Source organism: Desulfobulbus rhabdoformis, from assembly GCF_016919065.1.
In the GTDB taxonomy this organism is placed as follows: Bacteria; Desulfobacterota; Desulfobulbia; order Desulfobulbales; family Desulfobulbaceae; genus Desulfobulbus; species Desulfobulbus rhabdoformis.
This window is the reverse complement of record NZ_JAFFQA010000022.1, coordinates 1-57,671: the sequence shown is the minus strand read 5'-3', so window position 1 is coordinate 57,671 and position 57,671 is coordinate 1. Positions and strand designations below refer to the sequence as shown.

At 53.3% G+C, this 57,671-nt stretch carries 54 protein-coding genes and 1 riboswitch (1 of these 55 running past the window's edge); of the genes, 37 read left to right on the top strand and 17 right to left on the bottom strand.

The annotated features are described in order from the left end of the window. Positions 1-186, bottom strand: partial view of an ATP-dependent zinc metalloprotease FtsH gene (gene ftsH, locus JWJ90_RS12680; RefSeq protein WP_205227598.1) — the 5' end (the start) only. It extends 1,635 nt beyond the left edge of the window; the window shows 186 of its 1,821 coding nt (coding positions 1-186); the start codon lies at positions 184-186; its stop codon lies beyond the left edge, outside the window. Between the two features lie 322 nt (positions 187-508). Further along, complete coding sequence (locus JWJ90_RS12675) at positions 509-1,015, bottom strand: hypothetical protein (protein ID WP_205227597.1); 507 nt, start codon at positions 1,013-1,015, stop codon at positions 509-511. A gap of 453 nt (positions 1,016-1,468) precedes the next feature. Here JWJ90_RS12675 and JWJ90_RS12670 point away from each other — a divergent pair, with 453 nt between their 5' ends. From JWJ90_RS12670 to JWJ90_RS12550, 25 genes are all read left to right on the top strand, one after another. Then, entirely contained in the window at positions 1,469-1,795 is a 327-nt protein-coding gene (locus tag JWJ90_RS12670) for a hypothetical protein (protein ID WP_205227596.1), read from the top strand. Between the two features lie 371 nt (positions 1,796-2,166). Beyond that, a riboswitch (cobalamin riboswitch) is annotated at positions 2,167-2,307 on the top strand. Positions 2,308-2,421: 114 nt separating this feature from the next. Next, positions 2,422-3,744, top strand: a complete 1,323-nt coding sequence (gene thiC / locus JWJ90_RS12665) for a phosphomethylpyrimidine synthase ThiC (protein ID WP_205227595.1) — start codon at positions 2,422-2,424, stop codon at positions 3,742-3,744. 31 nt (positions 3,745-3,775) lie between these two features. Beyond that, positions 3,776-4,840, top strand: a complete 1,065-nt coding sequence (gene cobT, locus JWJ90_RS12660; protein WP_205227594.1) for a nicotinate-nucleotide--dimethylbenzimidazole phosphoribosyltransferase — start codon at positions 3,776-3,778, stop codon at positions 4,838-4,840. After that, entirely contained in the window at positions 4,837-5,898 is a 1,062-nt protein-coding gene (locus JWJ90_RS12655; protein ID WP_205227593.1) for a class I SAM-dependent methyltransferase, read from the top strand. Before cobT ends, JWJ90_RS12655 begins: the two co-directional genes overlap by 4 nt. 66 nt (positions 5,899-5,964) lie before the next feature. After that, complete coding sequence (locus JWJ90_RS12650; protein ID WP_205227592.1) at positions 5,965-7,641, top strand: PocR ligand-binding domain-containing protein; 1,677 nt, start codon at positions 5,965-5,967, stop codon at positions 7,639-7,641. A 475-nt stretch (positions 7,642-8,116) separates the two neighbouring features. Continuing rightward, positions 8,117-8,755, top strand: a complete 639-nt coding sequence (locus tag JWJ90_RS12645; protein ID WP_205227591.1) for a response regulator — start codon at positions 8,117-8,119, stop codon at positions 8,753-8,755. A 333-nt stretch (positions 8,756-9,088) separates the two neighbouring features. Then, positions 9,089-10,051, top strand: a complete 963-nt coding sequence (locus JWJ90_RS12640) for a DUF7973 family transport facilitator (RefSeq protein ID WP_205227590.1) — start codon at positions 9,089-9,091, stop codon at positions 10,049-10,051. Between the two features lie 308 nt (positions 10,052-10,359). Further along, a complete protein-coding gene (gene eutM, locus JWJ90_RS12635; protein WP_205227589.1) occupies positions 10,360-10,644 on the top strand; it encodes an ethanolamine utilization microcompartment protein EutM in 285 nt (94 codons plus the stop codon). Positions 10,645-10,906: 262 nt separating this feature from the next. After that, complete coding sequence (gene pduB / locus JWJ90_RS12630; protein ID WP_338032328.1) at positions 10,907-11,719, top strand: propanediol utilization microcompartment protein PduB; 813 nt, start codon at positions 10,907-10,909, stop codon at positions 11,717-11,719. An 11-nt stretch (positions 11,720-11,730) separates the two neighbouring features. Continuing rightward, on the top strand, positions 11,731-13,398 hold the full coding sequence (locus JWJ90_RS12625) for a propanediol/glycerol family dehydratase large subunit (protein WP_205227587.1): 1,668 nt from the start codon (positions 11,731-11,733) through the stop codon (positions 13,396-13,398). A 26-nt stretch (positions 13,399-13,424) separates the two neighbouring features. After that, positions 13,425-14,063 carry a propanediol/glycerol family dehydratase medium subunit gene (locus tag JWJ90_RS12620; RefSeq protein ID WP_205227586.1) on the top strand — a complete coding sequence of 213 codons (639 nt, stop codon included), beginning with the start codon at positions 13,425-13,427 and terminating at the stop codon, positions 14,061-14,063. A gap of 264 nt (positions 14,064-14,327) precedes the next feature. Further along, positions 14,328-14,858, top strand: coding sequence for a diol dehydratase small subunit (locus JWJ90_RS12615; protein WP_420828912.1), 531 nt, complete (start codon positions 14,328-14,330; stop codon positions 14,856-14,858). Positions 14,859-14,867: 9 nt separating this feature from the next. Continuing rightward, the gene (locus JWJ90_RS12610) at positions 14,868-16,706 is read left to right on the top strand and encodes a diol dehydratase reactivase subunit alpha (RefSeq protein ID WP_205227584.1); all 1,839 of its coding nucleotides are present in this window, start codon (positions 14,868-14,870) and stop codon (positions 16,704-16,706) included. After that, positions 16,696-17,187 (top strand): glycerol dehydratase reactivase beta/small subunit family protein, encoded by a 492-nt coding sequence (locus tag JWJ90_RS12605; protein WP_205227583.1) that lies wholly within the window; start codon positions 16,696-16,698, stop codon positions 17,185-17,187. The genes JWJ90_RS12610 and JWJ90_RS12605 overlap by 11 nt, the downstream gene beginning before the upstream one ends. Before the next feature lie 5 nt (positions 17,188-17,192). Next, positions 17,193-17,756 carry a BMC domain-containing protein gene (locus JWJ90_RS12600; protein ID WP_205227582.1) on the top strand — a complete coding sequence of 188 codons (564 nt, stop codon included), beginning with the start codon at positions 17,193-17,195 and terminating at the stop codon, positions 17,754-17,756. A 48-nt stretch (positions 17,757-17,804) separates the two neighbouring features. After that, a complete protein-coding gene (locus JWJ90_RS12595; RefSeq protein ID WP_205227581.1) occupies positions 17,805-18,422 on the top strand; it encodes a hypothetical protein in 618 nt (205 codons plus the stop codon). A gap of 66 nt (positions 18,423-18,488) precedes the next feature. Next, positions 18,489-19,346, top strand: a complete 858-nt coding sequence (eutJ, locus tag JWJ90_RS12590) for an ethanolamine utilization protein EutJ (RefSeq protein WP_205227580.1) — start codon at positions 18,489-18,491, stop codon at positions 19,344-19,346. 20 nt (positions 19,347-19,366) lie between these two features. Beyond that, complete coding sequence (locus tag JWJ90_RS12585; RefSeq protein ID WP_205227579.1) at positions 19,367-20,194, top strand: hypothetical protein; 828 nt, start codon at positions 19,367-19,369, stop codon at positions 20,192-20,194. Positions 20,195-20,206: 12 nt separating this feature from the next. After that, complete coding sequence (locus JWJ90_RS12580) at positions 20,207-20,506, top strand: EutN/CcmL family microcompartment protein (RefSeq protein WP_205227578.1); 300 nt, start codon at positions 20,207-20,209, stop codon at positions 20,504-20,506. 18 nt (positions 20,507-20,524) lie between these two features. Next, the gene (locus JWJ90_RS12575) at positions 20,525-21,670 is read left to right on the top strand and encodes a cob(I)yrinic acid a,c-diamide adenosyltransferase (RefSeq protein ID WP_205227577.1); all 1,146 of its coding nucleotides are present in this window, start codon (positions 20,525-20,527) and stop codon (positions 21,668-21,670) included. 64 nt (positions 21,671-21,734) lie between these two features. Next, positions 21,735-23,135 (top strand): aldehyde dehydrogenase family protein, encoded by a 1,401-nt coding sequence (locus tag JWJ90_RS12570; protein ID WP_205227576.1) that lies wholly within the window; start codon positions 21,735-21,737, stop codon positions 23,133-23,135. Positions 23,136-23,155: 20 nt separating this feature from the next. Next, positions 23,156-23,563, top strand: a complete 408-nt coding sequence (locus JWJ90_RS12565; RefSeq protein ID WP_205227575.1) for a GlcG/HbpS family heme-binding protein — start codon at positions 23,156-23,158, stop codon at positions 23,561-23,563. A 7-nt stretch (positions 23,564-23,570) separates the two neighbouring features. After that, complete coding sequence (locus JWJ90_RS12560; RefSeq protein WP_205227574.1) at positions 23,571-23,864, top strand: hypothetical protein; 294 nt, start codon at positions 23,571-23,573, stop codon at positions 23,862-23,864. Positions 23,865-23,895: 31 nt separating this feature from the next. Continuing rightward, positions 23,896-25,239, top strand: a complete 1,344-nt coding sequence (locus tag JWJ90_RS12555) for a 4Fe-4S dicluster domain-containing protein (protein WP_205227573.1) — start codon at positions 23,896-23,898, stop codon at positions 25,237-25,239. A 3-nt stretch (positions 25,240-25,242) separates the two neighbouring features. Beyond that, positions 25,243-25,794 (top strand): BMC domain-containing protein, encoded by a 552-nt coding sequence (locus JWJ90_RS12550; protein WP_205227572.1) that lies wholly within the window; start codon positions 25,243-25,245, stop codon positions 25,792-25,794. Positions 25,795-25,797: 3 nt separating this feature from the next. On the opposite strand, the gene JWJ90_RS12545 is transcribed toward JWJ90_RS12550, so the two are convergent. After that, on the bottom strand, positions 25,798-26,097 hold the full coding sequence (locus JWJ90_RS12545; protein ID WP_205227571.1) for a hypothetical protein: 300 nt from the start codon (positions 26,095-26,097) through the stop codon (positions 25,798-25,800). Positions 26,098-26,206: 109 nt separating this feature from the next. Next, positions 26,207-27,643, bottom strand: a complete 1,437-nt coding sequence (locus JWJ90_RS12540) for a sensor histidine kinase (protein ID WP_205227570.1) — start codon at positions 27,641-27,643, stop codon at positions 26,207-26,209. 737 nt (positions 27,644-28,380) lie between these two features. On the opposite strand from JWJ90_RS12540, the gene JWJ90_RS12535 reads away from it, so the two are divergent. From JWJ90_RS12535 to JWJ90_RS12520, 4 genes are all read left to right on the top strand, one after another. Further along, positions 28,381-28,587 (top strand): hypothetical protein, encoded by a 207-nt coding sequence (locus tag JWJ90_RS12535; protein WP_205227569.1) that lies wholly within the window; start codon positions 28,381-28,383, stop codon positions 28,585-28,587. 12 nt (positions 28,588-28,599) lie between these two features. Continuing rightward, entirely contained in the window at positions 28,600-28,884 is a 285-nt protein-coding gene (locus JWJ90_RS12530; protein ID WP_205227568.1) for a DUF5395 family protein, read from the top strand. A 14-nt stretch (positions 28,885-28,898) separates the two neighbouring features. Further along, complete coding sequence (locus JWJ90_RS12525) at positions 28,899-30,512, top strand: putative sulfate exporter family transporter (RefSeq protein ID WP_205227567.1); 1,614 nt, start codon at positions 28,899-28,901, stop codon at positions 30,510-30,512. 94 nt (positions 30,513-30,606) lie between these two features. Continuing rightward, positions 30,607-30,978, top strand: a complete 372-nt coding sequence (locus JWJ90_RS12520; RefSeq protein WP_205227566.1) for a hypothetical protein — start codon at positions 30,607-30,609, stop codon at positions 30,976-30,978. A 14-nt stretch (positions 30,979-30,992) separates the two neighbouring features. Here JWJ90_RS12520 and JWJ90_RS12515 read toward each other — a convergent pair whose 3' ends face one another. Next, positions 30,993-31,994 carry a M23 family metallopeptidase gene (locus JWJ90_RS12515; RefSeq protein WP_205227565.1) on the bottom strand — a complete coding sequence of 334 codons (1,002 nt, stop codon included), beginning with the start codon at positions 31,992-31,994 and terminating at the stop codon, positions 30,993-30,995. Between the two features lie 82 nt (positions 31,995-32,076). Between JWJ90_RS12515 and JWJ90_RS12510 the strand changes: the two genes are divergently transcribed. Then, positions 32,077-33,930, top strand: a complete 1,854-nt coding sequence (locus JWJ90_RS12510; protein ID WP_205227564.1) for a peptidase U32 family protein — start codon at positions 32,077-32,079, stop codon at positions 33,928-33,930. A gap of 32 nt (positions 33,931-33,962) precedes the next feature. On the opposite strand, the gene JWJ90_RS12505 is transcribed toward JWJ90_RS12510, so the two are convergent. The 5 genes from JWJ90_RS12505 to JWJ90_RS12485 form a co-directional block, all read right to left on the bottom strand. After that, positions 33,963-35,660 (bottom strand): methyl-accepting chemotaxis protein, encoded by a 1,698-nt coding sequence (locus JWJ90_RS12505; RefSeq protein WP_205227563.1) that lies wholly within the window; start codon positions 35,658-35,660, stop codon positions 33,963-33,965. Positions 35,661-36,078: 418 nt separating this feature from the next. After that, positions 36,079-37,029, bottom strand: a complete 951-nt coding sequence (locus tag JWJ90_RS12500) for an ABC transporter substrate-binding protein (RefSeq protein WP_205227562.1) — start codon at positions 37,027-37,029, stop codon at positions 36,079-36,081. Between the two features lie 96 nt (positions 37,030-37,125). Continuing rightward, the gene (locus JWJ90_RS12495) at positions 37,126-38,601 is read right to left on the bottom strand and encodes an aldehyde dehydrogenase family protein (RefSeq protein WP_205227561.1); all 1,476 of its coding nucleotides are present in this window, start codon (positions 38,599-38,601) and stop codon (positions 37,126-37,128) included. A gap of 21 nt (positions 38,602-38,622) precedes the next feature. Next, positions 38,623-40,278: a choline dehydrogenase gene (gene betA / locus JWJ90_RS12490; RefSeq protein ID WP_205227560.1), complete on the bottom strand. Its 1,656-nt coding sequence runs from the start codon at positions 40,276-40,278 to the stop codon at positions 38,623-38,625. A 15-nt stretch (positions 40,279-40,293) separates the two neighbouring features. Then, positions 40,294-41,064, bottom strand: a complete 771-nt coding sequence (locus JWJ90_RS12485) for a GntR family transcriptional regulator (protein ID WP_205227559.1) — start codon at positions 41,062-41,064, stop codon at positions 40,294-40,296. A gap of 501 nt (positions 41,065-41,565) precedes the next feature. Between JWJ90_RS12485 and JWJ90_RS12480 the strand changes: the two genes are divergently transcribed. Continuing rightward, positions 41,566-43,563, top strand: coding sequence for a methyl-accepting chemotaxis protein (locus tag JWJ90_RS12480; RefSeq protein WP_205227558.1), 1,998 nt, complete (start codon positions 41,566-41,568; stop codon positions 43,561-43,563). A 76-nt stretch (positions 43,564-43,639) separates the two neighbouring features. On the opposite strand, the gene JWJ90_RS12475 is transcribed toward JWJ90_RS12480, so the two are convergent. Next, positions 43,640-45,367, bottom strand: a complete 1,728-nt coding sequence (locus JWJ90_RS12475; protein ID WP_205227557.1) for a bifunctional metallophosphatase/5'-nucleotidase — start codon at positions 45,365-45,367, stop codon at positions 43,640-43,642. A gap of 701 nt (positions 45,368-46,068) precedes the next feature. Between JWJ90_RS12475 and JWJ90_RS12470 the strand changes: the two genes are divergently transcribed. The 3 genes from JWJ90_RS12470 (at position 46,069) to JWJ90_RS12460 (ending at position 48,203) form a co-directional block, all read left to right on the top strand. After that, positions 46,069-46,863, top strand: a complete 795-nt coding sequence (locus JWJ90_RS12470; RefSeq protein WP_205227556.1) for an SDR family NAD(P)-dependent oxidoreductase — start codon at positions 46,069-46,071, stop codon at positions 46,861-46,863. 140 nt (positions 46,864-47,003) lie between these two features. Beyond that, positions 47,004-47,624 (top strand): flavodoxin family protein, encoded by a 621-nt coding sequence (locus tag JWJ90_RS12465; RefSeq protein WP_205227555.1) that lies wholly within the window; start codon positions 47,004-47,006, stop codon positions 47,622-47,624. Positions 47,625-47,711: 87 nt separating this feature from the next. Next, positions 47,712-48,203: an NUDIX domain-containing protein gene (locus JWJ90_RS12460; protein WP_205227554.1), complete on the top strand. Its 492-nt coding sequence runs from the start codon at positions 47,712-47,714 to the stop codon at positions 48,201-48,203. 182 nt (positions 48,204-48,385) lie between these two features. Here JWJ90_RS12460 and JWJ90_RS12455 read toward each other — a convergent pair whose 3' ends face one another. From JWJ90_RS12455 to JWJ90_RS12430, 6 genes are read right to left on the bottom strand one after another with little or no spacing between them, the layout of a single operon-like run. After that, on the bottom strand, positions 48,386-49,483 hold the full coding sequence (locus JWJ90_RS12455) for an HprK-related kinase B (protein WP_205227553.1): 1,098 nt from the start codon (positions 49,481-49,483) through the stop codon (positions 48,386-48,388). Further along, positions 49,464-50,330, bottom strand: a complete 867-nt coding sequence (locus JWJ90_RS12450; protein ID WP_205227552.1) for a GAK system ATP-grasp enzyme — start codon at positions 50,328-50,330, stop codon at positions 49,464-49,466. Before JWJ90_RS12450 ends, JWJ90_RS12455 begins: the two co-directional genes overlap by 20 nt. Beyond that, on the bottom strand, positions 50,327-51,226 hold the full coding sequence (locus tag JWJ90_RS12445; protein ID WP_205227551.1) for an NUDIX hydrolase: 900 nt from the start codon (positions 51,224-51,226) through the stop codon (positions 50,327-50,329). The genes JWJ90_RS12450 and JWJ90_RS12445 overlap by 4 nt, the downstream gene beginning before the upstream one ends. Further along, the gene (locus tag JWJ90_RS12440) at positions 51,223-52,881 is read right to left on the bottom strand and encodes a PhoU domain-containing protein (protein ID WP_205227550.1); all 1,659 of its coding nucleotides are present in this window, start codon (positions 52,879-52,881) and stop codon (positions 51,223-51,225) included. The genes JWJ90_RS12445 and JWJ90_RS12440 overlap by 4 nt, the downstream gene beginning before the upstream one ends. Positions 52,882-52,898: 17 nt before the next feature. Further along, a complete protein-coding gene (locus tag JWJ90_RS12435) occupies positions 52,899-53,171 on the bottom strand; it encodes an amphi-Trp domain-containing protein (RefSeq protein ID WP_205227549.1) in 273 nt (90 codons plus the stop codon). 60 nt (positions 53,172-53,231) lie between these two features. Further along, entirely contained in the window at positions 53,232-54,329 is a 1,098-nt protein-coding gene (locus JWJ90_RS12430; RefSeq protein ID WP_205227548.1) for a hypothetical protein, read from the bottom strand. Positions 54,330-54,860: 531 nt separating this feature from the next. On the opposite strand from JWJ90_RS12430, the gene JWJ90_RS12425 reads away from it, so the two are divergent. From JWJ90_RS12425 to JWJ90_RS12415, 3 genes are read left to right on the top strand one after another with little or no spacing between them, the layout of a single operon-like run. Then, positions 54,861-56,198, top strand: a complete 1,338-nt coding sequence (locus JWJ90_RS12425; protein WP_205227547.1) for an aldehyde dehydrogenase family protein — start codon at positions 54,861-54,863, stop codon at positions 56,196-56,198. 40 nt (positions 56,199-56,238) lie between these two features. Next, on the top strand, positions 56,239-56,913 hold the full coding sequence (locus tag JWJ90_RS12420; RefSeq protein WP_205227546.1) for an SCO family protein: 675 nt from the start codon (positions 56,239-56,241) through the stop codon (positions 56,911-56,913). 11 nt (positions 56,914-56,924) lie between these two features. Then, positions 56,925-57,359 (top strand): copper chaperone PCu(A)C, encoded by a 435-nt coding sequence (locus JWJ90_RS12415; RefSeq protein ID WP_205227545.1) that lies wholly within the window; start codon positions 56,925-56,927, stop codon positions 57,357-57,359. Positions 57,360-57,671: the final 312 nt, after the last annotated feature.

The following is a 57,671-nucleotide window of genomic DNA, read 5'->3' as shown; positions in this document are numbered from 1 at the left end:
TTCCCCCACGATGTACTGTTCACGAATGGTCAACTCTTTGACCTTACCCTGCTGCAATAAAACCTCCATCTCACTGTAGGGCACTGCCTCAACTTTTTGTTGCTCTGTCCAGACCTCATGAAAGAACAGGATGCCAAAAACAGCGATAATGGCGAAAATCATGTTAAACTTCTGGGTTTTGTCCATAACTTTTTCCTTGCTGGTAGCTCACAGATACAACTTAAGGGAATCTTGAATAATTGCTTTTTCTGCCAATCCCGCGGAGTCTGGCGCTTACCTCGTCATGCTCAAAATTTTATCCTCGGAGGTAAGCGAAGACTCCGATATCAGCTATATGCCTGCGGTAAAATTGTCAGCAATCCTTGACCTTGATTGAAAAATCTAATTATTCAAGACACCCTTACACTATGCATCCCCAGGGTAATTTTCCATAAAAAAAACATTACATCTCAACCACCTAGAACATTGTCCCTAAGGGACAAAACGATCTGTCCCCTCCTGTCCCGTCCTACTGCAGCCTCTGATTGATATGGTGGAGCGTGGTCTCCTTCAAGAGTTCAACCACCTTGGAATCTTTGGCATACGGCTCTTCGAGGAAAACCTCTTGAATTTGGGGGATCGTCTCGACCAGGAGTTGATGAAAGGAATCCGGTTCTTCCAGGTTCAACTGACCCGCCTGGGCGACCATGACCGTGGCCACTTTGACAGATACCTCACCATCAAACCGCTTAAAAGCGGTCACCAAGGTACAGTGATGTTTTTTCCGAGCCTTGGAAAGGCGAAACCGATCAGAACGACGAACAAACTCATGAATAACTGAAGTCAACGCTTCATTCGGCCCTGGAAAGAACTGCCCTTTGCCAAAGACATTACTGATGACCAGAGAAAGTTCCTCGGTTTGCACCTGGCCCATGTTTTCCCTGGTAAAGGCAAGAACCTCCTGACTCTCCGGAATCATTCCGTTTTGATGTTCCCCAACTATATAAATAAACTGATCTACCTCGCGTGCAGCCATATTTTCCCCTTAGTCGCTTTATTGAACCTGAATCCGTGACGGCAGGTAGTCACTGAACAAGGTGTCCTAATAATAAGACAAAAATTTTTAAGCTCACAAAGCCTAGAAAATCGCCTTTCATTCCCACATCAGGCGACATGAATACCGAGTCGCCATCCTACCTGCCCCACCAGACGACTTCAAGGTAATATGAGTTTTTTTGCATATTCTCAAGGAGTTCCCCAACCCGACATCGCCCCGACATCGCCTCGTATCCTGGAAAAACAGCCCTATGTCCACTGACAAACCGCCGAGAAACCGCTTAGGGTGGAGACACAGCAAAGAAAACCTTCTTCTCTGCCACGACAAGCACAGAAGAGGAAATGCAATCCAGACATCCTCAGTCATTATCAAGAGGGTGAACGTAACCAGGAAGAGAGGACGATTCAGCTCACTCCTTCCAAGGAGGTATTCATGAAACGCATTGCTTTGTTTTCCGCCCTTGCCATTCTGAGTGTCGTAACACTTGTATCCAAACCATCAACAGCGCAGGCTGAAAGCCGGATCTATGTGGGCGTAGATCTAGGGCCGGTTATTGCAGCCTTTGATCACGGACCACGATACGTCTACCCGGTACCGGTTGTTCATAAACGACACTACGTCTCACACCGGCCTCATCGGATCTATCACAAGGTGCGTCACCATCGCTATGCGCCCCCGGAGCGTTGGTATCGGTACAATGACAGGCATCGCCCCAGCCATCGCTGGCATGATGACAGACGCCACCACAACCGTCATTAAAACAATTTGCCGGACAGGGTGACGCGCCCCTTGTCTGGCAGACCGCGCCTGACCTGCGTCTCTTTCCTTGAGCAGTAGGTGCTGCTTGCCACTTGCAATCACGGGTATGATACCCGTGATTGCATTTTTTGGGAACAATACCCGAAATCCGTGAGCATTCAGCGGTGCGTCCTTTTGTTGTTTGTGCTATCCCGCCACATGACCTGCTCTCAACACTCCCTCACGTTCATGCTCGAACCAGTGACTGGCAAAGAGGGTGAGGCCTTTTTCACTCCTTTTAGGGATTGCCAGTTCGACTGCCTGATGGTAGGGTGGCGCATCAGCTCATAGAGCAAGACAAACACACACAACATAAAGACAGTTCTATAAACGGAACACGGTGTAATTCCGTGACGGTCCCGCCGCTGTAACCGGTTGTACGGATCGCCTTCTTCACCCCAGCGGATGAAGAAAGCCACTGCCCCTCTGGGGGCGGGAAGGCGCGATTCAGCAGTCACCGGAAGTCAGAAGACGTATAGACAGATTCTTCTTGGGAACGCGATGGCAAAGGGTTTCAAAAGGTTTTTTTCCTTTTGAAACCCTTTTTCTTTTGCCGCACTCGGACTGTCGCAACGTACGGAGGATACATGAAAACCCAGATCGAGCACGCCCGTGCTCTCACCCTGACCCCACAAATGGAAGCCGTAGCCCAGACAGAGGGACTGCCTCCGGAATATATCCGCGAGAAGGTTGCCCTGGGCGAGATCGTCATTGCCAATCATCCCGACCGACCGCAGCAAAAGGTCGTCGGCATCGGTGGGGACCTGCGCACCAAGGTCAATGCATCCATCGGCACCTCCTCGGATATCTGCGACCTGCACTCCGAAATACGCAAAGCACAGATCGCCGAAGAAGAGGGAGCCGACACCCTGATGGAGCTCTCTGTTGGCGGCGACCTGGACAAAATTCGTCGCGAGGTCCTGGCCAACACAGCCCTCCCTGTAGGCAATGTTCCCCTCTATCAGGCCTTTAAAGAGACCGCTCGCCGATACAAAAATCCCGCCAAACTCGACCCGGAATTCCTCTTTGAATTGATCGAACGCCAGCTTGCCGATGGCTTAAGTTTTATGGCCATTCACTGTGGCATTAACCGCTACACCATTGAGCGGTTGCGCAAGCAGGGCTTCCGTTACGGTGGTCTGGCCTCCAAAGGCGGCACTTTTATGGTTGCCTGGATGGATGCCACCGGCAAGGAGAACCCCCTCTATGAGCAGTTTGACCGCGTCTGTGCGCTCATGAAAAAATACGATGCCATCCTCTCGCTCGGCAACGGCATCCGTGCGGGTGCCATCCATGACAGCCACGATCGTGCTCAGATGGCGGAGATGATCATCAACTGTGAGCTTGCCGAACTGGGCCGCGATATGGGCTGCCAGATGATGGTGGAAGGACCGGGGCATGTCCCGCTGGACGAGATCGCAGCCAACATTCAGCTGGAAAAACGGATGAGCGGCAATGCCCCGTACTACGTCCTTGGTCCCCTGCCCCTGGATACCGGTGCGGGCTACGACCACATCACCTCCGCCATTGGTGCGGCCAATTCGGCCCGTCATGGGGCGGACCTGGTCTGCTATATAACACCGGCCGAACACCTTGCGCTGCCCAATGAAAACGATGTGCGTGAAGGCGTTCGCGCCACACGACTGGCGGTCCGCATCGGTGATGTGGCCAAGTATCCAGATCGTCGCGATCGGGAGAAGGAGGCGGCCATGGCCCGACGCGACATGCGCTGGAAGGATTTGGAACAACACCTGCTCTTTCCAGAACTGGCCAAACAAATTCGCCAGGAACGTGCTCCCGAGGCCGATGACACCTGCACCATGTGTGGCGACTTCTGCGCCATGAAAAAGGGGATGGAGGTTTTTGCCCAGGATATCAGCGGCGATAAGCGCTCTCGCCAATCCAAATAATCTTTTTACTGACGAATTAATGGAGAGCAAAATGCGCCTACTCGATAAAACCATTGCCGCTATTCAAAAACCCAATCAAGCCGTTCACCAGGAGGCCTTACAACGCCTGGCCGATCAGGCCAGACCCCAGGGGAGTCTGGGGATCCTCGAACCGCTGTCCGCTCGCCTGGCAGCCATTACCGGCACCCTGGATGTACGGTTTTCCCAAAAAATAATCGTTACCTGCGCCGGTGATCATGGAGTGGTCGAGGAAGGGGTCAGCCTTTTTCCGCAGGAGGTCACTCCCCAGATGGTCTACAACTTTGTGCAGGGCGGTGCCTCGGTCAGTGTTTTGGCCAAAAATGCCGGGGGCTCGGTGCGGGTGGCTGATTTGGGCGTGAAACACGATTTCCCTCAGGATCTGCCCATTTTCCATAAAAAAATCGCCCCTGGTACGGCCAACTTTACCAAGGAACCCGCCATGAGTCGGGAACAGGCGATATCTTCACTTGAAGCAGGCATTGAGATTGTCAATCAGCTGGCGGACGAAGAGGGGCTCGACCTCTTAGGTACCGGTGATATGGGCATTGGCAATACCACGCCTTCAGCGGCTATTATCGCCGCCTTCTCCGGGCTGCCCGTGGAAACAGTGACCGGTCGCGGGACCGGCATCGATAACGAAGCCCTGGCCAATAAGGTTCGAGTGATCGAGCAGGGGGTGACCCTGCACAAACCCAACCCCGAGGATCCCCTTGATGTCTTGGCCAAGGTGGGAGGGTTTGAAATTGGCGGCCTGGCCGGCCTGGTCATTGGTGCAGCCGGACGGGGGATTCCCGTCGTCTGCGATGGTCTGATCTCAACCGCAGGTGCCTTGATCGCCTGCGAATTGGTTCCCACGGCCAAGGACTACCTCATTGCCAGCCATAACTCGGTGGAAATCGGGCATCGCTGTATGCTGGAGCGGTTAGGCGTGCAGCCTCTGCTCAACCTTGATTTTCGTCTGGGCGAGGGAACCGGCGCCGCAGTGTCCATGCACCTGATTGGCGCGGCCACCCGGGTCCTGGCAGAGATTAAAACCTTTGCCGAAGTCGGCATCAACGACGCCCAACAACAATGATCCAGATTAATTCTGAGCAAAGCCCCTTTTCGGGGGCTTCTTTTCTTCAGTTTTCCGATCTGCTCACCGGCTACCGTATCGGCCTTTTGCTCATGCTGGTGGAAAAAATCGGCCTGGTCGGTCTGCTTGGTCCTCAAGGGAAAACGTCCCCTCAGATTTGCTCCCGGCTTGGTTGGGATGCCGCCTTTGGCCAGCGTTTTCTTGACTGCCTCTGTCGCCTGGAGCTTATCGAAAAAAAGGAGGATCGTTACCTTCCCGGCAGCTTCAGCCAAAAATTTTTCACTCCCGACACGCCGAATTACCAGGGCAACACCCTCTGCTTTGAGCGCCAATTACTCCAATCCTGGCAACAACTGGAAGCAACCCTTACGGCCGGGCATCGGGTCTACGCCACGGAAGACAAAAACGAAGAGGAAATCCAGCAGGCTTTTTCCCGTTATCTCGGTGCCATGGATGAAGCGGCCAATCAGCGTGCAGAAGAACTGTTTACAGCTCTTGGCCCTTTGCCGACACAGGGTACAATCCTTGATCTCGGTGGTGGTTCCGGGGCTCACCTGGCAACCTTCCTTACTCGAAATCCCACCTGGTCTGCGATCTTCTGCGATCTCGCTCAGGTGGTGGAGCGTGCTCTCCAGGAACGTCTCGCCCCTTTTGCCTCACGCGTAACGCCCTGGCGGTGTAATGTGCTGGCGGAAAATGACCGAGAGCTGGACGCAATCAACGATAAATCGTGCGACCTGACGCTCCTCTCCAACCTCATTCACTGTCAGGGGCCTGAGGAAACCACCCGCATCATTGGGCTGGCAGCCCGAAAAACAACCGCGACAGGCCGGTTGCTGATCCATGATTTTTTCAGCGACTGCAGCTGGCGGGACGCGCTCTATGATCTGCATATGATGCTCAACACCTACAACGGCCGTACCTACCGAGTGCAGGAATGTGTTGACATGGCGGCAAATTACGGTTTTTGTGCCCACACTGTCCATCGTCTTGCTTCGGGCTCCACCCTGTTATGCTTGGCCCGCAGCGAATCCGGGCTCCCTGTTACGCTTCCATGAACCCTCGATCTTGCGTCATGGGACAGGTTCAGCCCCCCTTCTGAATCATTGCTGACGCCACTGCTCATGAAACGGGCCTATCCACTTTTAGACCTGATCGAACAGCATAAGCTGGAAAACATTCTTGAAACCTTTTCCAAGGCCACAGGGATTGCGGCCATTATTACCAATGTGGACGGCAGCCCGATCACCAAACCGTTTAATTTCACCAAACTCTGCTCGAAATTCTGCCGCTCCACCCATAAAGGCAGGAAACTCTGCTACCAGAGTGACAGCTATGGGGGGCATGAATCGGCACGGACCCGCTGCAATACGATCTACCAGTGTCTCAATGCCGGATTGACTGACTCCGCCTCTCCCATCTTTCTCGATGATCATCATATTGCCAATATCCTCTGCGGTCAGATTCTCACCGAGCCACTTGATCCCGGTGTAGCAGCTCAGCGGGCCCGGCTGATCGGCATCAAAGATGTGGAGGGGTACCTCGAGGCCGTATCTCAGATATCCATCATCCCTCTAGAACGATTTCAGTCCATCGTCGAGTTGATGCATGTGGTCACCCAGACCATCAGCGATCTTGCCTATCAAAAACAACAGCTTCTGCGTCGATCCCGTCGCTATCTGGATAAGATCATCAACAGTGTCACCGACGGCATCGTTTCCATCAACAGCGAAGGCATTATCACCCTCACTAATGAAGCGTGTAAGGATATTTTCGGGGTGGAAAAAAATCATTTGGTGGGGCGCCCCTTTGCTTCACTGCTGGCTGACACCGCTTCGGTCGACGAGTTGGAGCATAACCTGCGCAACTGCGCCCAAAGTCGCGGTAACTTCAAGATCAAGGTCCGTTGCGGCTTTGGCAACAAGGTTCTGCCGATTCTGCTGTCCATTGCCACCCTACGCACCGAAAAAGAGGAGAATGCCGGGTATGTAGGAGTACTGCGCGATGTCTCCGAGGAAGAACGAACCGAACGGATGAAGGAAGACCTCACCGGGATGATGACCCATGACCTGAAAAATCCCATGATCTCCATCCAAAAGGCCCTGGAACTCCTGGCGGCCGAGCAGCTTGGCTCGCTCAACAACAGCCAGAAGGAAATTCTTGATCTTTCCCTCCAGACCGGCAACCAGCTTTACGGTATGGTGACCGATTTTCTTGATACCTATCGTCATGAAAACGGTCAGTTCCGCCTGCGAAAAATAGAGTGTAATCTCCAATCCTTAATCCAGGAAAGCCTGGCTCAGGTGGATCTTTTTGCCCAGGAAAAGCAGGTACGGTTTCAACGTCAGGGAGCCACTCCATCCACTGTCCTTCAGGTGGATTTCAATCGAATCCGCCGCACCATGGTCAACCTGCTGGAAAATGCCGTCAAGTACAGTCCGGCCATGGGAACAATCACGGTTTCCGAAGACCGACTCTTTGGAAAAACCCTGTTTCACCCCTCCTTTTCCCTCCCCAAAAACTGTCTGCAACGCATTGATCCTGATCGGTTTTATCTTCTTGTCGCCGTGGAAGATCAAGGTTTTGGCATTCCCGAAGAAGATACGCCTTATATCTTTGATAAATTCTTTACCACTCGACAGCGCAACAAATCAGAGCGCAAAGGACTGGGCCTGGGGCTTGCTTTCTGCAAATTGGCGGTTGAAGCTCATCGTGGTGCAATCTGGGTTAAAACGCCGCTGAACAGGGAAAGTTCAATGCGTTATCGAGGGTGTCGTTTTAGTTTTGTCCTCCCAATTTAGTATCGCCCGAGTCTGGCCTTCTCCCTCAAATGGGGTATTTTTCTCCCCCTAAAGAGGCATTGCAGAGTTGCGCAAGGTATGGTTATAAGAAAACGATTCGAAGGGATTCACTCCCTCGATCGGGGGACAACGTGCCTGTTGCAACTACCCGTCGTTCCCTTTTTCCATGAGCAGTACCCCTGACAGGTCACAGCTGGCCTCGGGGAATTGACATGCTTTTCTCCTCCAGCCGGCCATGATTTCGTTCTCGTATCCGTTTTTTTCTGGTGATCCATCTGTATCACCAGAGGGATAGAGTCTAGGGAATCTTGAATAATTGCTTTTTCTGCCAATCCCGGCGTCATGCTTAAAATTTTATCCTCGGAATATCAGATATATGCCTGCGGTAAAATTTTGCGCAATCCTTGGCCTTGATTGAAAAATCTAATTATTCAAGACACCCTCTAGTCATGTTTTTTGTCCAGATGGAGAAGCCATGAGTATTCGCGTTTTTCTCGCCGATGACCATCCTCTGTTTCGCGCAGGGCTGCGTCTGAGTTTCCGTGATACCGACGATCTGGAGATTATCGGTGAAGCGGAAAACAGTTTTTCTGCTGTCGAATCGATCTCCCAACTCTTTCCGGACATTGTCCTTATGGACGTGGACATGCCCGGTCTCTCCGGCCTGGCCGCCATTCGTATGCTCCGCAAAACCATGCCAGATCTCAAAGTCCTGGTGCTTTCATCCTATAACGACACCGAGTATATACAGGAATCCATGCGTACAGGCGCGGTCGGTTATGTGCTCAAATCCATCAATATAGACGAGCTGAAGCAGATCATCCGCTCCGTTCACAACAATCTTCCGGTCATCTCGGCCTACCTGGTCAACCTAGCGATGGAGGAAGCCCCCAGAACGGAAGAGCGCAGCATGCCTGATCTCACCCGCAGAGAGGAAGATGTCCTCAAACATCTGGCCCAGGGAATGGGGAACAAGGAAATCGCGGAGACCCTGTATATAAGTGTTGAGACCGTGAAAAGCCACGTACGCAACATCTATAAAAAGCTGGAGCTGAAAAACCGGATTGAAGCGTCACAGGCTGCAATGCGGTATGGACTGCTTATTGAGTCCTGAATCATAACTCCCCCTCTCTCCCTCAAAATTACCCCGTCAAGGGGGGATTTTTTCCTCCCTTCGCTTGATTGTCAGCCACGCTTCCTTTTCAGTACCATAACGACCGTTTACGCGGTCACCCTCCTTCCTTCCCCTTCTGATTCACCGGTTCTACAAGGTGATGATGCGGCAGGAACGATATCTTCCCTGCCGCCCCGATCGCTGTAAGCATTCCATGCCTACACTTCACAATACCGGTATCCCGGATTGTGCTTTTTGCCAACAGCGCTCCTGTCGCAGATCCTCACACGAGAATGCATGGGAGGCAACATCACCACAAGAGGAGGAGAAACGATGGAACCCTGGAGTATCAATACCTTGCTGATCTGCTTTGCCGGAGGGATCTTGGGAACGGCCCTGGGCGGCCTCTGGGCCTTTGTGGCCTGTGGCTTTATTGTTCTGGCCGGTTGTGCCATCATCTTTGCAGGAGGTTCAGATTTTGTGCTCATGCAGGTTGGCCTGGGGCCCATTTTCGGTCCGCATATCGGCTTTTGCGGTGGTGTAATCGCGGCAAGTTACGCCGCCGGTATCCGTAAAAACCTGGCCTCGGCCACGGGGAAGGATATCCTCTCTCCTTTGGTGGCAACAAGCTGGGATGTCCTTTTAGTTGGAGGTTTCGCTGCGGTTCTCACCCATGTTGTGCTCCAGATCCTGGTCACCATTCCCGTGATAAAAACCTTTGACTGCATTGCCTTGGCCATTGTCCTGGTCAGTTTTGTGGCCCGCCTGATCTGCCACGGCGAGATGCCCTGGGGCAATCGCGAATCCATCAAGACTCATGGCTGGCTGAAGACCGGTGAACATGCCATCTCCTGGGTACCGTGGATGGCTCCCCCCGCACGATTGGCGGTCATCGGCTTTGGTGTGGGTATTTTCTCTGGCGCACTGGCCATGGGCAGTAAAACCATCCTCGATCCGATGGCTGCGGCAGGCACCATCTCCACCACCGGTGCCTTTGTCGTTCCCTTGATTATAGGCTGGGCACTGGCGGCTATCTGCCTGGCTGGCCTCACCCTGGGCACCGGAGAAATTCAAAAATTTCCGGTCTGGCACTGCATGGCTATCCTCTCCGCCCTGGCCTATCTCCACTTCGGCTCCCTCCTGGTCGCAGGCCTGGTAGGCCTTGGCGCCGCCTTTCTCCAAGAGCTGATGGCCCGCATGTTCTGGAACCATGGCAGCAACCATATCGATCCCCCGGCTACAGCCATTGCAGTTGGCACCTTTTTGCTCAATCTGGTGAAAAATTATCTCGCCTGAATCAGCCCCCCACCCCACTCGGCCGTTCTGGTCCGTGTGGGGATTTCTTTTTGCACCTCACCCAAGAACCCCCTGATTGAGGGACGGGAAATCCTCCTTTCACGGGATTGTTGATCCTTTCGCCACTCGGTTTAATGCAAGCAAGCTGAAACAGGGTCGAAGCAGGAGTCCCCGTCCACTGCGAGGCCAGGATACAACTGCCGAATATCCCCCTGTTCATCAACCAAACTATACCGCTTCACCCGAGGTGGCCCGAGATCAGCCTCTGCCACCTTTTCTTCACCACCGATTCTTAGGGAGGATCACAGATGATTAAAGAGGCACTAGGAATGATCGAAACCAAGGGGCTGGTCGCCAATATCGAGGCCTGCGATGCCATGGTTAAGGCTGCCAACGTCACTCTTATCGGCCAAAAACAAATAGGCGCCGGCCTGATCACCGCCCTGGTTCGTGGCGATGTCGGTGCAGTGAAAGCCGCCACCGATGCCGGTGCGGCGGCCGCGGAAAAAGTCGGCCAGGTGGTTTCCGTACATGTGATTCCCCGTCCTCACGGCGATGTGGAAATCATTCTCCCCAAAGGGGCCGCAGAGTAACTCCTGAAGCCGTGACGGCGGGTGAGAAGTAAACGGGTTCTTCTCTTTTAAGCAAAAGAACTTTAACAAAACTCACCCTTCGCCCTGCGGGGCATCCTTCAGCACACCATCTTCATTGTCCGTAACAAGCCGATAAAGCTTACTTCAATCGGCCTGCCACAGACAACGAAGCTGGCGCACCGATGAATGCTCACGGCTTCAGGAGATCGCTTCGCTTAACCCATTGACAAGTATGCAAAATACCCCCTGGAGGAACGCACAAGTGGAAGAACAATTGATTGAAAAGGTCATGCAGGAAGTTATGCGGCGTGTTGCTGGCAGCAGCGAAGGGGCTGCCCCCAAAGAGGCTGCAGCGAAACAACCGGCTGCTGCCCTGTCTGAGGATCTGGTGCAGGTCACGGAATTTGTCGGTGCCGGCATGGGCGACACCATGGGTATCGTGATTGCCAACCTGGACTCCAATATTCACGAGATCATGGGATTTGACCGAAAATACCGCTCCATCGGCGTTATCGGCGGCCGCACCGGAGCTGGTCCCCATCTGATGGCTGCCGACGATGCGGTCAAGGCGACCAACACCGAAATCATTCGAGTGGAGATGCCCCGCGACACCAAGGGCGGTGCAGGTCACGGTAACCTGATCGTCTTTGGGGCAGAAGATGTCTCCGATGCCCGCCGCGCGGTTGAGGTCACCCTGGAGTCCCTGCCCAAATACTTTGGCGATGTCTATGCCAACGATGCCGGTTACACCGAGTTGCAGTACTCGGCCCGTGCCTCAAAATGTCTCAACTTCGCACTCAACGCTCCGGAAGGCAGTGCCTTTGGCTTGATTCTCGGTGCTCCGGCGGTTGTCGGCATGCTCATGATCGACAGTGCCGTCAAAGCGGCCGACGTCAAGGTGGTCGGCTATGGTTCCCCATCGCATGGCACCTCCCTGACCAACGAGGTTTTCATCTGGGTAACCGGTGATTCCGGGGCGGTTCGCCAGGCGGTTCTCGCCGGTCGTGATGTGGGTAACAAACTCTTAGGCGCCTGGGGCCAGGAACCGAAAAGCCTGACAACTCCCTACATTTAGGAGGCATCCTCATGGCAAAACGACAAAAACGTTTTGAGGTCCTCGGAGAGAGGGCTGTTAACCAGGACGGCTTCATCAAGGAATGGATGGAAGTCGGCTTGATCGCCATGGACAGTCCTCAGGATCCTCGTCCTTCGATCCGGATTGAAAACGGCAAGGTCATGGAGATGGACGGCCGTGAACGTGCAGAATTTGATATGATCGACGACTGGATCGCCGCCCATACCATTGTCACGGATGTGGCTGAAGAAGTCATGGCCATGGATTCGCTCACTATCGCCCGCATGCTGGTGGATATCAACGTGCCGCGTGAGGAGATCGTGCGCCTCTCCGTGGGCATGACCCCGGCCAAGTACGTGGATGTGCTCAAACAGCTCAATGTGGTTGAGTTGATGATGGCGATGCAGAAACTGCGCAGTCGCCGGGCCCCGGCCAACCAGGCCCATGTCACCAACGTCAAAGATAGTGCTCCTCTGCTGGCAGCAGATGCGGCCGAAGCCACCCTGCGGGGATTTGCCGAGATCGAAACAACCGTCGGTGTTGGTCGCTATGCGCCGATGAATGCCCTCTGCCTTTTGATCGGCGGCCAGACCGGACGTCCCGGCGTATTGGCCCAGTGTGCCGTGGAAGAAGCCCTGGAACTGACCATGGGGATGCGCGGCCTGACCCACTACGCGGAAACGGTTTCGGTCTATGGCACCGAGCAGGTCTTTGTCGACGGGGATGACACCCCCTGGTCCAAAGCCTTTCTCGCCTCGGCCTACGCCTCCCGCGGACTGAAGATGCGATATACCTCAGGGACCGGGTCCGAGGTCCAGATGGGCTATGCCGAAGGCAAGTCCATGCTCTATCTGGAAATCCGTTGCATCATGGTGACCAAGGGTGCGGGCGTACAGGGGCTGCAGAACGGCTCCATCAGCTGTATCGGCGTGCCGGGTGCGGTACCGGCCGGTATCCGTGCGGTCCTGGCGGAAAACGTTGCCACCGTGCTTAACGACCTGGAAGTCGCCTCGGGTAACGATCAGACCTTTACCCATTCTCCGATTCGCAACACCGCACGTATGCTGATGCAGTTCCTGCCTGGAACCGACTTCATCTTCTCCGGCTACTCAGCCTCCCCCAACTACGACAACATGTTCGCCGGCTCCACCCATGATGTCGACGACTATGACGATATGCTGGTGCTGCAGCGCGACCTGCAGGCCGACATGGCCCTGAAACCGGTGAGCGAGGAGGAAGTCATCGCGGTACGCAACAAGGCGGTGCGCGCTCTGCAGGCAGTCTTTGAAGAACTGCGGCTGCCGGCGATTACCGAGGCAGAGATTGAGGCCGCCACCTATGCCCACGGCAGCAAGGAGATGCCGGATCGCAACGTACCGGAAGACCTGCGCGCCATCGACGAGATGATGAGCCGTGGTGTCACCGGTCTGGATGTGGTGCAGGCCCTGGCCAAACGGGGTTTTCGCGACGTGGCCGAGAGCGTGCTCAATATGCTCAAAGGCAAGGTCAGCGGTGACTACCTCCATACCTCGGCTATTTTCGATGATCAGTTCAACGTTATCTCCGCAGTCAACGACCCCAACAACTATACCGGTCCCGGGACTGGTTATCGGTTGGAAGGCGAGCGTTGGGAGATGCTCAAAGATATTCCGTCGGCCATCAGTCCGGAAGACGTCTAAGCGAGGAAGCAAGAGGAGCAAAACACATGAAAATATCCGAAGATATGGTCAAGGGCATCATCCTTGAAGTGTTGCAGCAAATGAAGCCGTCCTCGCCCGGTCCGGATCGCCCCACACAGGCGGCCCCCTTACAACTGCGCGAGATAGGTCCGGCAGTGGTAGGCAAGGACAAAAATGAGGTTGTTATCGGTATTCCTCCGGCATTTGGCAACACCATGACCCAGACCATCATCCACATCCCCCATCAGGAGGTACTGCGCGAGGTCCTGGCCGGTATTGAAGAGGAGGGGCTGAAGGCCCGTATCGTTCGCGTCAATAAAACAGCGGATGTTGGGTTTATCGGCCACGAGGCGGCTAAACTCAGCGGTTCCGGTATTGGTATCGGAATCATCTCCCGCGGCACCTCGGTGATTCACCAGCGCGATCTGGCTCCATTACAGAACCTGGAGCTCTTTTCCCAGTCGCCCCTGGTGGAGCTTTCCACCTTCCGGGCCATGGGCAAAAACGCGGCCAAATACGCCAAGGGAGAAAACCCGACACCGGTTCCGGTGCGCAACGATCCCATGGCCCGCCCCAAATATCAGGGGTTGGCTGCGTTACTCCACAACAAGGAAACCCTGCTGGTTAACCGGGATCAGCCCACAGTCGAGCTGGCCATGGCTTAATCCCCCTTTTTAGGAGGGGGTTTAAAAAAAATGACACCAACAGGCTCAATGCACATGTGAGTATTTCAGAGGGGCAGCTGTATCGAGCAAAATGCTCATTCAGTCGCGGGCATGGCCCGCTCCTAAAGCCCTTCAAAGTACTCGTCATTTGTAGGAGCGGGCCATGCCCGCGACAAATGCTCTGGCTGAGCCCCCGGTGGACATCACCTTTGAAATTGTCATAGAACGGAGGTCGAGCATATGGCTCCATCCACACAATCCAATATGTCCCCTGACGCCATTGCCGATATGGTCAAGCAGGTTCTCTCGAACATGGCGCAAGGACAATCGGCGCCTGCCGCCGCCTCAACAGAGGCGGCCCCATCCGCCCCTGCATCAGGCCATCTCGATGCGGCTAGAGATTATCCCCTGGCCAGCAAACGGCCGGATCTGGTCCAGTCGGCAAGCGGGCTGCAACTCAATGATATCACCCTGGAAAAGGTCATTGCCGGGGAGATTGAGTTCAAGGACATCAAAATCCGCCCGGAAACCCTGGAATACCAGGCGCAGATCGCGGAAAGCGCCGGTCGCCCCCATCTGGCGGCCAACATGCGCCGCGCAGCCGAAATGACCCGCATCCCCGATGAACGGGTACTGGAAATTTATAACTCCCTTCGTCCCTACCGTTGCAGCAAACAGGAGCTGCTGGAGATCGCCACTGAGTTGGAAAGCCAGTATCAGGCAAAAATCTGCGCGGCCCTGGTCCGTGAAGCGGCGGATGTCTATGAAAAACGCGGTCGACTCAAACAACCCTAGGACCTGAGCATGGCACTCATTGCAGGAGTGGACATAGGCAACAACACCACGGAGGTGGCCCTGGCTGAGATCGATGGTCAGGGAGCGGTGCGGTTTTGCGGGCAGAGCCTGGTGCGGACCATTGGCATCAAAGGCACCATGCGCAATGTCAGCGGCATCATCGATGCCCTGAATCAGGCTCTGGCGCCACTCAAAATTCCGCGCCGGGACCTGGCCATGGTGCTGCTCAATGAGGCGACACCGGTCATCGGTGATGTGGCCATGGAAACCATCACCGAGACCGTTATCACCGAATCGGCCATGATCGGCCATAACCCCACCACCCCAGGTGGTATGGGCCTGGCAACCGGGACGACCATCAACCTGGACGCACTCTCGGAGGCGGACTCCGCCCAGGATTTCATCGTCCTGGTGGACGCTGCAACCGATTTTCAGGTGGCGGCGGAGATGATCAATGCGGCCACGGCCCGAGGTGTACGGGTCCGTGGCGCCATTGTCCAACTCGACGATGGCGTGCTCATCCATAACCGCTTAAGCCAGCCGATCCCCATTGTTGACGAGGTTCGTCATATTGAAAGGGTACCGATGCGCATGCCTGCAGCCATCGAGGTGGCACCGGTGGGAAAGACCATAGAGAAGCTCTCCAATCCCTATGATATAGCCACTCTTTTTGGCTTAAGCCCAGAGGAAACGCGCAACATCGTGCCCATTGCCCGTGCCCTGACCGGAGTGCGCTCTGCAGTGGTCATCAAAACCCCGCAGGGCGATATCCAGGAACGGCGCATTCCCGCAGGACACCTCACCCTTATCGGAGCCGAGGCCACGGTGGAGGTACCGGTGGACCAGGGAGCTGCAGCGATCATGGACAAGGTCGATCAGGTAGCCCCCCTGCGGGAGATCAAAGCCGAGGCCGGGACCAATGTGGGCGGCATGTTTGAAACCGTGCGCCAGGTCATGGCCGATCTCACCAACCAGCCGGTCAGCGATATTCTGGTTCAGGATATCATCGCGGTCGACACTCTGGTTCCGCAGCAGGTACTGGGGAATCTGGCCGGAGAGTTTGCCCTGGGCAATGCGGTTGGTCTGGCGGCCATGGTCCAGACCCAGAAACTGCCCATGCAGATGCTTGCACGCAAATTGGAGGAAGAGATCCAGGTCAAGGTGGCAGTCTCCGGGGTCGAAGCGGAGATGGCCATCAACGGCGCCCTGACCACCCCCGGAACCAAGGCTCCTTTGGCGATTTTGGACCTGGGAGGCGGTTCCACCGATGCCAGCCTGATCAACGAGGCGGGGCAGATCCGGAGCATCCATCTGGCCGGTGCTGGGGACATGGTCACCATGCTCATTGACAAGGAGTTGGGCCTTGACGATCTCGATCTGGCCGAGCGGATTAAATTTTACCCGCTGGCCAAGGTGGAAACCCTCTTTCACCTGCGCCACGAGGATGGTTCGGTCCAGTTTTTTGATGCCCCTATGGATCCTCGCCTCTTTGGGCGGGTGGTGGTGATGGGTGAGGGTGGGCCCCAACCCATCCCCCTGGAAGATACCCTGGGCCGCATTGCCGAAGTCCGGCGTAAGGCCAAGGAAAAGGTCTTCGTCCAAAATGGACTGCGGGCACTTTCCCGGGTCGCACCGGCAGGCAACATTCGTCTGATCGAGTTTGTCGCCCTGGTAGGAGGCTCTTCGTTGGACTTTGAAATCCCGACCATGCTCGCAGACGAGCTGATGGAATATGGCGTGGTCACGGGTCGGGCCAATATACGTGGCAGCCAGGGGCCTCGCAATGCCGTGGCCACCGGACTTGTCCTCACCAGTCCCCTGGCACGGGAGCAGAGCTATGGCCGTTGAGCTCCACGAACAAATTGCGCTCAAACCCATGGTGCCCATCCTTCTCCAGGGGACGGTCGCCCCATCGGTGGTGAATGCCCTGCTCTTTGGCCTTGAAGAAGAGGGGATTCCCTCCATAACCGGAACAACCACGGAACGTTCCATCTGCAGAGCCACCAAGGAGATCGCCCAGCTCTCACGACTCAATATCGGTATCGGTGCAAGTGCGCAAGAACAGCTGGTGGTGCTCCACCATCGCGATCTGCCCACCGAGGAGCCGTTATTCAGCGAATCCATCGAAACGGCCAACCTCGCTGATTTTCGACGTCTGGGGGCCAACGGTGCCCGGCTGGTCAAAGGCAACCCGCTTTTATTCAAAGATACAACTGAAGATGATCCGTCCCCCAAGCCACGGCAGAGAATACAGCCTCTGGCCGTTGATGCCCGGCTGGTGGAACGGATTGTTCAGGAAATACTCAAGCAGCTGGCAACAAGGAGATAACCGCAATGGCCGGAACAAGCCTTGGCATGATTGAAACCAGAGGATACGCAGCGGCAATCAGTGGTGCCGATGCAGGGGTAAAAGCCGCAAATGTTGAATTCCTTGGCTACCTTCACACCTCTCCAGCCCTGATCACCATCCGTTTTCAAGGTGATGTGGCTGCGGTCAAAGCGGCGGTCCATGCTGCGACAATCGCTGCCTCTGCGGTCGGACAGGTTGTGGCACAGCTGATCATTGCCCGCCCGGATACGCAGCTTAAGCAGTGCCTGGGATCGACTCCCCCGATCACCTCGATTCCCCCTGCATCCCCTCCAACAAAAAAGGCAGAAACAACGCCACAACCTGTCCCGACAGCAGACGATGCCCCAATAGCTGCAAGCACAACCGATGCTGCGGCGCCAGCCCCCAAGCGCAAGCGACCGGCAACCCGGAAAAAACGTGCCCCCACACGCACAGCCCGGGTCGCTCAAAAAAAGGCAGCGGTCACGACAAAGCCAAAAACCGGCAAGCAGGAAGCACCCAAAAGCAGCACAAATGAAGCCAAAAAAGAGGACAGTAAAGAGAGCTGATCTTCTAGTTCACCGTTTATCCAACCGTGGTTTTGAAGGAGTTGAACAATGTCTGAATTACGTACCTATGTCTATCTTGATCGCATGCAGCCGCAACTTGCCGCCTATGTTGGGGCCAACTCCCGTGGTTTCACCCCAGTTCCGGGGATGGCCGCCATGCTGGTGGAAATCGCACCGGGTGTGCTCATCAACGAAGTCACGGATGCCGCGGTCAAAGCCGCCAATATCCGCCCGGGCCTGATGATCGTGGAACGGCACTTCGGCGTCCTTGAATTTCATTCAGAAAACCAGGAAGATGTCAAACACGCGGGTCAGGCTGTGCTCACGACCATGCAGTGTAAGATGGAAGATAGGATCAAGCCCAAAATCCTCTCCACACAGATTATTCACAAGGTGAATCCCTACCATTCGCAGATGGTGAACGTTTCCCGCCTCTGCTCCATGCTCCTGCCGGGGCAGGATCTCTATATTCTTGAGGTGGTTCCGGCTGGCTATGTCACCCTGGCCGCCAACGAGGCGGAAAAAAATGCCAATATCACCCTGGTGGACTGCCGTGTCTATGGGGCGGTGGGTCGTTTGTACCTCGGAGGCAAACAGTCCGATGTCGAACGCGCCGGAAAGGCTGCGGAAACCGCCATCTTAAAGCTGACGGGACGGGAGGGCTAACCCTCGTTTTTCTGGCCCCACGTTCTTCTTCAACACAAGAATAGCACCAACGATGGAGATTCGAACATGCTGAGTGAACAGGTGAACCAGCGAATCGCATCCTTTGCCCAGGTACTCAAGCAGCCTCTGGAGACGCTCCCCAAGGGAGAACTCTATGCAGGTGTGGATCTGGGCACTGCCTACATCGTCACAGCGGTGGTCGACAGCAGCGGCACCCCGGTTGCCGGGGCCATGACCCGAAGCCGGGCAAGTGTCCGCGACGGGTTGGTGCTGGATTATATCGGGGCCTTGTCCATTCTCCGAGCCCAGATGCAAAAACTGCGCAACCGTGGTCTCAAAATAACGCATGGCGCGGCAGCCTACCCGCCGGGAACCAGTGGGCGCAATGCCCAGGCCTTTGGCCATGTTCTCGAGAGTGTCGAGCTTGAGGTGGCCCAGCTCACAGATGAGCCCAGCGCAGCTTCAAAGGTACTCGACATCAGTGAGGGGGCGGTGATTGACGTTGGCGGTGGCACCACCGGTATCTCGATACTCAAAGACGGCAAGGTGATCTACACCGCAGACGAGGCCACCGGTGGCACCCATGTGGATCTGGTCATTGCCGGTCACCTGGGAATTTCCGTTGAAAAGGCCGAAGCCATGAAATGCGATCCCGACAAACAGAGGGAGCTGCTGCCGGTGGTGCGGCCTGTGTTCCAGAAAATGGCCACCATTGTCCGCAACCATTTACAGGGGCATGGGGTTGAAAACCTCTATCTCGTTGGTGGCACCAGCACCTTCAGCGGCATAACACAGGTCATGGCTGATGAATGTGAACTTCCCGTACTCAAACCGGATATGCCGCTTCTGGTGACGCCGCTTGGCATCGCCCTGAGCTGCCAACAACAGATGCAGGGGTCCTCCTGCCTGGCAACAGCGGCCTGAAAGGGGACAGGAGCACAGGAATGGAATTCTTCAACGAGCAACAGATAGAGCAACTGGTGACGGAAATCTTTCGCCGCCTGGCTCTCCGCTTAGGCGGGGATGGGCACCGTGGCCCTCTTCTCACCCTTTTTTCCGGCGCCACCGTTGGGTTGCCCCAGGCAATTGAGCAACTTCGCTGGTGCAGTCTCCAGGGTTTTTGCCAGCAGCTCTGCTTTTCAGCGGCGGCCGAGGCAATCTACGGGAAAAAGGTTCGTGAGCAACTCCAGGGGTTTCCCAACATCAGCGAGCTGGACGAGGCAAACTGGCTGGGCGCTCTCACCGAGGCCAAGGCAGTACTGGTGCCCATGCTCAGCCTCAACACCGCCTCCAAGGTGGCGCTTTTGGTGGCTGATTCCATGCCATCCAATCTGATTCTCCATGGCATCAGTCTGGGCAAACCGGTGGTCGCAGCCAGTAACGGGGCTGATCCCTCTGGCTTTCACTGGGCTCGAAGAGCAGAGAAATTGCCCGTTGCTCCAGCCTTTACCCAGGCTATCCAGGAGCGGTTGCAGACCCTACACGACTACGGCTGTCTGCTGACGGATGTGGCGACACTGGGCTCGGCTCTTTTAAAGACAACAAGCCCCGAATCAGATGCGGTGCCACCTCCCCGCCCATCCGAGCCGATAGCTCCAACGCCAACGACACCTGTCCAGATCAGCGGACACCTGGTGTCCACCGGCCATATTCGCCAGGCCCACCGTTTAGGAGTGGATATTCTCCTTCGGCACGACTCGGTTGTCACACCTCTGGCAAAGGAGATGGCGGCGAGCCTTGGTGTTAAGTTGCAGCATAACCCATTGTCATAGAGGGAATTTTCCATGATCATCGCGCACGTTATCGGAACGGTGGTGGCCACACGCAAACATGAACAGCTCAGTGGAGCAACCATCCAGATCGTCCAACCAATCCACCCGCAGACCGGTGGCCCAACAGGACAGAGCCTGGTGGCCCTTGACGTTGTCGGCGCTGGTGTTGGCGAGACGGTAATTGTGGTGACCGGCAGCAGCGCCCGGCTTTCCATGGACAATCCCCAGTCACCGGTGGATGCCTCGATTGTTGGCATTGTCGATCAGATGAATGTGGAGCCTTTTTCCGGGAAGGCCTTTACCTCAGCCTGATACAGAGGATCAAGCCTCATGTCTATCTACACCCGTACAGGCGACAAGGGCTCCACCCGGCTGTTCTCCGGAGAACATATCGGCAAGGATGCCCTGCGCGTTGAGACCTACGGAACCCTGGATGAGCTGCAGGCGCATCTTGGCCTCTGCAGAAGCCTGATTGCTGATGGCCAGATGACGCAGCTCCTCCGCGGCATCGAAGAAACCCTGGTCACGATAGCTGCTGAAGTCGCCAGTCATCCCTCCAGCAGCAAGCGCACCAGCCAACGGATTGAAGCCGGTGATGTCAAGGTCCTGGAATCTATCATTGACCGCTACTCCAAACGCTACGGCCTGCCTTCAGGTTTTGTATTGCCAGGACACTCCCAGGAAAGCGCCGAGTTGCATGTGGCCAGAACCATCTGCCGCCGCTGCGAGCGTTTGCTGGTTTCTCTGTTTGTCCAGGAACCCGGTCGTGAAGAGCTGAAAGCCTACATAAACCGGCTCTCCGACCTGCTCTTTATCCTTGCCTGGTCATTGGAAGCAGAGGCCACACAACCTGTTGAAAGCGAGTCCAGATCGACTCCTGCCCCCCCACTGGCCCAGCATCCCCTTGAGTTCATTGCCCCTCTGCTCACCCGAGCCGCCATGGACCACTGCCAGCAGATCGGAGTCCCCATGGTGATTGCCATCGCCGATGCCGAGGGGGAGTTACTCTATTTCTCCCGGATGCGGGGAGCCCTCCCCGCCAGCCGTACCATTGCTCCGAACAAGGCCTATACAGCGGCTGCTCTCCGCATGCCGACTCATGTGGTGGGGCAACTCAGTCAGCCGGGCGAAGAACTCTACGGGGTTCAGCATACGCTTGACGGAAGGGCTGTCCTTTTCGGCGGCGGCTATCCCCTGGAGCTGGATGGGCAGATACTCGGAGCTATCGGCATCAGTGGAGGCAGCGTTGCCCAGGATATGGAAGTCGCCGAACAGGCACTTCAACTGTGGCAGGGTATCATCCAGGTCGTCCAGAGTCTGCAGACCTCGCTGCCCGCAGAGGCCCTGCAAAGTCTCTGTGCAGATACTCAAGTACTGAGGCAGGTCTGTGCACAGATTGGGCAGCCAACATCGCAGGCCGAAGAACTGTTGCGAGGGTCCCTGCAGCTGCTCCCGGGACTGACACCAACGAGATAAAAAAACATACGTAACAAACGCTATATACGGAATTTCGTTCCTTTTCCCCCCAGGAGGGTAGACCATGGCCATAAACGAACAGGATTTAGCTGGAATCATCCAAAAGGTTATCTCTGAGCTCAACAACTCCTCTGCCGGGGGAACGGTTGTGGATTTTGACGGTATCCATCAGCAGGTGAACGATGCCGTCGACTGTGCGATCAAGGCCCAAAAAGCTCTGCTGGCCCTACCCATGAGCAAACGGGATGCAATCATCGCGGCCATGCGACAGACAGTGCTCGACAATAACGAAATGCTCTCTGATATGGCCGTGGAAGAGACCGGGCTAGGCCGCTATGACGACAAACTGCGAGAAAATATTCTCTGCGCCACCAAAACTCCGGGGACTGAAGACATTCAGCCCCAGGCAAAAACCGGCGATCATGGCCTGATGCTGCTGGAGTATGCACCTGTAGGCGTTATCGGCGCCCTCACACCCATCACCAATCCCACCGGGACAGTGATTCATAACTCGATAAGCATGATCGCCTCGGGCAACGCGGTCATCTTCAACCCGCATCCCTCAGCCATCAAGACCAGTTCCACCATCCTGCGTCTGCTCCATAAGGCCATTGTCGACAACGGTGGCCCGGCAGGGCTGATCTCGGCCATTGCCAAGCCCACTCTGGACAGCGCCCGCGAGATCATGGAGCACCCAAAGGTAAACATGCTGGTGGCCACCGGCGGCAAACCCGTGGTCAAGGCCGTGCTCTCCTCCGGCAAAAAGGCCATTGGTGCCGGAGCGGGCAATCCGCCGGTTCTGGTGGATGAAACCGCCCATATCCGCAATGCGGCCGAGTGTATCGTCAACGGTGCCTCGATCAACAACAACATCTTCTGTACCTGTGAAAAAGAGGTGATCGTGGTCGAGGAAGTGGCCGACACCCTGATCAAATTCATGATCGAAACCGGCAAGGCCTATAAGCTCTCGTCCGACGAGGCAGCCCAAGTAACCAAGGTCATGCTCAATGAAAAGGGGAAGGTCAACACCAAACTGGTTGGACGCAATGTGCAGGTGATTCTTGAAAAAATCGGCCTCATCATTGGCGAGCAGTACCGTCTGGCCATCTTTGAGGCCGACCGCGACCATCCTCTGGTCTGGACCGAACAGATGATGCCGGTTTTGCCCATCGTCCGCGTCAAAAACATCCAAGAGGGCATCGAATTAGGTGCGGCGGTGGAACAGGGCAATCGCCATACGGCCATCATGCACTCCACCAATGTGGACAACCTGACCGCCTTTGCCCGGGCCGTGCAGACCACCATCTTTGTCAAAAACGGTCCGGCTTACGCGGGCATCGGTCTGGGAGGCGAGGGACACACCGCCTTTACCATTGCCGGTCCCACCGGTGAAGGCATGACCTCGGCCCGGACCTTTACCCGTCAGCGCCGCTGTACCCTGGTCGAAGGGTTTCGCATCATCTAGGGAATCTTAGGGAGAACACGATGAACATTACACTTGATGAAGCCCTGCAACTCATGAGCGTGTCCCGAGCCAAGGCCACGGAGGTAGGCGTCCCCATGGTCATTGCCGTGGTCGATGCTGGCGGCAACCTCGTGGCTCAGCAACGCATGGACGATGCCCTGCTGGTGTCGGTGGATCTCTCCCGCAACAAAGCCTATACCGCGGTGGCGGTCAAGGTGGCGACCCACGACCTGGCAGTGGCTGCCCAGCCGGGTGCCCCACTCTACGGCATTCATGCCACGGATCAGGGCCGCATGGTGATCTTTGGTGGCGGTATGCTGCTGAAACGCGATGGCCGCATTATCGGTGGCATCGGGGTCTCCGGCGGCAGTGTTGAGGATGATATGGCCTGCGCCCAGGCCGGGGTCGACGCCCTGGCAACCTTATAGCACCGCCATGCGCACGGAACTGATAAAGGCGCCAAGAGAGGAATTTCTCCAGGCGCTCTATGCCAACATCAAGGTACCGGAACGAAAGCTCCTCAGTCACGATCACTGGGGAGCCGTTGGCCTGGTGCAGGCACCACTGATCGATCTTTACTGGGCCCTGGATGCCACGGCCAAGGCCAGTAACGTGATCGCGGCGCTGGTCAGCGGCAACTGTCCCCAGCATGTGCAGATGTTAGCCATCTTCGGTAAACAGGCCGATGTGCAGACTGCCCTTCATAAAATTCAGGAACACCGGCAATGAGCCCGCAGACGAACCGTCGTAGAGCAACCGTATGATCAAGGCTACAGATATTAAGGAGTGGGGCATTGTCGGTGCCGGTGGTGCCGGATTCCCCACCTATGTGAAACTCGGGGCCGAAGCGGAGATCTTTATCGTCAACGCGGCCGAGTGCGAGCCGCTTCTCCACAAAGATAAGGAAATTCTCTTCCATCACACGGCCCAATTTTTTCAGGGATTGGCTCACTGTATACGCCTCACCCGCGCCAAACGGGCCATCATCGGCATCAAGGGCAAGTACAAGGAGTTGATCAAACATCTGCAGGCGCACTGTCCACCTGAGGTGGCAATCTTTGCCCTGCGTAATTTTTACCCCGCCGGGGATGAGATCACCCTGATCTATGAAACCACGGGCCGGGTCGTTGGCGCCGGAGAGTTACCCATTTCCCAGCAGGTGGTGGTGCAGAATGTGGAAACCATCCTCAATATCGGTCGCGAACGACCGGTAACGACCTCTTTTCTCACTGTAGGTGGGGCTGTTGCCCATCCCATGAGTTTGGAAGTTCCTATCGGGGTTTCCTTTCGCGAGGTGATCGCACTGGCGCAGCCAACCTGCGAGGACTACACGGTCATGATTGGCGGCCCGATGATGGGCAAACTCTGTGAGGATCTTGATACCCCGGTCGTGAAAAACACGGGCGGTCTTCTGGTCTTTCCCAAAGGCCACCAGCTCACGGCCATCCATCAGGACATGCTGGATCCGGGCAGGGTCGCCAAAATCGGGAAAGCCGCTTGCGACCAATGCTCCATGTGTTCCGAACTCTGTCCCCGCAGCCTGCTTGGCCACCCGGTGAAACCGCATCTGGCCATGCGTGGCCTGCTCTTTTCCGATGGATCCTTCACCGCTGACGAGCAACAGGCGCATACCCTCTCCTGCTGTGAGTGCAACCTTTGCACCCTCATGGCCTGCCCTGAAGGATTGCTGCCGTCCCAAAGCTGTATCCTCAACAAACGTGCCCTCATCCGCGAAAAAAAACGCTTCACGGGCACTCCCGAAAATCAGGCCCACCCCCTGATTGCGTATCGACGCATGCCCATGGAACGGGTCATGGCACGATTGGATTTGAACCGGTTTCGCAACAGCGGGCCACTGACCACCTTTCCCGGTACCCCGCATCAGGTCACGGTTCTGCTGCAGCAACATATCGGGGCACCGGCAACCCCCGTGGTCCGGCAAGGCGATTTCGTGGCGGCAGGGACCAAAATTGCCACTGTTGGGGACCAACTCGGCGCTGAAATCCATGCCCCCATTAACGGGAACATTCAAGCTATCAGCAAAACCTCCATTCTCATTACCCACTGCCAGCTTCCTGAACCCAAACAAGCAGAGGACGCGTAACGCATGCATGCAGCCATAGGTATTATCGAACTTTCCAGCATAGCCGCAGGATTTAAGGTCCAGGATGCCATGATCAAGGCGGCTGAAGTTGAAGTGGCCATTGCCCGCTCCATCTGTCCCGGCAAATACCTGATCGTCCTTGGGGGCAAGGTCGCCAATGTCAGTTCAAGCCTCGAGGTGGGAAGACGCCTGGCAGCAGGCTTTCTTGTGGATACCCTTTATCTAGCCCATATCGACCAACGCGTTCTTCCCGCTCTCTCGGGGTGTGTGGCTGTGCCGGAAAACCCACGGGCCCTTGGGATTATAGAAACCTTCTCTGCGGCCAGCTGCATCGAAGCCGCGGACGCGGCCATCAAGGCGGCCCAGGTTACCCTTCTTCGTGTCCATGCAGCCATGGCGATTGGCGGCAAGGGATTTCTTTTGCTCAGCGGTGATGTGACCGCTGTCCAGACTGCGGTAGAGGCGGGATGTCAGCGCATTAAGGAGAATGCGACCCTGGTAAACCGGGAGGTCATTAGTGGCGCTTCTCGCGAATTATTTCAGGAGTACCTGTAGTTCTCACCACAGTCCATCGACAATAGTAAGCCAACTCAAGATGGCGTAGGCCCCCCATCCTAGAACAAAAAGCAGCCCTGTTCCCAAGAGCAATGGTCTCAGCCCCAAACGGTGCACGAGCAGATAATATGGGGGGACAACGAGAAAGGGCAATATTTCTCTATCTATACCAAAATATCTGCCCAGTAAAAAACTCAAAACCAGCCCTCCAACCAACAGCAGAACCCAGCAAGAGCCCAGCAAGGCCTGTTTCAGGTGCATCCACCACATTGGTGGTACTCGATTTTGGGTCATCTCTTCCATACATGTTCCATAAAATCAGGGGGATGTTGCTCCAAAGCACAGACAACGAAACTGCCCCACCGATGAATGCTCACGGTTTCAAGTTGCATTGACAAGTTGTTTAGATTTCTTAGCTCACTTCTTTTAACGGGATCCTGTTCAACGTATCTATAGGGAAAACTATCGTAAATATCGTTACCCCGTTCTCGCTTTCAACCGAGATAGAGCCACCATGCATCTCAACGATACGTCTGACAATTGTCAGCCCCAGTCCTGAGCCGCCATAGGCTTGGGAACGTGATTTTTCGACCCGGTAAAATTGGTCGAAGATGTGGGAAAGATCGACTTGGGGAATCGTTTTTCCACTATTCTCTATTTCGACAACTGCTTGCTGGCCTTGTTTGCGCGTATTGATCTGTATAAAGCCATCATGCTCACAGTTGTATTTTATAGCGTTGTCAATCAAGTTGATAAAAAGTCTGTGGAGTTTTTCCCGATCTCCTCTGAGACTGAGCGGCGAGAGATTAACGCTGAGACGAATACCTTGTTTCCCTATCAAGTCATTGTAGTCGCCAAGCACGGACCTGATTATTTTATCCAGGAAGACAGGCTCCCGTAAGAGGTTGTCACGCTGCTCCAATCGTGCGATCGACAACAGGTCCCGGATGAGCTTATTCATCCTCTGCATGGAGCCCAGCTGCCTTTCAAGCTCTCGACGAACCTGTTTCGGAAGATCACCAATCAGCATCTCTTCATGGCCGATCATGAGAATGGTGAGTGGACTTTTCATTTCATGACTGGCATTCGTGATAAACTCTTTTTGTTTTTCAAACGAGAATTGCAGCCGGTCAAACATCGAATTCAGCGATGTGCTCAAGGTGTACAGTTCATCTCTGCTTTTCCGGAGGGGAATGCGCTTGTTGAGCGATGTTTCGCGAATTTCCCTGATCAACCGGTTAATATGACCAAGGGGCCTAAGCATACGCCCACTCACCACATAAGCGATAACAGAGGTGGCCAGCAAGGTAACAATGATGGCCAGAAGTAACTCACGCACCAGTTCAGTTATTTCCACATTAATAAGGTTCATCGGCCGGGCAATACAGAGCGTATAGGATGCGTCCCCACTGTTTCTGAAAAACGTCCTTGCCCGCAGAATGCTCATGCCGTCCCCCCAGCCCTTGAGAATCTTCCGTTCAGAGGGCGGAATATAGAGAAACTCCAATGGAATTTTTACCCGTTGCAGATACCCCTCATCGCCTCTTCGCAAGTCAATGTCGACCTTGGAGGCTACTTCAGTTTGATAGATAACGTTCTCTTGCCCATCAACGAGCCGAATCCAGTAATGCTGCAGGGGAAGACGTATCTTTGTTGCATCGAATTGATTTCCGGTAGCAGATAAGGTCTCGGTTTCAGCAAAAATCTGCGTTGCAACACCTTCCAGTTCATAATCAACGAACTCACCGATTTCTTCCTTAACCTCCAGGAAGACAAAGATAAAAAAGACAAAGGCTGCAAAAATACCGGTAAGGGTCATCCATAGGGTGAATTTTGATCTGATTTTCATCGGTTACCTCCATCAATCCGATAACCGAAACCACGCACGATCTGGATGAACACGAGATAGTCTTCGTTCAGAAATGAGGATTTTTGTTCAAGTTCAAGGATTCCGCAAAAATTTACCGCAGGCATATATGCAATATTCGAGGGTTCAGGTATTAAGCATGACGAGGTAAGCGCCATACTCCGCGGGATTGGCAGAAAAAGCAAGTATTCAAGATTCCCTTATATCCATAGGCTGAATCCAAGAGTATATCTCGATTCAGGACATCTCCGCCTTCCATTATAAATCTAAGATCTAAAAAAAGAATCAGGTAAAGGCAGACTTGGTAAAGCGCAAGGTAACGAAAAATGATCAACAAGCTTAGTTTTAGAATCGTGGCGTATCAAGGTCTTTGCACTCAAAAGGTATGTTTTGCCGCAAACAGGATCCCCTTCTCCTAACACCAAACAAAGAATGGATTCTTCATCTTTCTCTGGCACTCTCCTACGATGTTACAGTTACTGACACAGCATTCTTTTCCGAGCTCGCTGCTTTGAACCTGCACGTTCTGGTCTTTAATTTTTCCAACAATCTGAGAAAATATATCGAAATAGAAGCTAAAAATATTTGAAAGCATAAGTTCACCGAGGTAGTTTGAAAGGTAATTACATTGTTTGTCTCTAGACAACGTGTAATAAGCGCTCTCCCCGTATCGAAGTGAACTGAGAGGGCAGGCAACAACAACTTAAAAGGAGGAAGGTATGTCTGAAAAGAAAATGACGGAAGCAGAGATTAAAAAGGCTGCTGAAACCGGAAAAATTTCAGAGGATATGGATACCACCAGTGTTCTTGAAGGTGCTGAACCCTGGGAACCGATTGAAACCAAATTGTGTATGTATTCCTTTATTGCCGCAGTAGTTGCTTTGGTTATTGGCCTGTTTCTCGTCCCAACATCGATTTTACATTAAGAGAGTGGTTTCATGTTCTTTCGTAAATCAAGCAAGCTAAAAGACGTATCCACGGTCGAAATGATGCTTGATCATGATGGCCAAAATTGGATCGTTACCGGTGATGGTGTGCGCCTTGCCGCTCAGGAACTCGATGATCTTGATCGTGAGCTGGAAAAAGCACTCAAACCGCAAATCGAGAAAGACGGACGCATCAACGTCTTTATGAGCTCCAACAATGAAATGATCCCGGAGTGGATGCGACCTTTCATGAACCATTACTTTAACAGGTGTCTCGAACTGCCCCTGCGCTACTGAGACGGGAGGAGAATATGGCGAAGCAACATCGTGCCTGGTACTCAGGCATGGCAACAACGGAAGACTGGTGGGCAGTGTGGCTTGGCTTGAGTTTTTTCGGCCTTGGCCTGCTGACTATCATGGGTGTCGACTTGGTTGGCTGGGTGGCCTATCCCAAGCAATGGATTCTCAGTATGCCGGAGGGAGCCGGTGGCAAGATCACCACTCCAGGTCACGCCTTTTACGCCTATGGCAAGGGTGGCTACAAGGCTCTTGGGCCCATAGGTTCCATCCTGGTAACCTATCTCGTTTTCACCCTCGCAACCAGCATCGGTGCCTATTTTCAAAAATGGGACATGAAAAAGTTTATCGGTGGCTGGACAGTTATTTTCTTTCTCACCTACTTCACCTGGTTTATCGGCCATCACGCTTTTTTTGCAGCCTCTGCCGTTGATCTCAAGAAAAGTCATCTGGACTTCTTCACCCTGCAGCTGGGTGGCGGTGCGTCCTTTATTCTTGCCCTCCTGGTGGGGTTGATCATCGGTAACTTTTTCAAACCCCTGGCCCGCTACCTGAGCACTGCGGCCAAACCCGAATGGTATATCAAAACCGCCATTGTTTTTCTTGGCGTCAAAGTTGGCTATCTGCCTATCAAAGCTGTACTCACCGGTTCCAAAATTGGTGGTGCCGGAGGAACGGAAATTGGTCAGCAGATGGCTCACTTTACCTTTGAATTGTTCATTGCCGGTGCGGCCGCAACCGTTGTCGCCTACCTGATCTTCTGGCCCGGAATTTACATCATCGCCCGGCGCCTTTTTAAACTCCCCCGGAAAACCGCGGCCGTTCTTGGCTCTGCCATTTCCATCTGCGGTGTTTCCGCAGCCGTTGCCACCGGTGGTGCCGTGCGGGCAAAACCGGTGGTTTCGATCATGGTTTCCGCTCTGGTTGTTGTGTATGCCGTTATTGAGCTGGTTGTGCTCCCCGGCGTATTCACCCATGTATGGCCCGGGACCTCTGATCCCATCGTGGCAGGTTCTGCCATGGGTATGGCGGTCAAGACCGATGGCGCCGACGCTGCCGCCGGTGAGTTGCTCGACGAGTTCATGCGCACCAAGGTGGAGCAGGATAGCGGCGGTAAAATCGTATGGATGGAAGGTGTTATCACCACCAGCGCGGTTATGACCAAAATCTGGATCGATATGTTCATCGGTCTCTGGGCCTTTGTCCTGGCCATGGTCTGGGTCTACAAAATCGAAAAACATGAGGGGGATCGGATCCCCTTCTCCGAAGTCTGGTTTCGCTTTCCAAAATTCGTTTTGGGCTATTTCATCGCCTGGTTCGTCTACCTGGGTATCTTCTTTGGGCCAGGCCATTCAGGGGCACCCGAAGGAATGGCGGTGTTAAAGGCGGCAAAATCCGGTGCTAAATCGGTTGAAGGCGCCATGCGAAAACTGTTCTTCATGCTCACCTTCATGAGCCTTGGTATCATCACCGACTTCAAGAAACTGGCCGAAGCCCAGTTTGGCAAGATGGTCTGGGTTTACTTTGTTGCCCTCACCTTCTTTATTATTCCTGTGGCGGTTATTGTGGCCTACCTGTTCCATCATGGAATGGAAATTCCCAATATGGCAGGAGTTATGATCAACTAAGACCGCCTTACAAACGTTTCTGTACAGTCAAAGAGGCTCGCCCGAAGGTCATCCTTCGGGCGAGTATCCTTTTACTCATCTACCCAGTATTCCCATGCCCGCTTCTATCTCTGCTTTTGTCTATTTTTTTGCCGGACTGGCCATTGTCTACCTCTTTCAAATCAGGCGCCAACGGGTCTCTGAATTGAGTCAGCAAGATTTCCCGGAGATGGATGCGGAGGGATTTCATGAGCTGATCATCCTCTTGAAGACCGCCTATGAACGGATGCTCTACATGGGGGTGGTCTTCTTTCCCTTGGCCTACACCTCCTACGTCAACGGTGCGCCTATCAGCAAACTGGTTTTTGCAATCCTGCTTGTGCTCCTCTTTCTCTCCAACATTCCGCCAAGAAACAAAATCATGCGACTCCTGGAACGTTACGAACTCACTCCACGGGATCTTAAAGAACGCAACATCGCCCTCTGATTCCCGGACCAGAATTATCGTGCCTCGATAGTGATAACTCTGGTTGTATCCAGGACCACTGACTGATCACGCCTGAGAAGCACCCGTCCTCTGTAACGGCCGAGAGGCCACATCGCCCTACTGCGCCGTTTCCCGGCATAGGCAAAAAGCATGGCCTGATTCTTTGTTGCCTTGCTCTTCTTCTGATACAACGGTCTGCCGGACGTATCGTAGAGGTGCAATTCAACCTGATCTCCCTTTTGGATACCGTAGACGACTGACCAAAAAATCAATGCTGGCGCGTTGTTTTTTATAAACTGCTTATCATAGGTTTTGTTATCCACCCGACTTCGCTCTGGGATTTCTGTTGAGAAACCAGCCTGCAAAAGCCCTGTCGGCTTATATTGCATGCTCTTTTTCAGCTCAGCTGACCAAAGTACATGTTGGCTGGAACCACAGGGGCCTGACTTGGGTGCGAAAGGATCAATATCGTGTCCCTGATAACGCAGGGAAAAGTGGAGATGGGGAAACTCGGTGTTGCCGGAAAGCCCGACCTGCCCGAGTACCTGCCCGGCTCGTACCCGGTCCCCCGCCCGCACCACGATAGAGTCGTGTTTCATATGCGAATACTGGGTTTCCCAGCCATCTTGATGGCGAATACGCACCCCATTGCCCGCATCTTTTCCATCCAGGGCCGCAATCCCGCGTTCTCGTATGGAGAGATCCGGCTCACCATCGCGAACAGCGACAACCGTACCGGAAGCCGCCGCCAGGACATTGACGCCCTGCTCCATCATCTTTAAGGTAGGAAGAGCGAAATCGGTTCCCCGGTGCCCATCATAGGTGAGATGGCCGCAGGTATAGTCGTGGTACTGAGGGCCTGGATCATGGTCATAAAAATTCTGGATATAGCAGGTATCGCCAAGGCGACAGGCTATCGGAAGACGCAGCACCGGTGGTGCGGCCAGAACCACGCTGGCTGACACAATACAAATCAGAGTACAGGCTACCGACAGGATTCTTCTTGCTCGTTTCATCAGAGATGCTCGTTTACGCTGGTTACACAGGGATAACAGCTTAGATTCAGTCTCTTTTCAATACCCGACCTTAAGGACATCTATGCACACACGGGACATTGAACTTTTAGCTCCTGCACGGGATCTGGCCTGCGGCATAGCCGCCATAGAACACGGCGCTGATGCGGTCTATATCGGCGGCCCCCTCTTTGGAGCCCGTGCCGCTGCCAGCAACAGTTTGGAAGATATTAAGCAGCTGGTCCAGTATGCTCACCTCTTTCGAGCACGGGTCTATGTTGCACTCAATACGCTTTTTACTGAAGATGAGTTACCCCAGGCGGTGCAACTCTGTCATCAGCTTGATGCCATCGGAGTCGACGCCCTCATTATCCAGGATCTGGGGCTGCTTGAATGCGACCTGCCTCCTATCCCGCTCCATGCCTCAACCCAACTCAATAATCGGACTCCGCAAAAAGTGCGTTTTCTTGAGCGGGTCGGCTTTACCCAGGTGGTTTTGGCCCGCGAGTTGAGTCTGGCCCAGATTCAGACGATCAAGGCGGCCACCTCGGTACCGCTGGAGTGCTTTGTCCATGGCGCCCTCTGCGTTTGTTACAGCGGTCAGTGCTATATCTCAGAAATCATGGCTGGACGTAGCGCCAACCGTGGTCAATGTGCTCAATTTTGCCGGCATAAGTTTACCCTCCAGGATAAAAAGGGCAAGGTCCTAGCCCAAGATCGTTACCTGCTGAGCCTCAAGGACCTGGATCTCTCCCGCCATTTAACCGATCTCATCAACGCCGGGGTACGATCCTTTAAAATTGAAGGTCGGTTGAAGGACAGCCTCTATGTAAAAAATGTGACCGCACGCTACCGGCAGGCCCTGGACACCATCATTGACAGCCGCCCCGATCTTATCCGTGCATCGAGCGGAGGCTGCCGCTTCTGTTTTTCGCCCGATCCCGCCCGATCCTTCAGCCGAGGAGCAACCGATTATTTTCTACGGGCTCCCAAAACCAACATGGCGGAAATACGGACCCCAAAATCCATTGGTAAACGAGTGGGAGAGGTCCTCTCTCTTGACGCAACCTCCTTTGTTATCGACGGGGAAGAAGCGCTGCATAATGGGGATGGACTCTGCTTTTTCGACCAGAGCGGCAATCTGATTGGCCTCCGGGTGAACCGGGTAGAAGGAAACCGCATTTTTACCAAGGATCCGCTGAATCGAATAGGCGTATGCAAGGGGATGGAACTCTTTCGCAATAGCGATGTTGCCTTTGGCAAACTGCTGGAGCAGTCCCAAAGCTGCAGGAGCCTGGATGTCGACATGCGTCTTGGTGCATCTGAAACAGGGCTTGTACTCAGGATTAAAGATGAGGATGGAATTTGCTCGGAGACCGGGCTCAGCATCAGCCCGGAAATGGCGACAACACCCGGTACGATCGAGCGTATCGCCAAAAAACAGTTGCAAAAAAGTGGAGGGACGGCTTTCAGCGTGCGTTCAATCGAGGTGCGGCTGGATCCCCACCTCTTTGTTCCGGCATCAGTCCTTAACCAATTACGCAGACAGGCGCTCGACCATCATCGCGCACAAAGACTCCAATCCTATGTCCGCGATCGGGCTGAAATCGTTCCCAACAGTACCCCCTGGATCGCAGACCAGATCGACTACCGGGAGAACATCTGCAACAGCCGGGCCGCGGCTTTTTTTCGGCGGCACGGCATTGCCCAAGTCGATCCGGCGGCCCTCTCTCCGCACAGGGCAGAGCACCCCGAACTGATGTCCACCAAATACTGTCTCAGGCGACAGCTGGGAATCTGCGACAAAATAGCCGGTACGCTGATGAGGAGTAGCGAACCTCTTTTCCTCAAAGACAATACCGGCTGTTATCGGGTGGAATTTCATTGCGAGCGCTGCGAGATGACCCTCACCCGCTGTCAGGACTGCGGGAAAAAATAATTGTCCCAGATTTCCCCTGAATCCTTCCTGGATCAGACGTTGAACTTCGTCGCGATCGTCTCCAGTTGACGGGCGAGAGAACTGAGTGCTTCCGCACTCGCCTGCACCTGTCGACTCCCGGTTTCCACCTGGGTGGACTGCTGGCTGATAGTGCTGATCTCCTGGTTGATCCCGGAAATCACTCCGGTGCTTTGAGCGATGTTGTGGTTGACCTCGCTGATCCCCTGGGAGGCGAACTCAATACTGCCGGCAATTTCTCTGGATGTCGAGGTCTGCTCGTCCACGGCTGCGGCTATACTGCTGATCATGGTGTTTATTTCCTCGATTACCTCGGAAATCGAACCGATATCCTTAATGGTGCCTTCCGCAGTCTGCTGCATCTCGGCTATCTGCTCTTTAATATCCACCGTTGCTGCGGCGGTCTGCCTGGCCAGTTCCTTGATTTCATTGGCAACGACAGCAAACCCCTTTCCCGCTTCTCCCGCACGCGCGGCCTCGATGGTGGCATTAAGCGCAAGCAGATTGGTCTGCTCGGAAATTTCGGTGATGGTCTCGGTAACACGACCGATATTGCGGGCCGAATCCCCAAGAGAGGACATTTTATCTGAGGTGAGCGTTGCCTGATCCACCGCCTTGGCCGATATGGAGCGTGCATTATCGGCGTTCTGGGCAATCTCATTAATCATGGCAATCATCTCCTCGGTAGACGAGGCAACCAGGGATACATTGGTCGAAGACTGTTCCGTGGCGCTGGCCACGGACTGCATATTAACATTCACCTGTTCAGCCGAAGTGGCAACGGATATCGACCGTTGGGAGGTATCCTGAGCGGAAAGCAACAGATTCCCTGAGATGGTTGTCAGCTCACCCGAAGAGGCGGTCAGTCGATGCACATCGTTGACGACCTCACGAATCATCCCACCAAGCTGCGTCACCAGTCTGCTCAGGGAGGCCGCCATCTGCCCCACCTCATCGCCACGATTCAATAAGGCAGGGGGGATGCTCTGCTGCATATCCCCTTGTGCGACCTGCTCAAGAATCTTGACGCCTGCTGTAATCGGCCGACTGATTCCCCGCGAGATGATGACTCCAAGAGCCAGCGCCAAACCGATCAAGGCAACGAACAACACCCCCATGGTGAGCAATCGATTGTTTAGCAGTTTGACCGACCGATCCTCCAAGGCAGAAAACTCTTGATTGGCCAGGGCAACAACCCGGTCAATGGCCTTTCGATGGGCCAGGTATTCCGGTTTGAGTTGCTGATAAAAGATGCGCTGCGCCTGTTCCATCTCATTTCTATTGATGGCATCGGCAAAACCCCCCAAGGCAATCGAGTAAAAATTTCGTGCCCGTACGGCGGCCTCATGGAGGAAAACGGTCCGAATCTCTTCGTTGGTCAAATTTTCCTCCCAGAACCTGATACGATCCTTGAAATAGCCACTCCCCTGAAAAAGCTCCTGCAAACGCACAATCAGCTGTTTACGCAAAGAGGAATCCTTTTCTGCTGTGGCCGCATCCATGGCACAGAGATAGCTCTCGATTATATAGTTGGGCGGGGGAAGAATATCCGCAATCAGATCCTTGTTATCGATGATCTTGTGATACATCGATCCTTTAATACGAATTTCATCAATCGTGAATTTTGCATACAAACCGCTTAGGAGAAAAACGAGCGCAAGGCCCAAAAATGAAAGGATAAGTTTTTTACCAATGGTCCAACTGTTCAGCATGATCCGTCTCCAGTAACCTCTATATTGGACCTGAACCAATGAGCGTTCATCAACACGCCATTGTAGATGAAGCATCAAAATATTTGTGACAAAATTGTGACACGAGTGTTGTGGAGAATAAAATTTTTCAACAAGCTCAGATAACCGCAGACGACATACCTGGAAGAAAAAGCAATTATTCAAAAAATTCGTGTGCTTTTAAGCAGATAACCAACCACCCCGCTGTCACGGATTCAGGTAGAGAAAAACACAGAGGCATTGTCTCACAAGTTTGTCCACTTGAAAAGACAAAATTGGAATAAACCTGATGTGCGGCCACTCTGAAAATTCAAACAAAAAAGGCCAGATGCGCACGATCTGCGCATCTGGCCTTTTATACCCGACGAAAGGCTCAACGAACCTTTCTGAACAGCAGCCTTTATTTTCCAGCCATGGTCTTGGCAAACACAGGCAAAGCAGGTTTGCCGTCTGCTGTTTTCACCCCTTTGAGCCACCCCTCATAGACCTCGGGGTGTGTTTTCAACCAGTTCAGCCCGGCTTCTTTGGGCTGGAGGTTGGTGTCTTTGTGCATAGTGCCCATGATCTGATTGATCATGGCAACGGGAAAGGTCAGATTTTTCAGAAACAGGGCCACATTGGGCTGTTCTTTGTCAAACCCTTTGCGAATATTGGTATAGACAGTGGCTGTCCCGTCGTTATCGCCAAAGGTGTCGGCCTGGCTGCCGGTGAGATACTTCATATCGATGATCTCATTCATGTAGTGCGGAGCCCACCCCAGGAACACAATCCATTTTTGATTCCGAGCGAATGCCTGCACCTGGGAAAGCATGCCCTGTTCACTGGAGGAGACCACTTTGAAATTTTTCAGGCCAAACATATCTTTATCCATCATCGCCTGAATGATCTCATTACCGTCGTTGCCTTCTTCGATGCCGTATATTTTATGCTCAAGCTTATCAGCATATTTGGCGATGTCGCTGAAGTCCTTCAGCCCACCATCATAGACATAGCTGGGAACCGCCAGGGTGTATTTGGCTCCGGGCATGTTGGCAATATATTGAACCACGGTACCCTTTTTAAAATAGGGGTCGGCAATGGAGGCCATGGAGGGCATCCAGTTGCCCAGAAACACATCGGCTTCACCTGTGGCCATGGCATTATAGACAATGGGGACTGACACCATGACGTTGCTCGCCTTGTAGCCCAGCGTGTTGAGGATATGTACTGCAAGCTCGGTCTTAATGGTGACACCGGTCCAGCTGACGCTGGCAAAGCGGACTTTTTGTTCAGCTGCCTGGCTGGGTACGGCCAAAAGAACAGCAAAAAGAGTACAGAGGACAACTCGTTTCACAGAACTGATTCGTTTCATAGCTCCTTTTCCTTTGCATGTTGAAAAGACAACCCCACTCAAACACCTGAATCCGTTATGGCGTGTGGTCACTGATTCAGGAAAGAGTCCGCGCCCCTACGAGCGACCAAACCAGTGAAGAGGCTGGGGTTGATGGTTATGATAGATATGTTTTTGCTCGGTATATTCTTCCAGGCCGCTCATGCCGAGCTCTCTGCCCAGGCCGGATTGTTTATAACCGCCCCAGGGCGCCTGGGTGAAATAGACATTAAAATCATTGACCCAGACCGTTCCGAAACGAAGGCCCCGGGTCATACGTTTTATGCGGGCCTGGTCGCCCGTCCAGAAACCGGCCGACAGGCCATAGATGGTGGAATTGGCACGCTCAAGGGCCTCTTCCTCAGTATCAAAAGTTTCAATGGTAATAACCGGGCCAAAGACCTCTTCCTGGACAATGCGCATATCGTTTTCGCACTGATCAAAGAGCGTGGGCAGATAGAAAAACCCGTTTTGCAGGGCTGGATCATCCGGACGCTTCCCCCCCAGAACGAGCTTGGCCCCTTCCTCCTGGGCGATGACCACATAGCGCTCAACCTTGTCCCGATGGGCCTGTGAAATAAGGGGGCCCATCTCGGTCCCTTCCGCAAATCCGTCGCCAACCTTGATGGCAGCCATCCGTTTGCGCAATTCTGCAACCAGACGGTCGTGGAGGGGACGTTCGACCATCACCCGGGCACCGGCGGAACAGATCTGTCCGGCATGGAAAAAGACGCCGTTGAGCACATAGTCAAGGGCCACATCAAAATCGGCGTCGGCAAAGATGATGTTGGGATTTTTTCCGCCCAACTCGAGGGCGACTTTTTTCACGTTGCCGCTTGCCGCACACATGATCTTTTTGCCGGTGGCAATGCCGCCGGTAAAGGAGATCAGATCGACCAACGGACTTTCCGAAAGCTCGGCACCGACAGGGTCCCCCGGACCAAGCAAGAGATTGATCACTCCTGGAGGAAAGTCGAGGCTTTCCGCCAGCTCGGTGACACGAATCGCGGTCATAGGGGTAATTTCGCTAGGCTTCATGATCAGGGTGCAACCGGCGGCCAGGGCAGGGGCCATCTTCCAGGCCGCCTGCAGCAGGGGATAGTTCCAGGGGGAAATCTGGCCACAGACCCCAACCGGCTCACGGACCACCACAGAGGTCGCGGTCTCAGTGGGCGCATCGATCACCTCACCGCCCATTTTGTCGGCCAGGCCACCGTAATATTTAAAGATACCTGCAATATCAGCCATATCCCAGCGGCTCTCTTCCACTGTTTTGCCGGTATCCAGGCTCTCCAGCCGGGCAAGCTCCTCGGCGTTTTCTTCTATGAGAACACCGAGTTTATAGACCAGCTCGCCACGTTGACTTGCCGGGAGATGGGGCCAGGGGCCGTTGTCAAAAGCTTCGCGAGCGGCTGCAATAGCCAGCCGCGCATCTTCGCGATCTGCCTCTGGAACCTCGGCAATAGTTGCACCATTGGCCGGGTTGAAAATTGCCCGCGTCGCTTTTGCCTGTGCCTCGACCCAGGCTCCATTTATATACATGCGTTGTTTCATGGATTACTGCCTGGTAGAGGATTATTTGTTATCCGCGTTATGAACATAGAACGGGCTGTTGTCCGGGGTGAGCATGGTGTTGCCGAGAATAAGGTCAGCCGCCTTTTCACCGATCATCATAACCGGGGCATAGATATTGCCGTTCGTGATCGCGGGCATGACCGAGGCATCCACCAAGCGCAGATTTTCCACACCGTGGACCTTGAGATTGCTGTCGCAGACGGACATATCATCGTAGCCCATCTTACAGGTGCAGCTCGGATGATAGGCGCTCTCTCCTTCCCGAGCCACGAAATCAAGGATCTCCTCATCACTCTGGCAATCGGCCCCTGGAGCCAGCTCCTTGCCGCGCAGCTCATCAAAGGCCGGTTGGGCAATGATATTGCGTGAGCAGCGAATGGCCTCGATCCACTCTTTGCGCTCCTGCTCGGTGGAGAGGTAATTAAAGAGAATGGAGGGATGCTGGGAGGGGTCAGCGGATTTGATCCTGACGTGACCGCGGACATCAGAGTTCATCGGGCCCACATGCAGCTGGAAGCCGTGTCCCTCTGCCGGGGCACTTCCGTCATAGCGAATGGCTATGGGCAGGAAATGGAACTGGATATTGGGATACTTGACCTCATCGTTGCTGCGGATGAAACCGCCCGCTTCGAAATGGTTGCTGGCGGCAAGGCCTTCCCCCTTGAGAAGCCACTGGATTGCAAGCATAGCCTTCTTGACCGGTTTAAGCGCCGGATAGAGGCTCACCGGTTTGGATGCCTGATACTGGACATAAAGCTCAAGGTGATCCTGCAGATTTTCACCGACACCGGGCAGCTCGGCTACGGTCTGGATTCCGAGGCTCCCGAGCAACTCGGGATCCCCCACACCAGAGAGCTGCAGTAGCTGGGGAGTATTGATAGCACCGCCGCAGCAGATGATCTCTTTGCCATAGACGGTGTGGACCTTTTTCCCTTTCCGGTACTCCACACCGACCGCCTTTTTGCCCTCAAAGAGGATACGGGTTGCCATTGCATGACAGCGCACTTCCAGATTGCTCCGATTCTGGACCGGATGGACATAGGCACGGGCCGCGTTCCAACGGCTACCACGGTAGATCGTGCCGTCAAAACTGGAGAAACCTTCCTGCTGGTAGCCGTTGACATCACCATTGACAGGATAGCCGGCCTCCTGCACAGCTTTAAAAAAGGCATCAAAGAGCGGATTATCACATTTGGGCGTTGTCAGGTAGAGAGGACCACCGACGCCATGATAGCGGTCAGCTCCTTTGAGACGGGATTCAAAACGCTTGAAATAGGGCAGACAGTGGCTGTAGCTCCAGTCGCCAAGCCCTTCAAAGGTAGCCCATTTCTCATAATCCAGGGCATTGCCGCGAATATAGATCATACCGTTGATGCAGCTTGACCCACCCAACACCTTACCGCGCGGTTGCGCGATACGGCGGTTATTCATATGGGGCTCGGGATCCGACTCGTACATCCAGTTATACATGCCGTTGGTCAAGAGATAGGTCAGGGCCGAAGGAACGTGCAGACGCGGATCCCACCAGTGGTCCGTACGCCCGGCTTCCAAGACCAGCACCTTATGCTCCGGGTTGGCGCTTAACCGGTTGGTCAATACACTTCCGGCGGATCCGCCGCCTACGATGATAAAATCATAAATCTTTTTTGTGCTCATAACTCCTCCCAATACCTACTCCGACGCCGACTTGGCTGTCCATTCTTGAATCTCGACTCCGTCGCCTGCTTCCAGCTCCAGCAACTGCAAGAGCATGGCATAGTGGTAGCTGATGTGTGACAGAGCCTTCAGCGGTTCGCCTTCGGCGATAGCCTGGGCGGTATGACGCCAGTTTTCCGCTGTTTTGTTTCTATAATCCGCACGATTGTAAAGATTGAAATCTGACGAACTAAACCCAATCTGAAGCGCATGCATGATCCACTCGAAAATGGGATTGCGGGCCATCTGGGCAAACTTCAAGTTCAACTCCCTGTCCAGTTCCGCCAACTGCTCCATATCCGGCTCTTGCTGGAGAAATAGTCGCTCCAGATCCTTTGCCTTGCTGAGCAGTTCCTCTTTCTCCGCTGCACTGCCTCGAGTAATTGCCAGGGGGGTAATTGTTCTGTCCAGGCTTTCACGGAACTCGATCAGATGATAAGGCGACATCGGTTGTCGCTTGATAAACAGCGCAAGCGATTCGCCGACCGTTGCCACCTCCACCTCACGGACGAAGGCGCCCCCTTTTGCTCCTTTCTTGATCTCAATCAATGACTTTTGTTTCAACGCCTGCAGGGCTTCTCGAATAACGCCACGGCTGGTGTTGAAATGAACCTGTAGCTCTCGCTCACTTGGCAGACGATCACCAGGCTCAAGCTGCCTCTCAATGATCGCCGCCTCTATCTGGAGGGCGACCTCTTCCCCTGCCCTCCCCAGATTAACCGGAGCAAATTGGATTGTTCTCTTCACCGTCGTCAATGGTCCTACCTATAAATATATTTACCTCTCCCCAGAAAGGCCTGATTCGTCACCAACAGATCTAAAAAAGACGATATTACGCATTAGTGCAAGAAAAAAATGTTTAAACATGAAACATTTTCCTCGGAACCAACCGTCATAATGGTACGACCAATGGAGCCTAAATCACAGCTCTTCCGTCCTGGAACGGCCCCGCACCTAAGACCAGAAAAGCAACCAGAGTAACGGAAAATAAATTCAACTCGTTGAGATTAAAAAAGAAGACCACACCTGCCGTCACGGATTCAGATGACAATCAGGCACCAACTCTGGAGCAAGAGCCTGGCGCGGGGAGATATTTCCCCAGGGAGCTTGACATTTATACACTTTTTGCCCTACACCCTAGAGGGGTGCGTATAAAAATCGCCCCCCCTACAAGGTCCTCATTTGTGGTGTTTTTTCAACTCCAAGGCAGAGCTGCTTACTGGATAAATGCAAAAGACAGGGGGAAGGATGAACGTACGATCGATTAGATTTCGACTTATTGCGGGTGGCTGCCTCATGGTTGTCCTCCCGCTTGTGGTCGTCGGGTTTCTTGCAGTTAGCAAATGTTCCACCGCACTGACAGTGAATGCACGGGAGAGCGCTGCAGCCCAGGCCGAAAAACTGGCCGATCTCATCCAGGCCACTCTGGAAGCCCAATTAAAAACGGCCGCGGCCCACGCTGTGGATACCACAGTCCGCCAGATCAGCCAACGGGTCCAGGAATTAGGGATTAAAGGCAGCAAGGCGGATATTCGCTATCTTCGCCAACAGATGAAGGACAAGTTCAAACAGCTCGACGATTCCTACCTGGGTATCTTTGTGACCGATGCCCAGGGAGCGATGTACACCGGTGAACTGGCCACCGGTGAAGAATACAAAGGCGTCAACCTTGCTGACATGGAATATTTTCAGCAAGCCAAGCAAACCGGCAAGCCGGTTGCCGGCGATGTGGTGAAATCCAAGGTTACCGGAGATGTTATCTATGTTGTTTGTGCGCCAATCTTTTCCTATGAGAACAAATTTCTCGGCATTTTTGGTCTTTCACTGAAGGCTCAGCCACTGCTCACCCATGTCTCTCGGGTCAAAGTGGGGCAGACCGGCTACGCGTTTATGTGTGATCGTAACGGCATCATCATTGCGCACCCCAAGCACGAATATGAAATGAAACTTGACCTGAAAACGCTGAAAGGGATGGAGAAGATCACCCATGCCATGATGGCCCAGGAGTCAGGCGCCATCGATTACACCTTTAAAGGGAAAAACAAGACCGCCGGGATCGCCCCTGTGAGACTCAAAGGCTGGTCCATTGCCATTACCCAGGATGAAGATGAATTTCTCACAGCAGCGGATTCCATTCGCAACTCAATCATGACGGTTACGGCCGTAACGGTTCTGCTGGTCTGCGGCCTGGTTTATCTGTTTGCACGCAGTATCATTGTGCCGCTCAACAAAGCCGTTGTGGGCTTGCAGGATATTGCCCAGGGTGAGGGGAATCTGACCATGCGCCTGCAGGTTGGAAGTAAAGATGAAATTGGTGAGTTGGCCCGGTGGTTCAACACCTTCATTGAAAAACTCCAGGGGATCATTGGCCAGATTGCAGAGAACACTGGTCTTATTGACTCCTCATCGCAGGAACTGACCGGCGTTGCCGCCAGTCTCTCGGAAAACTCCGCCGACACCTCCAGACGGGCCGACTCCGTGGCAGAAGCCGCCAACGAGATGACCAGTAACCTCAATAACGTTGCTGCCACTGTCGAGCAGTCTACCGCCAACACCACCATGGTTGCCAGTGCGGCTGAACAGATGAGCGGGACCATCAGTGAAATCGCCACCAATTCCCAGGAGGCCCACTCTATCTCTCTGGAAGCGGTGCAACAGGCTGAATCCACCTCGAAAAAAATGGGAGAACTGGGACACGCAGCCCAGGCCATCGGCAAGGTGACCGAGGCAATAACCGAAATTTCCGAGCAGACTAATCTGCTGGCTCTCAATGCCACCATCGAAGCGGCCCGCGCCGGTGAGGCAGGCAAAGGATTTGCCGTTGTCGCCAACGAAATCAAAGAGCTGGCCAAACAAACAGCCAGCGCGACCCAGGATATCAAAACCCGTATCGCGGAGATGCAGGAAACCACCAACAGCACGGTTGATGAAATTCAGCAGATCACCGAGGTCATCAATAAGGTCAATACCATTGTGGCAAGTATTTCCACAGCTGTTGACGAACAGAGTGCCGCCACCCGGGAAATCGCCATCAATATCGCTCAGGCCTCCCACGGGATGGAGGATGTCAATGATAACGTCAGCCAGAGCTCAGAAGTGGCGGGCAACATCAGTCAGGATATTGCAACCGTGAATACAGCCTCCTTTGAAATTTCCAGCTCAAGTGAGCTGGTTAAAACCAGCGCCGCTGATTTGCAGCAGCTTGCCCTGAAACTGAAGAATATAGTTCACAGTTTTAAAATTTAATCCCTCCCCTACAGCCTTCAAAAACAAAGGGCGCCACGAAGATGTGGCGCCCTCTGCATTTGCAGTACTGACAGAATCAATCCACCTCGACGATCCGCCCCTCGATGGATGCGGAAAACGGCTGCTCAAGCCCCTGGATGTATTCGATCAAAGCGTCAAGATCAATGGGACCAATCACCTGATCGCTCCCCTCGGTCAAGACGGAAAAATTATCTCCACCGCCAGCCAGGAAGCTGTTGACCGTGACCGTGTAGGTTGCATCCACATCGATCGGGGTCCCGTCCGCCTGTAGCACTTCCACGATTTTATCACCATCAGGTCGACTTGCATTCCAGGTGTAGCTCAGCCCCGAGACTTGCAGGACTTTGGTATAATTTTGATGCGGTAAAAATTGCTGATTGAGCAAGGTATACACCTGTTCGCCAGTCAGGGTCATTTTCACCAGATAATTGTTGAAGGGCTGAATCGTGTACAATTCCCCCCAGGTAACCTCTCCCGCATCAAGATCGGCACGGACACCGCCAGGATTCATAAAGGCGAAATCGGTTCCCATTTGCGCACGCTGGGCATCGGCAATCAAATTACCGAGCGCCGATTCAGCTGTATAGATATTGCCACGTACAAGGGCTGAGGCCGTCGTTCCCACCACGGCACTGGTATAGATTTCGGTTGCGGCGACTGCCTGTTCAACAAGCGCACTGACCTTCGCATCGGGTTCCAGGCCAGCCCCCTCATCAGCCCAAGTCGTGATTATTTGTGCCGTTTTCGTGACCACGTTCCGGGTTCTGTTGTCAATTGTCAGGTCAATATCCGCATAGGCTGATCCCTTGGACCAGGATTGGGTCACTAGAATTTCAGCCCCTTCCTTATTCTCCACGAGAATATTGGAGAATCCATGGGAGTGCCCGGTGATGACGACATCAACCTCACTATCAAGATTCTCCACAATCTCGACAACCTCACCACTCAGGTCGGCAGCAACGGTATCGGTCTCTCCCTCATAAGCCGTTTGACTGCCCCCCTGATGCAAGAGAACGATAATGGTGCGTACGCCTCTTTTTTTCAGGTAGCGCACATATCTATTGATCGCCGTCGCTTCATCGGTAAATGCAAGTCCTTCAATGCCGGAAGCCGTCACAATTGAAGGCGTTCCCTCCAAAACCGCGCCAATAAAGGCTATGGGCACGTTATTGATCTTTTTCACCACAAAAGGCGGCAGAAACGATCTCCCGGAATCTTCCCGAATAATATTGGCACAGACGTAGGGAAAGCGGGCACCTTGCCAGAGGTCCTGCAAAAACGGGCCATCTTCGTGGTTGCCCCCATAAATCAGGCGAAGTAACTCATCCTGCCCTTCATCAAACTCATGGTTGCCGACTGTCCCCACCATGTTGCACTTGGGGTGCATACGGCCACGAGCCCGGCAGTATCTGTTAGCCATCTGGTTAAAAAACATGATCGTGGGTTCGTCCTGCAGCAGCGCTGATTCAGGTGTTGAAGCACCAACCACATCTCCGGCATGGACAAAAAAAGTATTCTTTTCCTGGCCTTTTGCAGACTCTTTCAGATACGCGGCCAGCACCGGTGCGCTGCCGACAGGGCGGGAATCAACACTCACCCCTTCAGTAATCTGGCCGTGAAAATCGTTGATTGCCAAAATTTGCACAGCGGTTGTCTTCTGCCGTTTTGGTAATTGCTTCCGGCAATGACCTGATGCAGGCAGGCTCAATACAGCCAGTGCGGTAAAAGCAATCAGACTAAAGATCAGAAACGTTTTGTGGTTATTGTTCGGTAATTTTCCCATGGGAGCACCCTCCTTGGTACAGTGGTGCCCAGCCCCGCCCTCTCTTTGAGACGAGACTGGGCGCATTGTTCAAGACTGCAACGCATCTCTGGTGTACGGATTGCCTTGTCACGCCCACTCAAAAACCGGATAGGCATCGGTGCAGGTTTGAATGGCCCGGCAAACCAAGGAAGCGTGTCCGTTTGCTGAAAGAGAATTTCAGCGTGGAAAGCGGACACCCTGTGAATCCCCCTCTCATTACCCCTCTTCCTTAAGCAAACGATTAACTTGACGTTATTCCTCCATTATTATTTGACTAAGGTAAAGCAGCGTCTGGGAAGCTGATCGTCTCTAAAACGGCCCCTTTGCCGGGTCGCCCCACACTCTTCCTGCACCCATCAATACCGCTTCGATAGAACGTTTCTATACAATTCGATTGCATAAAATAATTTCCCGTTCCTTCCGTCATCTCCAGTGCCTCAGCTCCCAAGCATCGCCTTGACAGATAATGTTAGGATGACCAAAGTGAATACCTGTTCTTATGCACTCTTTTTTAATGGTTTTTCTCGGGAAATACCCAGCAGGGTTGCCCTAAGGGAAAAGCGAAGAGAAGGCCTGATTGTACGAAACAAAGCGTATCACGGACAACGAAACTCCACGTCGGTGAGTGCTCACAAATTCAAGAGCATAAGAAAACACACAGACCTGTAAAGGAGGTCCATATGCACCTTGATCTGACGGGTAAATCAGCTTTGGTCACAGCCTCGAGCGAAGGGATTGGTTTTGCGATAGCACAGGGACTGGCCTCAAGCGGAGCCACCATTATTCTCAACGGGCGTTCACAGGAAAAACTGAAAAAGGCGGAAGAACGTCTTGTCGCTCTTGTACCCACAGCAACGGTACGAAGCTTCGCGGTTGATCTCGCTCAGTCGACAGGCTGTGATGCCCTTGTTGAGGCGACGGGACCTGTGGATATCCTGGTCAATAACGCTGGCATCTACGGGCCTCTGGATTTTTTTGACACCGACGATGCCACCTGGGACCGGTACTGGCAGACCAATGTCATGTCCGGCGTGCGTCTTTCCCGAGCCTACTTGCCCGCAATGCAGGACAAAGACTGGGGCCGGATCGTCTTTATCGCCTCGGAATCGGCCCGCAATATACCTGCCGATATGATACACTACGGTGTTTCCAAAACCGCGCAGCTCGCCCTCTCCCGCGGCCTGGCAAAACGTGTTGCCGGTTCCGGAATCACAGTGAATGCGGTCCTGCCGGGGCCGACTCTCTCCGATGGCTTTCAGGCCATGATGGCTGAAGAGATGGCACGTACCGGAAAAACGCTCGAAACTCTGGCCCAAGAGTTTATCGCCGCCAACCGCCCGAGTTCCATTCTCAAACGAGCCGCCTCTGTCGAAGAGGTGGCAAACATGGTGGTCTACGTCTGCTCACCCCAAGCCTCTGCCACCACAGGTGCGGCGCTTAGGGTCGATGGCGGTGTGGTCGACGATATTATCTAACCTGAATCCGTCACGGATTCAGCTCTCAGTCACACGACGGTAAAAAGGTACTCCCCAAGTCATTCTACAGAGGCTCCTCCCAGGAAGGGGTGCCTCTTTTTTACGTTCACCCATTCCACCTATCCATAAGGAGCAAACCAATGAAAGTCTTAATGATTAACGGCAGCCCCCATGAAAAAGGCTGCACGTACACTGCACTGAGCGAGGTCGGTAAGGAGCTGGAAAGAAATGGGGTCGACAGCAGCATTCTCCATATCGGCAAAAAGGGTATTCCCGGCTGCACCGCCTGTATGGGCTGTGTCAAAACCGGCTACTGCGTCGTTACGGATGATAAGGTCAATGAGTGTATCGACCTGCTCAAAGAGGCGGATGGTTTGATTGTGGGCTCCCCGGTCTACTTTGCCGGGCCTAATGCCTCACTCTGTGGCTTTCTGGATCGTGTATTTTTTCAGAAGGCTGATCCCTATGCGTATAAACCGGCAGCCGCAGTGGTCAGCAGTCGTCGAGGTGGCAACAGTGCTGCCTTTGATCGTCTCAACAAATACTTTACCTTTGGCCAGATGCCCATTGTCTCCTCGCATTACTGGAACGGCATCCACGGCAACAAGGCCGAGGAAGCCCAACTTGACGTTGAGGGACTGCAGACCATGAAAATTCTGGGACGCAACATGGCCTGGCTTTTAAAATGTATCGAGACGGCCAAGCATGAGGTTCCCTACCCCGAGCTTGAGCCCCGTCAAAAAATGAATTTTATTCGCTGATTTCCGCCCCAATCCGTGACCATGGATTGAGGTTGGAGCAAAATCGCTGCAGGGGGATAGCCCCCTGCAGCTTAGCAGGACGCATATATGGAAGCGAGAGCTCTGGAAATTCGCAACACGGTCAAAGCTATTTGCCGCAACAGACGGGGAGAAATACTGATCCAGAAAAAAATCTATGAGGACGGTCGTGAACTCTACACTCTACCCGGTGGTGGGCAGCAGCCGGGAGAAAGCCTGCTTCAGGCTCTTGAGCGGGAGTGTTGGGAAGAAATCGGTGCCTTGGTGACCGCCCGTGATTTGGAGTATGTTTGCGAATTTATAAAGAAGCCGACCAGTCCCGGAAAATTACCGCGTCATAAAGTGGAGTTTGGATTTCGCTGTGATCTGCCGGAAGACTATATTCCTCAAATGGGACCTCAACCAGATTCTCATCAAGAGGCCATCCTTTGGCTCTCTCTTGAAAAGCTCGCAAACCTTGAGCTGAGCCCCGAAAAACTTCTTGCCTGCCTGAAAAATGCGGAGGCCCCCCTCCCCGTCTCGGCTTTTTCAAGCCTGTTGGAGCAAGACCTGATTCCGTGAGCAGTAAGCGATCACGGGACACCGAATCTGCGGTGTTATCGGCCTGTTTACGTACAGGCGTACGCTGTACAGACCGATGCCTAGCATCTCCGGCACCCCGCAATCGCTTACAAATCCGAGGATGCCGGTCTTTTTTGCCCCTGATCGCTTACCGTGAGCATCTAGCTCCTGCCATAACGGCTTCAGGACTGTATCCAGCTGTCAACTACCTGTACAGCCTGGTCAAAATCTGCTCCGCCACTGAGTTCCAGCACCCGGCAACGGCTGAGAAGTTCCAGATACCGTTCCTCTGGCTGATTTTTCGGCACACCGCTCTGAGGAATAAAAAAGAGCCCACTGTTTTTCATAATGGCAGGCAGCAGTTCTCTTCTCTTCTCCAGGTCTATCTTCGTTGCCACCATGGGGCCTGCACCAAAACGCCAGTTCAACAGAATCAGATATTCCATAGCTGAACTCAGCTGAAAACGATTCGGGCCATAACATTCTTCAATCAGGGCATCGAATTTATGCTCAAGCTGCCACAACTTCTCTTGGGGCAGTTGACTAAACCTTTTTTTCTCCTCCGGGCTCATCACTCCGGCAAGGGCAGGGTTATGCAGGGCTGTACCGGGGTTGATGCGCGGCCACTTGGCCACTCCGGTCATCTCCAGCCCCCCCTCCCCTGCTGCTTCAATGAGCAAACGATCGTTGGAGACAAAATCTGCCCCCGCACTCATAAGGTGCAGGGCAAGGGTTGATTTTCCCATCCCTGAAAATCCGGCAAGGGCAATACCTTTTTCCCGCAGACGCACGGCAGCGGCATGACCGAGCAGGGCTCCCTGATTGAGTTTCAGCTCGATGAAACGATTGTTGATAAAGTTAACCACCTGATTGGGGTACTGCAGGCAGGGGCCTGTAACCAGATTCTCCTCTTCACCAAAAATCATGACCATGCCGGTCTTGAGCTTGCGCACTATCCGCCCGCCTTTGATGTCGAGCCACTCTTCCTTGATTTTGCGGCCAGGCGCCGGTGCCTGCTTGGTCAGGGGCTGGCCCGATTCAAACAGTGGCCCGTCCACGACCTTGATCTGCATCCTTTTTTTTTGAGGTGGAGTGTCCAACAACGCTGAAAAATAGCCCGCTAATTCTTGGCGCATCGCCTCAGAGTTGCAAACAATTTCCAGGGTCCACTGATCAAGGGGCAGAAGCAGCGGCTCCACAAAAGTTTCTTGAGAAGTGAGGGTATGGATCAGCTCAGCCCGTGACTGCATCTGCAATGGATTAGAGCTGAGCGGTGACATAGCGAACATACTCCTTGGCTGCATCGATTGATCGTGCCTCTAAAATACCGCGAAAACCGCCAAAGGCGGAGACTTCAAAGACTAGAGGTCCCTGTGGCGTCAACGCCACATCCACACAGGTAAAATCCAAGCCAAAGAGTGCTTGCGCCCGCTTGGCCAACTCGATGATTTCCGGTTCCGGATCAAAGGACTGGTAGCGTCCGCCCGAGGCGGTGGTCGTATTCCAGGCTCCTTGCTGGCGACAACGGCCATAGGTGGTCAGGTACTTGCCGCCAAGAAAAACGATACCTAAATCATGATTCCCCAGGTCAATCTTTTGCTGAATATACATCTGCGGATTATCCCGATGAAAGGCACGAATCTTTTCCCGGCAGTCAGCCCCGGCACCTATCACACACATGCCCCGTGCCTTGGTGGAAAAAAGCGGCTTGAACACGGCCTCGCCGTACTCTTCCACTGCAACGGTTGCGGCCTCGATGTCCTCGGTGATGGTTGTAGGCGGCATGGGGATGTTTCCAGCCTGCAAGGTGATGGTGCAACTGATCCGGTTGAGTACGCCAAGAATCTTTGAAGGCGCGGAAAATATAGGGAGTCCACGCGCCTCTAAAAGGCGAAGGACTTCAAGCCGGTCCAAGAGCTGTGGTGAATAGTGACTCCCTATTTTTTTTATGATCAGCCCATCAAGGGTGGAAAGGTCAGTGCCTTGATACCAGGCACGGCCCGTGGGTAAATCCAGGCGCACCTTATCCATTTCAATGAGCAGCCGGTAACCGGTTGCCTCCTCAACGGTATCGGCGAGCTGCACCGATGACCAGCCCTCGGCAATGCCGACAACCCCGATTTTCATACCTGCTCCTTTTCAATATATTGCTCAAGACGCAAAATCATTGCCCCCAGAGCCGGATCCTTCACCCTTTGAGCTGCCTGGGCAGGCTGCATCCACTGGCGGCCACGATGGCTCTCTTCCCAGTCTTCTTGTGGAGCAAGCGCCTCAACCTGCTGGGCATAGACAAAAACCGTACATTCGGCGCCCCATTTTTTGTAGGTATAGTGACCAAGAGGTGCCTCGGCAACAGGTCCAGAGGCTCCCGCCTCTTCAAAAGATTCCTTGGCTGCTGACTCCTGGGCACTGAGTCCGGGCTCGTGGATCCCCTTGGGGACCACCAGGTGCTTGCGCTTGCTGGAGCCTATCACCAGAACTTTGAGTTCATCACCCACCCTCTTGTAGGGCACCACAGCCGACTGGGTGTAATAGTAGGCAGGACGTTTTCTTCGTTCTGGTCCATCGGGTGCAGGAAAGGCAAAAAGTCGGGGCAAATCGGACCGCTGGAGGTAAGCACAAACTGACCATCGCTGTTGTTCTTTCTTTCCTCCCTTTCTTCGCAGCCCGATCAGTCCCGGCCTGATCAACTGAGCATCCACGATGTTGAGCGTCTCTTGAGCCAAGGCACGCATGTGGGCTTTTGAACCGACAAGCAGAATCGGCTTGTTCTTCTTTGCAACACATCTCCTCAGGCCATTGCCATCTTCCAGAACTTGCGCTTTGTGAATACCGCAGCCCATTGCCTTGACCAATTTATGGGACAATTCTTTAAAAGGTGGCTGGCCCTGATAGTAAACGGCGGCAATCGGTACCTGCTGGGAGGCAAGGTAGGCTCCGGCACGTTGCCCATCTCGTTTCTGGTCGTCCTGAAGGTCTTCTTCCTTGAACTCGGCACAGTAGATAAAAAGATCACCATTCATAGGTAGAGGACCTCCTCGGGAAATTGAAAATCCTGCCAGTTTTGTTTGTCTTCATTAAAATGGATGACCTTTTCCAGAAGGAAGTTTGCCCGCAAGACCATCTCTTTGACAAAATCGGTATTCAATTGAAATCGTGTCGATGTATAGAGGGAGCGGGCCAGGGCCAGAGTCAAACGCACATCAAAGGTGGTGTCGTTTTGTTCTTTGGCAAAATTGCGTGCGAAACCATACATTTCTGCAATAGTCAAATTAATCTGCTGGCGGAGGGACTCGCCAAAAACCGGTAAACGGAAATTGGAGACGAGAAAGACAGAGACATCCTGAATGTAGTCCGCAGGGCCTGAACGATTGACATCGATAAAAAAGATTCTGTCACGGTGGGCGTCATAGAGGATGTTGTTGGCATTGAAATCTCCGTGAATAAACACAGAGAAAGGAGCTGGTAACAGACGTTCGACATGGAGACACTTCTCCACCAGAGTCGCTGTGGAATCCACAGCCAGATGCCCTAGCGTCTGCTGTTTACGCAGATAGCTATGGACCTGATGGACCGACTCAAGCCGGGTCATAACCTGGGCCATGTAGGAGGTCTCGGTTGCCCCGGCTTTTTTGGTACCAACCCACAGCTGTTCTCCCAGTAGGCGATGCAAGGCGTGTTGGGAGCTGAGAACCATCTCCCGGTCATCTCCCAGCACAATCTCCTGGAGATTATTCCCAGGTAAAAACTCGGTCAACAAGGCTCCATTTTCCGCATCCTGACGATAAAAAGTAAGTACTCTGGGTGCCAGGCCGGGGATAACATCAGCCCAGGCATCGAGCTTTTCTTTTTCCTTTTCAATTTTACGAATACTGCCGGTCTTGAAGATGGCCTCGTGGGCCGCGTCGCTGCTTGCGTCGCTGGGAACATCGGCAACCTTACTGATATTACAGCCGGAGCGGGTGCCCCAATAGGATCGAAGCTGAAGATGATCCAGGGGAATGTCGATCTTGGAGTTGGCCAGGGTCTGTTGCAGGGCGTCAAACTCACGGATGCGAATGCGCTCGCCAAGAATGGAGGAAAGGATGGCCTCGCCAATGTTCAGCAGCGAATCGCCTATGCGCTCGATATAGCGAAAGATAAAAAGAATGGTCACATAGGACTCTGTCGATTTCCCACGCCGTAACTCTTCCATGATACGGTTAAAGTTCTCGATATAGAGGCGATCGACTTCAAATTCACAATGGCAGATCGCCAGAGCCTGGCCAATATCCCCCTTTTCAAGCGATGGTGCCACCTGCTCAAGGCTCGCTTCGATCAGGTGAAAAAGCGCGGATGCATCAAAGCTGAGCCAGAGCACCCGATCAAGCAGGTACTCGACCTGACGCACAATATTTGAGGAGAAATCACTTATTTGTTTGAGATTGGTACTAATGGTATGGGTTGCCCTGGCACGATCGACGTTTTGATGGCTGGGTTCGGGATGGGTGAACATCAGCGCATAGCAATCGTTCTCCAGGGTTGTGCAGAGGTTGTCGATATAGCCATCACGCTCCAGTACTTTGCGGCACAGTCGCTGGTCAAAGGAGCTTAAGAAACGCGATGTTGCCGACAACTGCCCCAGCACCTCCATGATGAGAAAATGCAGGTTGTCCCTGATTTTAAGTTCTAATTCCATTCCTGCTAAAGTCCGCCTCAGGAAGATATTTTCACTGGCTTGGACTCGTCATCCATGTGCAGTTCTTTTTTATCTGTCCAGCGCAGCTCCAGCGTCAGCTTGTTTTTACTGCCTTTCTTACGCGCCTCAATGGAAAAATGCAAAAGCCCCTTGGGCTTGAGATCAATGCTTTCCTCTTCTGAGCTCAAGGATATCTTGCCCTCATCAATGGAACGAATCAGCGACTTGAGGTAACGTCGTACCGAACTCACATCCTGTATTGAATCGTATGAAAATTTCTGTTTTGCCATATTTCCCCTTCCTTGAATCGTCCAGCCTAAACGGGTTAATAGACCGTTTCTGGACGGACATTAGCTGTCTAGGCGAGCCTTATACTCCGCAATAATCTGAGGTCGATCCATACCCGCCTTCAAAAGGTGCTTTCTGATCTGCATATCCTCCCAGGCAGGCTGCAAGCCGATTTCCCGACAAGCCTTGACCTCGTCGCGAACGGCTGGATCTTTGATCTTCTCACTCATATGGGTGTCGTCTCCCATAAAGACCAACAGCGGTCTTGCATGAAGAGCCGCTTTGTTACGCCTGTTGAGCACGGTGATAAGAAAATCTGTGTACTTCCTTGATTGCGGATTCCATACCTCATACCCATCCACGTCATAATCCGCCAGCAATACCGGCCAAAACTGCTCCGGATGCGGAATTATTATGCCTGCCCCCAGGGCTCTGGCCTCTTCGATCACCTCAGAGGTCTGGTAAAAATAGTTGAGCGGAAAGGCCTCTTTGACCTTGACTTTAACCGCCCGCAGAAAGGTCTGGACTCGATCGATAAATTCCTGGTTCCCAGGCCCACGCATGAGATCGACATAATCGCGGATCAGTTTATTTTTAATGGAAAATTGGGGTACGCTGTCAAAATACACATCAAAAAGCCGCTCCAGCCGCTCTGCCTGCAGACAGGCAAAGGCAACCACCTCCTCGGTGGCCCCGGTTTCCCTGGCTGCCCAGTCCAGCATATCGTCATCGGGTTTGGTCAGGGCAGCAAGAAAATTAAACAGCTGCGAGGAACGATAGGTAAAGGTGTGCTTGAGAATGTTCTGAAACACGGTGGCGTCCTGGGCCTTTTCTTTTCTGAAATGGAGCAGGAGCTGCACCTTTAAATTGAAACCTCTGGAATAGCAGTCCACCTCAACCCCGCCATAGTCGCCGTATTCGGTGATCTGATTATGCTGGGTGGGGATGATCAATGCCTCCTTTTTATGGGGATAAAATGCATCGATCCGTTCACGGATCAGCTCCATGGGAATGTATTCGGGATGCCAGTGAACTGCCAGAACACTGGTTTGCCGGGGAAACTGCTGCTCTGGCTTAACGATCCACTCTTTCTGCTGGCTGCTGAGTTCGGTGGAAATACAGGTGGTAAACCGCAAATATTCTTCTTCCTGGATTTCCATCTTTTCATGTCTCAAGAGAATGCCTCTCTGTCTTGGGGATGTGTACGTGTTTTGGTTAAGATTTCACCCTGGATCCGTGAGCATTCATTGGTGTGTCAGCTTCGCTGTTTGTGACATGTCGATTAAAGTATACTTTATCGGCTTGTTACGAACAGTGAAGGTGGCGTACTAATGGATGCCCCAAAGGGCGGTGGGTGAAACTGAATAGCAAATAAATTAGTTTGAAAATTTCTGCATTATCAACTGAATATGTTATTCAGAGACCATCCGCCGTCACGGATTCAGGTTCACTTTATACTGCAGGCAAGCATTGATAGCAAAAAATTACCTCTGACTACTGGTAATCCTAATCTCTTGCTAACAAAGCTGGCTCAAGTACCGCCAGAGTTCGCAATTTTTTCCAGGCAAAGGGTTGCCTCTTGGCTTCGCCTGCGTTTTATTAAGATCTTCTTATCCTTGATTTATCAGCAACTTCTCTCCGCCTTCCCCCCTCCTTACGGAGTGGGCAAACATTCTCACAGGAGATCATCCATGGCAACACAATTACAATCGTATGATCCCAGTGACCAGACCCTGCTGGGTTCGGTGACGCTTCCCTCACAAGAGCAGATAACCACGCAGGTTGCCTCCGCCCATAAAGCTCAGTCCCTGTGGAAGCAGCTCAGCTTGGAAAAACGCTTGGAGGCGATTCAAAAGGCCTACGCGGCTGCAGAACCTGAAATGGAAAGGCTTGCAGAATTACTGAGCAGGGAGATGGGCAAGGATATTCGACGGGCAACAGGTGAAGTCCATTCAACGATTTATGGAGGCCCCTACATCGCTCAGGAGGCCCTCCAGGCCCTGCAGCCAGTACAGCGCGGCCGATCGACCAGTCAGTACACGCCCTTTGGCGTTGTTGCCGTTATCTCGCCCTGGAACTACCCTTTGGCCATGGCCAACAACCTCATCATTCCGGCGTTGATGGCAGGCAACACGGTACTCTGGAAGCCCTCAGAGGAAACACCGCTCATCGCCCAGGAATTTTTTGAACGTATCGCCCCTCACTTTCCCATGGATGTACTTCAGATTATCCACGGAAACGGTGAGCAGGGACGCATGCTCGTGGAAAGTGCTGTCCAGCTCATAGCGTTTACCGGCTCACAACAAACCGGAAAAGATATTATGCAACGGGCCGCGAAGGATCTCAAGCGCCTGGTGATGGAACTCGGGGGTAACGATCCCATGATTGTCATGCCCGACGCAGATTTGCAGGCAGCCGCCCGCTTTGCCGTGGGATCGAGCTTTGAAAACACGGGCCAGATGTGCATATCCACCGAGCGCATCTATGTGGAGGAAACCGTTGCAGATACATTTGAACAACTCGTGGTCACCCATGCAGCCAACTGCCGAGTTGGAGCCTGGAACCTGACAGGTGTCAATATCGGCCCGGTTGCGAACAGAAAGCAACATGCAAAGGTCCAGGCCCATATTCAAGATGCAGTCATGAAAGGAGCTACGCTTCTACTGGGTAGCGAGGTACAGGAGCCTCCCTTTATTCATCCAACGGTGATCGCCGGTATGCAGCCCGACATGCTTATTGAAAAGGAGGAAACCTTTGGCCCGGTCATCTGCATGAGCCGGTACAGTGATCTCGATCAGGCCATCGAGCGGGCCAATGACAGCAGCTACGGCCTGGGTGCGGTGGTCTTTGGCAACCAAGGCGCTGATCAGGTTGCCGAACGTTTAGAAGCGGGTATGGTAGGCATCAATCAAAGTGTAGGTGGCGAGGGGGATTCTCCCTGGGTGGGTGCCAAACAAAGTGGTTTTGGCTTCCATGGGTCAGTTGATGGGCACAGGCAATTTGCCCAGGTTAAAGTCGTGAGTCGGTGAATGCTCACGGATTCAGGTAAACTTCAACCGGTGAACTTGCATGTATTTTAAAAACGCCAGGATAACAGCGATAGCGATAGGCCTACTGTGCATTGCAGCTTTTATCGCAACTTTCGTTTTTCGTTTCGGAGAACTCAACTCTAGGTTACACCTAGATCAAGGTGAGGGAAGAATCTTCTCTCCACCGATAAAGCTCCCTCCCTTCAAGCTAATCGATCACAAAGGCCAAGCCTTTACGAATAAGCAATTGCAAGGGCACTGGACTTTGATTTCGATTGGATTCACCTACTGTCCTGATGTTTGCCCCATGACTTTGGCTAAACTGGCTGATTTCTATGATAAATTTGTCAAAGAAGAAGGACCCTCAAAAAGGCCAGAGTGTATTTTTTTAAGTGTTGATCCCTTTAGGGATTCACCGAAAATTCTTGCTGACTATGTTACTTTTTATCGTCCTGAGTTTTTGGGTCTGACCGGGGCACCTGAGGAGATCTTTCATCTCATTGATGAAATTGGACTGTATTATCGTTATGCCACACCTGACGGAAAAACTATTTTTCAAGATGTACTTCATCGTCCTGAGATGCAGAAATATTCCGTTGTCCACTCCTCGCAAATTCTGATTATTAACCCTGACAACATGGTCGTAGCGATGATCATGCAACCGTTTGAACCTACAAGGCTGTTGGAACTCTATAAAAAAATAACCAAAGACTAATGGAGACGAGTATGAGAAAAATATTACTCCCCCTGTTTTTTGCTCTCTCATTTTTCTGCATTTCCCCATTTGTGCATGCGGCCAATATTTCGGTCACGAATCCATGGATACTGGAAGCTCCTCCCACTGCCAAGGCTTTTGCGGCCTATATGATTATTAGGAATACTGGCAAACAACAGACATCTCTTCTTGAAGCAACCAGTCCTGATTTTGGTTCTGCCGAAATACACCAAAGTTCGATGCATCAAGGGATGGCGCATATGATGGCTCTCAAAAGCCTTCCTATTAAGCCTGGGGGGAAAGTTATACTTGAGCCTGGTAGCTTTCATATCATGCTACTCAATCCGCACAAACCTGTTTCCCTAGGCGACCAATTCATGCTGCAACTCCGTTTTGATAATGGAGAATCGCTTCAAATACCGGCCGAGGTTCGGAGGCACCGCTAAAAGAGTAATGGAATGGTATTCGGTTTCTGGTTATCGCTCAGAATTGCATGATATCCAGGAAACCGATACCCTAAAACGCCGATTTTCTGACGCCCTGGCTTGGAATAGTGAATGATAGCCAGAAACCGGACAATAACTTGTTGGACAAAGCCGCTGCGCGGCAGAATAAAAACCAGTGTATACTCGTGTAAGAGTTTAATTTTCAAACACTTACAGCAAGGAGTATACTATGAACAAGGCCGAAATTAAACGATTCGAGTCCCTCTATGAGCGCCACCTGCAAAAGCTTGCGCTACAAGGGAAAAGCGCCAA

What these genes read in the sequence shown, in the direction of transcription:
- JWJ90_RS12520 (WP_205227566.1), top strand. Translation starts at nt 30,607, where the DNA reads ATGCCCGCTTCTATCTCTGCTTTTGTCTATTTTTTTGCCGGACTGGCC.
- JWJ90_RS12435 (WP_205227549.1), bottom strand. Translation starts at nt 53,171, where the DNA reads ATGGCAAAACAGAAATTTTCATACGATTCAATACAGGATGTGAGTTCG.
- JWJ90_RS12640 (WP_205227590.1), top strand. Translation starts at nt 9,089, where the DNA reads ATGGAACCCTGGAGTATCAATACCTTGCTGATCTGCTTTGCCGGAGGG.
- JWJ90_RS12560 (WP_205227574.1), top strand. Translation starts at nt 23,571, where the DNA reads ATGCGCACGGAACTGATAAAGGCGCCAAGAGAGGAATTTCTCCAGGCG.
- JWJ90_RS12615 (WP_420828912.1), top strand. Translation starts at nt 14,328, where the DNA reads ATGTCCCCTGACGCCATTGCCGATATGGTCAAGCAGGTTCTCTCGAAC.
- JWJ90_RS12620 (WP_205227586.1), top strand. Translation starts at nt 13,425, where the DNA reads ATGAAAATATCCGAAGATATGGTCAAGGGCATCATCCTTGAAGTGTTG.
- JWJ90_RS12605 (WP_205227583.1), top strand. Translation starts at nt 16,696, where the DNA reads ATGGCCGTTGAGCTCCACGAACAAATTGCGCTCAAACCCATGGTGCCC.
- JWJ90_RS12430 (WP_205227548.1), bottom strand. Translation starts at nt 54,329, where the DNA reads ATGGAAATCCAGGAAGAAGAATATTTGCGGTTTACCACCTGTATTTCC.
- JWJ90_RS12565 (WP_205227575.1), top strand. Translation starts at nt 23,156, where the DNA reads ATGAACATTACACTTGATGAAGCCCTGCAACTCATGAGCGTGTCCCGA.
- JWJ90_RS12425 (WP_205227547.1), top strand. Translation starts at nt 54,861, where the DNA reads ATGGCAACACAATTACAATCGTATGATCCCAGTGACCAGACCCTGCTG.
- JWJ90_RS12580 (WP_205227578.1), top strand. Translation starts at nt 20,207, where the DNA reads ATGATCATCGCGCACGTTATCGGAACGGTGGTGGCCACACGCAAACAT.
- JWJ90_RS12525 (WP_205227567.1), top strand. Translation starts at nt 28,899, where the DNA reads ATGGCGAAGCAACATCGTGCCTGGTACTCAGGCATGGCAACAACGGAA.
- JWJ90_RS12540 (WP_205227570.1), bottom strand. Translation starts at nt 27,643, where the DNA reads ATGAAAATCAGATCAAAATTCACCCTATGGATGACCCTTACCGGTATT.
- JWJ90_RS12465 (WP_205227555.1), top strand. Translation starts at nt 47,004, where the DNA reads ATGAAAGTCTTAATGATTAACGGCAGCCCCCATGAAAAAGGCTGCACG.
- JWJ90_RS12460 (WP_205227554.1), top strand. Translation starts at nt 47,712, where the DNA reads ATGGAAGCGAGAGCTCTGGAAATTCGCAACACGGTCAAAGCTATTTGC.
- eutM (WP_205227589.1), top strand. Translation starts at nt 10,360, where the DNA reads ATGATTAAAGAGGCACTAGGAATGATCGAAACCAAGGGGCTGGTCGCC.
- JWJ90_RS12535 (WP_205227569.1), top strand. Translation starts at nt 28,381, where the DNA reads ATGTCTGAAAAGAAAATGACGGAAGCAGAGATTAAAAAGGCTGCTGAA.
- JWJ90_RS12585 (WP_205227579.1), top strand. Translation starts at nt 19,367, where the DNA reads ATGGAATTCTTCAACGAGCAACAGATAGAGCAACTGGTGACGGAAATC.
- JWJ90_RS12600 (WP_205227582.1), top strand. Translation starts at nt 17,193, where the DNA reads ATGGCCGGAACAAGCCTTGGCATGATTGAAACCAGAGGATACGCAGCG.
- JWJ90_RS12645 (WP_205227591.1), top strand. Translation starts at nt 8,117, where the DNA reads ATGAGTATTCGCGTTTTTCTCGCCGATGACCATCCTCTGTTTCGCGCA.
- JWJ90_RS12675 (WP_205227597.1), bottom strand. Translation starts at nt 1,015, where the DNA reads ATGGCTGCACGCGAGGTAGATCAGTTTATTTATATAGTTGGGGAACAT.
- JWJ90_RS12500 (WP_205227562.1), bottom strand. Translation starts at nt 37,029, where the DNA reads ATGAAACGAATCAGTTCTGTGAAACGAGTTGTCCTCTGTACTCTTTTT.
- JWJ90_RS12555 (WP_205227573.1), top strand. Translation starts at nt 23,896, where the DNA reads ATGATCAAGGCTACAGATATTAAGGAGTGGGGCATTGTCGGTGCCGGT.
- JWJ90_RS12650 (WP_205227592.1), top strand. Translation starts at nt 5,965, where the DNA reads ATGAAACGGGCCTATCCACTTTTAGACCTGATCGAACAGCATAAGCTG.
- JWJ90_RS12655 (WP_205227593.1), top strand. Translation starts at nt 4,837, where the DNA reads ATGATCCAGATTAATTCTGAGCAAAGCCCCTTTTCGGGGGCTTCTTTT.
- JWJ90_RS12505 (WP_205227563.1), bottom strand. Translation starts at nt 35,660, where the DNA reads ATGCTGAACAGTTGGACCATTGGTAAAAAACTTATCCTTTCATTTTTG.
- thiC (WP_205227595.1), top strand. Translation starts at nt 2,422, where the DNA reads ATGAAAACCCAGATCGAGCACGCCCGTGCTCTCACCCTGACCCCACAA.
- JWJ90_RS12415 (WP_205227545.1), top strand. Translation starts at nt 56,925, where the DNA reads ATGAGAAAAATATTACTCCCCCTGTTTTTTGCTCTCTCATTTTTCTGC.
- JWJ90_RS12515 (WP_205227565.1), bottom strand. Translation starts at nt 31,994, where the DNA reads ATGAAACGAGCAAGAAGAATCCTGTCGGTAGCCTGTACTCTGATTTGT.
- JWJ90_RS12450 (WP_205227552.1), bottom strand. Translation starts at nt 50,330, where the DNA reads ATGAAAATCGGGGTTGTCGGCATTGCCGAGGGCTGGTCATCGGTGCAG.
- JWJ90_RS12510 (WP_205227564.1), top strand. Translation starts at nt 32,077, where the DNA reads ATGCACACACGGGACATTGAACTTTTAGCTCCTGCACGGGATCTGGCC.
- JWJ90_RS12455 (WP_205227553.1), bottom strand. Translation starts at nt 49,483, where the DNA reads ATGTCACCGCTCAGCTCTAATCCATTGCAGATGCAGTCACGGGCTGAG.
- JWJ90_RS12625 (WP_205227587.1), top strand. Translation starts at nt 11,731, where the DNA reads ATGGCAAAACGACAAAAACGTTTTGAGGTCCTCGGAGAGAGGGCTGTT.
- JWJ90_RS12480 (WP_205227558.1), top strand. Translation starts at nt 41,566, where the DNA reads ATGAACGTACGATCGATTAGATTTCGACTTATTGCGGGTGGCTGCCTC.
- cobT (WP_205227594.1), top strand. Translation starts at nt 3,776, where the DNA reads ATGCGCCTACTCGATAAAACCATTGCCGCTATTCAAAAACCCAATCAA.
- JWJ90_RS12610 (WP_205227584.1), top strand. Translation starts at nt 14,868, where the DNA reads ATGGCACTCATTGCAGGAGTGGACATAGGCAACAACACCACGGAGGTG.
- JWJ90_RS12670 (WP_205227596.1), top strand. Translation starts at nt 1,469, where the DNA reads ATGAAACGCATTGCTTTGTTTTCCGCCCTTGCCATTCTGAGTGTCGTA.
- betA (WP_205227560.1), bottom strand. Translation starts at nt 40,278, where the DNA reads ATGAGCACAAAAAAGATTTATGATTTTATCATCGTAGGCGGCGGATCC.
- JWJ90_RS12545 (WP_205227571.1), bottom strand. Translation starts at nt 26,097, where the DNA reads ATGGAAGAGATGACCCAAAATCGAGTACCACCAATGTGGTGGATGCAC.
- JWJ90_RS12475 (WP_205227557.1), bottom strand. Translation starts at nt 45,367, where the DNA reads ATGGGAAAATTACCGAACAATAACCACAAAACGTTTCTGATCTTTAGT.
- JWJ90_RS12470 (WP_205227556.1), top strand. Translation starts at nt 46,069, where the DNA reads ATGCACCTTGATCTGACGGGTAAATCAGCTTTGGTCACAGCCTCGAGC.
- JWJ90_RS12445 (WP_205227551.1), bottom strand. Translation starts at nt 51,226, where the DNA reads ATGAATGGTGATCTTTTTATCTACTGTGCCGAGTTCAAGGAAGAAGAC.
- JWJ90_RS12570 (WP_205227576.1), top strand. Translation starts at nt 21,735, where the DNA reads ATGGCCATAAACGAACAGGATTTAGCTGGAATCATCCAAAAGGTTATC.
- eutJ (WP_205227580.1), top strand. Translation starts at nt 18,489, where the DNA reads ATGCTGAGTGAACAGGTGAACCAGCGAATCGCATCCTTTGCCCAGGTA.
- JWJ90_RS12595 (WP_205227581.1), top strand. Translation starts at nt 17,805, where the DNA reads ATGTCTGAATTACGTACCTATGTCTATCTTGATCGCATGCAGCCGCAA.
- JWJ90_RS12530 (WP_205227568.1), top strand. Translation starts at nt 28,600, where the DNA reads ATGTTCTTTCGTAAATCAAGCAAGCTAAAAGACGTATCCACGGTCGAA.
- JWJ90_RS12575 (WP_205227577.1), top strand. Translation starts at nt 20,525, where the DNA reads ATGTCTATCTACACCCGTACAGGCGACAAGGGCTCCACCCGGCTGTTC.
- JWJ90_RS12440 (WP_205227550.1), bottom strand. Translation starts at nt 52,881, where the DNA reads ATGGAATTAGAACTTAAAATCAGGGACAACCTGCATTTTCTCATCATG.
- JWJ90_RS12550 (WP_205227572.1), top strand. Translation starts at nt 25,243, where the DNA reads ATGCATGCAGCCATAGGTATTATCGAACTTTCCAGCATAGCCGCAGGA.
- JWJ90_RS12420 (WP_205227546.1), top strand. Translation starts at nt 56,239, where the DNA reads ATGTATTTTAAAAACGCCAGGATAACAGCGATAGCGATAGGCCTACTG.
- JWJ90_RS12495 (WP_205227561.1), bottom strand. Translation starts at nt 38,601, where the DNA reads ATGAAACAACGCATGTATATAAATGGAGCCTGGGTCGAGGCACAGGCA.